Here is a 48257-nt window from a genome sequence, read left to right on the forward strand (position 1 = left end):
CTCGGGGTTTCGCCTTCCCGTTTCTGTCCGTTCCCCCGCGCCAGGTAGAGCGCGCGGGGTTCGATGCCACCACTGGGTACCGCGGGCGCGTTGACCTCCACCGACCACTGCTTCTCCGGGTCTGCGTTGGCATACGCCACTTTGCCTCCCGCGGCAGTGATGCCCTTGAGCACAAGATGCGTGAGTCCGCCAACCACAGTCACCGCGGCCTTGCCCAGTACGCTGCGGCGCGGGTCCTCCCAGATCTCCTGGATCTGGATGCCCAGCAGGTCGGCTTGGGGCTCCCAGAACTGGTTTTGCTCCAGCCGGGCCCCGATCGTATGTTTCCAGTAGTTGTAACCGAATCCGGAGCAGGCCCCCACCTTGAACGGCTCTCCGCCCGGCAGGATCGCCTGCGCCCAGACCCGCTGGTACAGCACGCCCTCGGCCTTGGTGGCCTTCACTTCATCCGCGCTCAGGCCCAGCCAGCCCACGCCCTGCACCGTCGACACCGAGATCACCCGGTCGTGTGGATTGCAGTAGAGAAAGACCCGCTTGCGCGTGGCGCGTGCAGTGCGGTCCTTGTCCGCCTTGCATGCCGCGTCGCCGTTGCGCGGGGCGCCGTTCATGACCTCGCGGTTGACTTCCTTGTCATCGGCATGCCTACCCGGCCCATTGCGCACCATGTCGAAAAAGGCCGCCAGGCTCTGGACGCGCGCTTCGTGCTTGACCCGTCCGCGCATGGTCGTCAGGTCGTACTGGGAGAAATTGTCGATCCTGATCTTCTGCAGGCTGTAGGGCGCGTTCGCCAGCACGTAGGTATCCGCCACGCCCAGCCCCCCGAGATCCGGGTGATTAGCGCCGAAAAATGCCGAGCCGATGCCGATCATATTGCCCTGGCTGTGGCAGACCACCGTGACCGGGCAGTCCTTGCCGTCGTACCGGGCGCGGTGCAGCTCGCGCACGCGCGCCACCAGCTTGGCCAGGCGCCAGGCGGCAAAGGCCTGGTAGTGGCGAGGCGGACAGTCATAGATCAGCCGGTCGCCGGGGTTCATATCCTGCAACGCCACGCCGAGAAACAGCCCGGTATCGGCACCGCCGCCAAACATGTCCGGCAGTGCCGAGCAGCCGTTGGCGAACGGGCCGCCACCCCAGGCGTCTGCCTCATCGAGCAGGGTGTTTCCGCCGAAAGTCGCCAGCTCCTCCTTGCTCGCCTTGTAACCCCAGCGGAAGCGGATCACCGGGCTGTAGCCGGGTGCCTGCACAAAGCTGTCGGCACTCAGATCGTCGGGAATGAAGCCGTCGTCGCTCAGTTCCCCCTGATAGGTGGCCGGCTGCAATTGCCCGCTGCCCCTGAGGCGAAACACCTGATCGGTGTTGCGCTGCAGCCGGGTGTTGAGGCCGGCGCACAGCCCGGCCTCGCTGTCGTCAAACCATTCGCCCATGGAGTTGACGCCATGCACGTAGATCACCACGCCGGGCAGGCGCGCGGGATAGTCCACATCCTGCCGCGGGCTTCCGGGCAGGGTCAGTGATTCGGCACTGTAGTCGGCTTGTTGGATCATGTGTGGCTCACGATGCAATGGAAATGGTCATGGCGGCGACGGACGGAAACTGGCGGTGCGTCATGGCAGGGCTGAACGTGGAAACTTCTCGCGGTCGACATCGCGCAACCAGCCCTCGGAGACGTCCCGATCCGCGCCAGCTGAGAATCTATGCACGTTCAGTCCCCTCGCCGTTCGCCCCTGCCTGCGGCATTTGCACGGCAACCGGTCCGCCATCGCCGGACGGCTCTTTACCGAACGTTATCGAGAGCGCTTCCGCCGCGTCGGATGCGTAGAGATCCGTTTCGCCTTTGGCATTACTGACTCCCGTCACCACGCTGCCGTCTGCCTTCACGATCCGGTAAGGCATGTTCGCCACCGGCTGGTTGTCAAGCGGGCGCACCAGTCGGAACAAGCGGCCCGTATCGGCGGCTTCGAATCGCGGCAAGGCACCATGGATGCTCTGCGCGCCCGGCACGTCGAAGTCTCCGGTGTTAAGGTGCACGCGCGTCGGCCCGAAGACATCGACGCAGCCATCGGCGATACGGATACCCGCATTGCCGCTCATGAAGGTGATGCTGGCCTTGGCGTTGAGCAGAATCGCGCCATGGGTGGCCGTCATCGTGATGTCGTTCAACGCATTGGTCATGACGCTGCCGCCCTGCGCTTGCGTCATGACATTGCCCTTGTGGGCAAGGGTGCGGATGTCACCGCTGTGCGCAAAGCTGCTGATCCCCTGACCCGCGTTGACGATGAACCGCTGCCCCGCCGTCAGGTGCTGGTTGAGCCTGGAGACGGTGTCGATATGCTTGCCGGCATAGGTAGTCAGCACCTTGGGCGTGGCGAACGCCATACCCGCCGGCGCATAGGCTCCGATCAGGGGCTGACCTCCCTCGCCTGGCGCATCCTGATGATTGTTGGCGCCAGCGTGCCATTCCTTGACGGCCTGCGTGAGCCTGGCCTGCGGCTCGGTGTCGGCGGCCAGCCCTTCATGCGCATGGCCATAGTCGCCCAACGACCTGGCCGCCTCCAGCGCCGCTTCCATGCAGCGGATGAACTCGTCGCGCGACAGGTGCCCACCCACTGCGGCGGCCTGCCCTTCCGCGGTAAAGAACAAGCCCTTCCCGCCGCGTACGGCACCGTGGCCGTCGGTGCGCAGATCAAAGCCTTCGCCGCGCTTGTCCTTGCGCCCGGCATTGTCGGGCACCCCGGTCAGATAGCCCAGATTCAGCTGCGAGGCCTGGTGATCGGAGGACAGTTGCGCCTGTATCTGGTCCTGCGTGTCGTCCATCAACAGGTGATTGTGGCGCCCGCCAAACAACTCCTTGCTTCGAATCCCCGACAGCGCATGCTGCCCCGGCAGCGCCCACGGCGGCATATTGAGCTGGTTCGGTGCCCGCCCGACGATCAGCGGGCAATCCGGATCGCCATTGAGGAAGGCAACAATGACCTCCTGGCCGATACGCGGAATATGCATGGCGCCAAACTGCTCGCCGGACCAGCCGTTGACGACACGAATCCACGGTGAAGAGTTCTCGTCGTGCTTCCCATAGCGGTCCCATTCAAACTGGATGTTCACGCTCCCGTGCTCATCGCACCAGATTTCCTGGTTCTTCGGCCCGGTCACGACCGCGCGCTGCAGGCCGGCGACGCGCGGCTTGCCGACCGTACGCGGCGGCCGGAAGACTTCGTCGGTGGGATGGCCTTCAAAAGCCACGCGGCAGGCAAACCGCTGCCGGCTGCCGGACTCGCCGCCGACGTCCTCCAGGTCGAACGTCGTGCTGGTCACGAGGAACTCCCGGTTCAACGCGGGATTGCCGTGATTGCTCACCGTGTAGGTGCAGCCCGGCGCCACGCCACGCAAGGCACCGACACCGCGCACGCGCCGGCCCCGGGCACGGCGCTCTTCCATGCGAATCCTCGCCCGCATGTCGCCTACCGCCGGCTCGACATAGTCGCCCGGGTACTCGTAGCGCTCAAAGTCGGCGAAGCCGGTTTCGCGTGGCTGGCTGTTGTCGGTGGTCAGGTTCGCCCGCGGCTTGCGGAAGTCATAGTCATTCAGCGTGACCTTGCCCGTGCGCAAGCGGTTGACCGGATCGAGGCGCACCAGATGTTCCTGATCCACCTTGAATCCATGCGGATAGATGGGCAGCGTGTGATAGGCCTCACTGGGGAAACTGCGATACGCTCCCGTTTCGGAGGCCAGGATCAGCCGATGGTGCCCACCGTCATGCTCAAAGAAGTACGTGATGCCATATTCTTCGGTCAGGCGCTGGATGAAATGGGCATCGGTTTCCCCGCTTTGCACTTCCCAGACCAGCTTGGGGTAGATCGATACGTCAAGACGCTTCTCCACCGAGAACGGATAGTCCGCCAGGACCTCATCCAGGATCTCGATGACGGTCTTCTTCTGGAAGGGCTTGAAATCCGAAGTCTGTGTGGCGAGCCACAGCCAGGGTCGCAGCGTGAACCGGTACAGGCGATTCTCCGCAGCGCCGCCAACCTGTTCGATCTCCGAGATGACACCCGTGATCTCCCGCTGCCCGGCACCAACACCGCCCAGCAGGCCCGTGCCCATGCCATCGAGCTCGATCGTCACCGTCATCTCGCGCCCGATCATTTCATCGGGGTCCGCCTCGGCGAGGAACTGCTCGGCCGCTGGCGAGACCGCGCGCAGATCGACCTTGTAGGTAAACAGTTCGCTCAAGCCTTCATGGCCGGAGAGCCGCACAAATTCCAGCTGCGGCTGCCCGAGCAGATCGGGGATGGCTGCACTGGAGACGCTGACTGTCCGGCGCCGTCTTCCCATGAGGTTCTCCACGTCATTTCGCATGCTCATGAGGTCATCTCTCAGGCCAGTGGCCAGAAGTAAAGCGTTGAGCGGAACTCGTAGCTGCCATCCGCATCGGCCATGTCGGCGTAGCCCATGTCCTCGTAGCCGAGCTTGTTGTCGCGCCACGCCATGCGCCGCGTCGAAGCTGCCAGCACACGATGCAGGTCATGCGATTCGAACGCCGAGGCCAGCCAGGCATTTCGCAGCAAGTCAATGTGCCCGCCGTCGTAGCCGGGCGTCTCGTCAAAGGCGATGATCCCCTGCTCGGTCCATGTCATCAGACCCCGCAGGTTCGTGACATCGAGCCGACGAGGGGCGCCCAGGTAAGCCGGACCGCTCAGCCGCTCGGCCAGGCGTGCCCGGCTGGTCTCGATCTTCATGCCCTTGTACCGGCCGAGCAGAATCGGATCGTTGCCGTCCACATGGACGCCGCACGCCATTAACGCAAGGCTCATTCGGATCGCGCAGGCGTTCTCACAGGCCGGATCGTCAACGCGGCTTTCCCAGCCAATCTGGCGGAACAAAGCCAGCCGGGACCGGCGCAGGGCGGCCTCGTCGCCGTGCTCGGGCTTCGGATAGGCATGCCAGAGGTCATCGAAGCGCAGTGAGAGAGCCATGTCCGTTGATGGTCAGATCAGGTCAGCGATCCCGCCGGCTACGTCAAGCGTGGCCGGCGGGCACGGTCAAGACAATCAGGCTTCCTTGTTGCCCTTGATGTCGTAGCCCGCGGTCACGGCGCCGCCGCTGCCGCCCTGGGCGTTCTGCACCACGTACTCCTGCTTGATCTTGGAGAACGACAGGGAGACCTTCTCGCGCATGCGCAACTCGTCATCCACCGAACCCTTCGGGCTCACCTTGGTGACGACCACGTCGGTCATGGTGAGCTTCAGGTATTCGAGCGGATTGCCGCCGGCCTTGCGCACGACCAGCACCGCTTCGTTGATGTGCTTGCCGGTCAGGCAGTACTTCATCAGGTTGGGCGAAGCGCGATCGATGAAGTGGTCGAAGGACAGGTCCGACACGGTCGCCTTGCCGGCGCCGCCGCCGCTGCCCGCGTGCATGGTGGACTGCTGCTCGATGCTCCAGTCCCAGGCCAGCACTTCGATTTCGTTCTTGTGCGAGGTGTCCTGCGACTCGCCGTCGATGCCGTTGATCTTCAGGAAAATGTCCTGTGCCATTGCAAAACTCCTTCACGTTAAGACAGGTACTGCAGACAAGAGCCACAACAAGGCCCCCGCCCCCTAGGGATCAGGGGCGGGGGTGCCTGATGTGGGACTACCGGTACATTTCAGGCTTCGGACGACGCTCAGGCAGCGTCCTTGACCGATGGCAGGCGCGCCACCAGTCGCAGCGACACCGTCAGGCCTTCGAGCTGGAAGTGCGGGCGCAGGAAGAACTTGGCGCTGTAGTAGCCGGGGTTGCCTTCCATTTCCTCGACGACAACTTCGGCGGCCGCGAGCGGACGGCGGGCCTTGGTCTCCTGCGAGGAGTTGGCCGGGTCGGCGTCAACGTAGTTCATGATCCATTCGTTGAGCCAGCGCTGCATGTCCTCGCGCTCCTTGAAGGCCCCGATCTTGTCGCGCACGATGCACTTCAGGTAGTGGGCGAAGCGCGAGCAGGCAAACAGGTACGGCAGCCGTGCCGACAGGTTGGCGTTGGCCGTCGCGTCGGCGTCGTAATACTCGGCCGGCTTCTGCATCGACTGCGCGCCGATGAAGGCCGCATAGTCAGTGTTCTTGCGGTGGACCAGCGAGATAAAGCCGTTCTTCGACAACTCGGCTTCACGGCGATCGGAGATGGCGATTTCGGTGGGGCACTTCATGTCGAGGCCGCCATCGTCGGTCGGGAAGGTGTGGCACGGCAGGTTCTCCACCACACCACCGCTCTCCACGCCGCGGATCAGCGTGCACCAGCCGTACAGCTTGAACGAGCGGTTGATGTTCACCGCCATTGCGTAGGCGGCGTTGCTCCACACATACTTGCGGTGGTCGGCGCCGTCGGTGTCTTCCTCGAAGTCGAATTCATCAACCGGGTTGGTCTTGATGCCGTATGGCAAGCGCGACAGGAAGCGCGGCATGGCCAGCCCCACGTAGCGTGCGTCTTCCGAGTTGCGCAGGCTGTTCCACGGCGCGTATTCCTGGTTCTGGAAGATCTTGGACAGGTCGCGCGGATTGGCCAGCTCCTGCCACGAGTCCATCTGCAGCACGGACGGCGATGCGCCGGCAATGAACGGCGCATGGGCGGCCGCCGAGATCTTGGCCAGCGAACCCAGCAGTTCCACGTCGGGCGGGGTGTGGTCGAAGTAGTAGTCGGCGACCAGGCAGCCGTACGGTTCGCCGCCGAGCTGGCCGTATTCCTCTTCGTAGATGCGCTTGAAGAACGGGCTCTGGTCCCAGCCGATGCCCTTGTACCGGCGCAGCGTGCGACGCAGGTCGTCCTTGGACACATCCATCACGCGGATGCGCAGCTTGTCGTCGGTCTCGGTGTTCGAGACCAGGTGATGCAGGCCGCGCCAGGCCGACTCCAGCTTCTGGAAGGCTTCGTGGTGCAGGATCAGGTTGATCTGCTCGGAGAGCTTCGTGTCGATGGCGCCGATAATGGCTTCGATGCTCTTGTACGCATCGTCGCTCATGGTGAACGCGCTGGCGAGCGCCTGCTCGGCCAGGGTCTTGACGGCGAGATCGACGGCTTCGCGGGCCTGGTCGGTCTTGGGCGAAAACTCGCGGCTGATCAGTGCGGCGAAGTCCGATTGCTCTACGGTCGCGAGGGCTTGCTGTTGCTTTTGTTGGGCGGAAGCCATGGAATCCTTGCTTGATAAGGTTGTTCAGGTAGGCAAGAAGCCGTTCCGGTCAGGACTGGGACGCCTGGGCGTCGCCATCGGTAGCCTGGGGCTTGGGCGCCTTGGCGAGCGACTGCAGCAGCGCGGGGTCCTGCAGCAGTTGATTGATCAGCGATTCGGCACCCGACTTGCCATCCATGTACGTCTGCAGGTTCGCGAGTTGCGTGCGGGCTTCCAGCAATTGCCGCAGCGCATCGACCTTGCCGGCCACCGCCGCTGGCGAGAAGTCCTCGATGCTCTCGAACGTCATGTCGACCATCAGCTGGCCGCCGCCGGCCAGCGTATTGGGAACCGCGAACGCAACACGAGGCTTCATCGCCTTCATGCGCTCGTCGAAGTTGTCGATATCGATCTCGAGGAACTTGCGGTCGGCGACCGGCGGCAGCGGCTCGGCGGGCTTGCCCGACAGATCGGCCAGGACGCCCATCACGAAGGGCAACTCGATGCGCTTCTCCGAGCCATAGACCTCAACGTCGTACTCGATCTGCACACGTGGCGCGCGATTGCGCGCGATGAATTTCTGCGAACTGTTCACAACAGACATAGGTCTCCTCAACGGGTGACAAGAGGGGTTGCAAGGACGTGCCGCACGGCGTCAGGCCGCTTCGGCTTCGGGATATTCCGGCCCAACAGCGTCGTGGCCGGCACGGTACTCGGTGTGATAGGTCAGTGCGGGCGCATCTGGCGGCTCTCCCGCCAGCCGGATGTCGATCGCGGCCAGCTGGCGCTTCTCCGATATCGCCGACAGCCACAGGCGAGCCAGTTGCGGCTGGACGACCTGCTCGATAAAGCTGATCAAACGGCGAGCTCCGGTTTCGCCAACCGGGCAGCGCGCCACGATGAACTCGACCACGGCGTCGCCATAGGTGAGCGCAATGCCGTGCTGGTCGTGCATGCGTGCCACGACGCGGCCCAGGTGCAGGCGCACGATGCGCCCGAGGTGTTCGGCGGCAAGCGGCAGGTAGGGCACGATCACCAGGCGGCCGAGGAACGCCGCCGGAAAGACTTTGCGCAGCTCCGGCATCAGCGCGTCACGCAGCGCGGCGGGCTCCGGCATCAGCGCCGGGTCTTCGCAGAGATTCGCCAGGAGATCCGAGCCAGCGTTGCTGGTGAGCAGCAGGATGGTGTTCTTGAAGTCGATGTGGCGCCCTTCGCCGTCTTCCATGTAGCCCTTGTCGAACACCTGATAGAAGACTTCGTGGACGTCGGCATGCGCCTTCTCGACCTCGTCAAGCAGCACCACGCTGTAGGGCCGGCGGCGCACCGCTTCGGTCAGCACGCCCCCTTCGCCGTAGCCGACATAGCCTGGCGGTGCGCCCTTGAGGGTCGACACAGTGTGCGGCTCCTGGAATTCGGAGAGGTTGATGGTGATGAGGCTCTGCTCGCCGCCATAGAGGACATCGGCCAGCGCCAGGGCCGTCTCGGTCTTGCCGACGCCGGAGGGGCCTACCAGCAGGAACACGCCGACCGGCTTGCCGGGATCGGTCAACTGCGCACGGGCGGTCTGGACACGCTCGCCGAGCTGGGCCAGCGCGTGGTCCTGGCCGATGACGCGAGTGCCAAGGGTCTGCGGCAACCGCATGACCGTGGCCACCTCGTCCGCGACCATGCGCCCAACCGGGATGCCCGTCCAGTCGGCGACAATGGCCGCGACCACGGCTTCGTCCACTTCCGTGTACACAAGCGGCGCCTCCCCTTGCGCCGCACGAAGGTCGGCTTCGAGCTCAGCCAGAGACTGCTGAGGCTGCGCCGTGCTCGCTGGCTCGATCACCGGCTCGATCGCCGGGGGTTGGACCAGCGCCTGCCGGCGTGCGACCAGGTCGCTCGCCAGGCTTCGTTCGCGCTCCCAGCGCGCTTCGGCCTGCGCCAGGTCGGCATCGATCTGCGCGCGCCGGGCATGTACGCCGGCTATCCGCTCGGCATCTGCTTTGCCGAAGCCGGCATCCTTGGCGAGCAGCGCGCATTCGGCGTCGGCAGCGGCCAGTTGCTGGCGCAGGTGCTCGACTTCTGCCGGTGGGGCGTGCAGTGACAGCGCCACGCGGGCACAAGCCGTGTCGAGCAGGCTGATGGCCTTGTCCGGCAACTGCCGGGAGGGGATATAACGATGGGAGAGCTTGACGGCGGCACGCACCGCTTCGTCGCGGATGAACACCCGGTGGTGCGCCTCGAAGGTGGCGACCAGCCCCCGCACCATGGCGACAGCCTTGGCTTCTTCTGGCTCCATCACCTGCAGGACCTGGAACCGGCGCGTGAGCGCCGGATCCTTCTCGATGTGGCGCTTGTATTCGCTCCAGGTGGTAGCACCGATCGTGCGCAGCGCGCCTCGCGCCAGCGCCGGCTTGAGCAGATTGGCAGCGTCGCCCGTGCCGGCCTGGCCGCCGGCGCCGACCAGCGTGTGGACTTCATCCACGAACAGGATCACCGGCTTCTGGGACCTGGCGGCTTCCTCCAGCACGCCTTTCAGCCGTGCCTCGAATTCACCTTTCATGCTGGCGCCGGCCAGCAGCGCCCCGACGTCGAGACTCAGGAGCCGGATATCCTTCAAGCTCGGCGGCACCGTGCCCGCAGCGATGGCCTGGGCGAGTCCCTCGATGACGGCGGTCTTGCCAACCCCAGCCTCTCCCGTCAAGAGCGGATTGTTCTGGCGGCGGCGCAGCAGGATGTCCGTCATGGTGCGGATCTCGTGCTCGCGGCCAATCACCGGATCCAGCCGGCCGGCGCGGGCCTCCTCGGTCAGGTCGAGGCAGTACTGGCCAAGGGCAGATTTGCCGGAACCCGTGGGCGCCAAGGCGCCGCTGGCCTCGCCAGGCGTGGCCGGTGCGAGGCCACTGCCGTCGTAGGCCGCTTCCCGGCTTTCGGGCGACTGCGCGACCAACGCGGGAACGGCTTCGACCAGGTCATCGGCACGTACCTTCGCGAACTGATTCGAGATGCCCAGCACCGTACGGCGCAATTCCGGCGTCTTGAGCAGTGCGCTCAGCAGGTAGGCGCCGCGCACGTGGTCATCGGCGAAGGCCAGTGTCGCGTAGACCCACGCCCGCTCCATGGCGGACTCGATCTGGAACGAGAAGTCGCTGATCGACGTGGCGCCGGCTGGCAGCAAGCCCAGCGCGCGCGTCAGGTCGGCTTCCAGGGCGGGCAGGTCGGCGCCGGCATGGCGCAGGATCCGCTGCAGGTCGCCATCGGGGGCCTGCAGCAACTGGTGCAGCCAATGCACAAGCTCCACGTACGGGTTGCCGCGGAGTTTGCAGAAGGCGGTCGCGCTTTCGATCGCCTTGAATAGGGTGGGATTGAGTCGGCCGAACAGCGCCTGACGCGAAATGTCCATTTGATGCCTTGCTCTTTTTTTGAATGATCGACTGCGATCGACTGCGCTTGCCCGATGGAGTTCTTGCGATGGAGTTCTTGATTAACCCCTTTTTAGGATATGGCAAAAACATTAGATGCGTAAACCCCTTCCGTGATCATCGCAGTGCGGCTTCCGTGACCAGACAGGAAGCCTGATCGCCGTGGATCCTTGGTAGTCAAATAGCCCCAAGTGACCAATACGTGTGCGTCTATCACGTCCAGCATGGAGGCGCAGTAATTTACGACGCTCACGAACCGAGACATGAAAGATTCGGAAATTTCCCAATATTGATTCCGAAAATTTCGGCGTTTTATAGGACAATAGCGGCGTTTTTATAGGACAAGTCCTAAAAACATTAGGACAACGGATCCTTAATTCAAAGCCATCGCGCAGACCGCAATTAATGACATCCGTTTGCATTTTGTCTAGCCGTGATTTTCGATTATCATCGGGTCCATTCCTGAACCTATCACTAGCGAGGCAAGGTCATGAGCGACTCGCAGCCCCTCCCGGCAGGGACCGGCGCCACCGACCCCGGATTCGACCGCGATAGCGATACGCCCTGGCCTTGGGATGCGCTCGGCGGAATGCACCCGGGCACTGCCGATCCGTTCTCGGTGCTGAGACCAGCCGCTGGCGAGCGCACAGCGCAAACTGCTGCCCCCGATCGGACTGACGTGATCGAGCAGCTCAAACGCGAGGCCGAGGCGGCGCTGCGCGATCCCGACTACCTGAGCGCCCACCCGGGGGCCACCACTGGGGCGGCATCGGTTGTACCGGCGGAGACCGCTCGGAACCCGCTGCAGAGGCTCGCACGCGAGGCCGACCATACCCACAGCTTGATGGACATGCTTGCCACCGCCGGCCACATCAACGCCCTGATTGGCTCCCCGCAGACCCTGGATGACTACCCGTTCTTTGTGATCCCGCCTGCGCCGGACGTGCTCTGGCTCTTCGCAGGGGACATCGTGCCCACCAGGCGCCGTGACGTCGCCGCTCCCCTTACCCGCCGCGAACACCACCTCGTCTCGATGGATAGCGCCTACCGCCCTGCACAGGCACAGGCACAGGCACAAACGCAAACGCCAATGCCAACGCCGGAGCCCGATCATGGCGCTTGATACGCAAGCCCCCGAAAGCACACGCGACGCCGGGCTATCTTCAGTCCTGCGCCGAACCGGTTCGGCCGCCGGCGCGCTCTGCGCAGCGGAAGGCCTGGTGCGCCTGCAGCCCGGCTCATTTGACTTCCGTTGGCAGCTATTCCAGTGGCTGTGCGTGGTTGGCGACTGGACGCGCGCGCTCCGGCAACTGCAGGTGGCCACGCAGCTCGCACCCGACTTTGCGCAAACCGCGCATGTCTACCGCGACTTGATCCGCGCGGAGGTGTTCCGGCGCGAGGTCTTCGCAGGCCGGCGCGCCCCCGGCACCCTGCTGCCGGCCCCGGCCTGGATGTCCGGGCTGCACGTCGCGCTCGTACAAACCGAAGCCGGTGACATCGCCGCCGCCGATAGCAGCCGCAACCTGGCACTGTCGGAGGTCCCGGCCTCGCCCGGCATGCACGACGGTGTGCGCTTCGCGTGGATCACCGACACCGACACGCGCCTGGGCCCGACCTGCGAAATCGTGGCGGGGGGCCGTTACGCCTGGCTGCCTTTTGCCCAGATGCACAAGCTTGAGCTGGCCGAGCCTGCCGGCTTGCTCGATCTGCTGTGGCGCCCGGCCACCGTGACGCTCTCCGACGGTGTGGTCAGCCGTGGCTTCATGCCGGTGCGCTACCCCAACTCTGAGCAGGGTAGCGACGCCATCCGGCTCGCCCGCGAAACCAACTGGGCCGAAGTGGGCGAAACCGGTGTCATCGGATTCGGCCAGAAGACCTGGATGACGGATGCGGGCGATGTGGCCATGCTCGATGTGGCGACCCTCACTCTGGTAGCCGGGCATGGCTGACCACCGCCCGCCGCGGGTACCACGCCGCCCGAATACGCAGCTGCTGCCGACGCTCTTTGACCGGCTGCGCGACGACGCGCCCCAACGGCAGACCGAAAGCGCGAACGAATACACCGTCACGCGCGCCCAGATGCGCGAGATCATCCAGCGCGATCTCACCTATCTGCTCAATACCACCAACCGCGAGGATGAGATTGACCGCGAGCTCTATCCCGCTGCCGCGGCATCGACGATCAACTACGGGGTACCACCGGTCGCCGGCAGTTACCTGTCCGAGCACAAGTGGAACGACATCGTCAACATCGTCAGGCGCGCCATCCTGGACTTCGAGCCCCGGCTCATTCCCGGCTCGCTGGACGTGAAGCCGCTTTTGAAGGAAGACGCGCCGCAGCGCTACAACACCCTGGTTTTCGAGATCAAGGGCCTGATCCATATGGACCCGTACCCGATGGCATTCACTGCCCAAAGCTCGCTCGACCTGGAAACCAGCCGGATGAGCGTCCAATCGATTCACACCACCTGACGCCATGGATCCGCAACTGCTCGACTATTACAACCGCGAGCTCGTCTACATGCGCGAGCTGGCCGGGGAATTCGCCAATCAGCACCCGAAGGTGGCGAGGCGCCTGGGCATGCATGGCACCGAGGTGGCCGACCCCTATGTGGAACGCCTGATCGAGGCGTTCTGCTTTCTGTCGGCGCGCACCCAGATCAAGCTCGATGCGGAGTTTCCGCGCTTTACGCAGCGGCTGCTGGAGGTGGTCTACCCGAACTACGTTGCGCCGACGCCGTCGATTGCTGTCGCACAGTTCCGCCCCAGCCGGATCGCGGGAAATCTTGCCCGCGGCGTGGAGGTGCCGCGCGGCGCGCAGCTCGATGCCGCGCCGGCGCCGGGCGAGAAGACGGCCTGCCAGTTCAGGACCACGCAACCGCTGACGCTGTGGCCGCTCGAAATCACCGAAGCCCGGCTCACTGGCATTCCACCGGACATTCGCGGGCTGGAGCGCTATGTGCCTGCCCACCTGACGGTACAGGGAGCGCTGCGCCTACGCCTGCGCTGCACGCGCGAGGCCAACTTCGATCAATTGCCCGGCCTGGACCAGTTGCCAGTCTATCTGTGCGGGGACGACCAGATCGCCTCGCACCTGTTCGAGCTCTTGCACAGCGCCGGCGTCGCCACGCTGATTGGACAGCCCGGCGCCATGAGCGAACGCCCCTACGCGGTGACAGAGGATGCCGTCAGCTATGTGGGCATGGGTCCGGGCGAGGGCGCGCTGCCGTTGCCGTGGAACAACTTCTTTGGGCACAACCTGTTGCATGAGTATTTCGCATGCCCGCAGCGCTTCTACTTCTTCGGCCTCAACAAGCTGGCACAAGGGTTCGGCCGGATCCGCGGCAAGGAGGCCGAGATCGTCGTGTTGCTGTCAAAGCCGCCTGGCAATCTGACCAGCCAGGTCGACCGGGATCAGTTCGCGCTCTTTTGCACACCGGTGGTCAATCTGTTCCCGAAACGCACCGATCGCATCGAGATCACACCCGGGCGCACCGACTTCCATTTGGTCGCCGACCGACAGCATCCGCTCGACTACGAAATCTACACCGTCAAGCAGCTATCCGGGCAAAAGTCCGAGCACAGCGCCAGCATCGCCTTTCAGCCGCTCTTTGCCACGCTGAACAGTGACGAGGGTAATCACGGCCGCTACTTTTCCCTGCGGCGCGAGCGCCGGATGCTCTCGGAGCAGGCTCGCAAGTACGGCACTCGCACCGCATACGTCGGTACCGAGCTGTTCGTGTCGCTGGTGGACCAGCACGAGGCCCCTTACCCGGACACCTTGCGCTACCTGTCGGTGGAGTCGCTGGCCACCAATCGCGACCTGCCCAATCTGGTACCGCGCAATGGCCTGCACGACCTGACCCCGGCGGCATCCATCCCCGTGGACGGGATCGGCCTGATCCGCGCGCCGTCGGCACCTCGGCCACCTTATGCGGACGGCGAAATGGCCTGGCGGCTGATCCGGCTATTGGGCTTCAACTACCTGTCGCTGACCGACCTGGAGCATCGCTCGGGCGGCCAGGGTCTGCGTGACATGCTGCGGCTTTTCGTGGCGAGCGACGATCTGGCGCACCAGGCGCAGATCCAGAGCCTGATCGGCTCGAAGGTGGAGCCGGTCATGCGACGGCTGCCGGGCAACGGCCCGTTGATCTACGGCCGTGGTATCCAGTGCCAGCTTACCGTGGACGAAGGCGGCTTCTCCGGCATCAGCCCATACCTGTTCGGCGTGGTGCTGGAGCATTTCCTGGCGCGTCACGTGTCAGTCAACGTCTTCACGCAGACCGAACTGCACTCGATGCAACGCGGCCTGGTGCATCGTTGGCCCGTGCGCATGGGCGGCCGTAGCGCCGTGTAGCCATGTACAAAGGACACGACGACAACGCGCCGCCAGCGCTAACGGCCCCGGCGCCGCCAGGAAGCTACGCCGGCCAGGCGCCGTGGAAGCTGAGCTTTCTGGGGCTCCTGCGGCATCTGTCCGCCCGGCACCCTGACTTGCCCCCGATCGGGCAGGCCAGCCGGCCGCGCGACGAGCCATTCCGGGCTGGCCAGCAGGCCGCGCTCACATTCGCGCCCCGCGAGATCGCGCAGGTGCAGCCGCTGCCTGGCCGGCTCAAGGTGCAGTTGTTTGGCCTGGGCATGCTGGGGCCGAATGGGGCACTGCCGATCCACCTGACGGAAATCGTACGGGAGCGCAGTGAAACACACCGGGACAGCACCACCGCGGATTTTCTGGATCTGTTCCACCATCGCGCTTTCACGCAGTTCTACCGTGCCTGGGCAGGCTCGCAAGCCGCAGCGGGCCTCGATCGGCGCGACGACGAGGTGTTCTCCCGCTATATCGGCTGGCTGACGGGCAACGAAGCCGAAGAGATCGCGCACAGTCCCCTGCCCTCGCACGCGCGGCTCGCCGCCGGTGCGCATCAGGTGCGCGAAGCACGCAATCCCGATGGCATTGCGGCCACGCTCTCGCACTTCTTCGGGGTATCCGTCAGGCTGGAAGAATATGTGCTGCACTGGATCGCCATCGATCCGGCCGAACACAGCCGCCTGGGGCATCCGGGCGCCCCCAGCGTCATGGGGCAAGGCGCCATGCTTGGCGAGATGGTACCGGACCGGCAGCACAAGTTCCGCCTGGTGATCGGTCCGCTCGGGCTGCAGCAGTACCTGAACTTTACGCCCAACGGCCGGGACCTGCCGACGCTCATTGAATGGGTGCGCGCCTTCGTAGGCCATGAATTCGTTTGGGAAGCCGAGCTGCAGGTGATCCCTGACTCGGCGCCACCCACCATCCTGGGCTCACAGGAACGCCTGGGCTGGTCTACGTGGCTGGGCGAACCGGATCGCAGCCGCGCCATCACCGGCATGGTGTTCGAGCCCGAACACTACGCGACACATTGACCATGAAAGCCAAAACCAAGCCCGTGCCGGCGCCAAGACCTGAATTTCCCTTCCCGGAGCTGCTGGAACCGGTCTCTCCCGACAGGCCATGCGGCGATGACCTGGAGTACGACCCTGAATTCGTCGTGCTTCTGGCCAAGGCCGCTCCGAAGGCGGACGCACAGTACGGCGACTTCGTCAGTGAGCCGGAAGCCTGCAACTGGGCCGAGCTGGAGCGCGACTGCCAGCGCCTGCTCTTGCGAACGCGCGACATCCGCATTTTGGTGCTGCAGCTGCGGTGCCGTACTCGGCTAGCCCAGACGGCCGGGCTGAGAGACGGCCTCGAGGCGCTGGCGCAACTGCTGACGAAATGGCCGGATGCGATCCATCCGCAGTTGATGGTCGATGGCGAAGCCGATCCTGCCATGCGCGCCAACGCACTGGCCGCACTGGCCGACCCGGACGGGCTGATGCGGGACGTGCGGGCGTTGACGATCACGGGCAATGCCGCACTACGGCTGCAGGTCCGGGACGTCGAGCGTTCGCTCGGTGTGCCACGGCCCGTGGACGCCCCGGCGCCGGAATCGGTGCGCCTGCAATTGCAGGATTTGCGCCAGCAGCACAGCCCCGCCCTCCTCGCATTGGACGAAGCCGCAGGATATGCCGCTGCCATCGACGACTGGGCAAAAGCCAACCTCCAGAACGACCGCCCTGACCTGAGCCCGCTGCTCAAGCTACTCGGCACGATGACGGGCAATGTCGTGGCCGTCGCGCCGCGGCCCGATTTGAGCGTCGCGGCCTCGACAGGCGACGGTGCCGCAGGTGGTCTTTCCCCTATAGCGACCACCGAGCATGCCGCCGCCGCCATGCCGCGGGACCGCGATGCCGCCTTGGCCGGCGTGCGCACCGCTCGTCAATGGTTCGAACTACATGAACCCAGCAGCCCCGTGGCGCTACTGCTCAGGCAAGCCGAGCGGCTGACCGGCAAGCGCTTCGATGAAGTGTTCCAGGCAATCCCCGCCGAGCTGGTGGAGCGCTGGGCGCAGGACAATTCGTGATCTTCCAACCGTTCGGGGGAGCGCATCGTTCGATGCATCTTTAAGTATGCTCGGAGACACCAGAATGTATTGTTTCGAGCGACTGCCGCGGTCGCCGGCATGGGTAGCGCCCCCAACGCTGACGCGGGTCCGCCATCGAGACAAAAAAAAGCCCCTGAATCCCAGGGGCCATTTTTCAATGTCTTGTGCAGCGGCAACCGCTCGCCAGATCAACCAGCGAAGTTCTTGCTGGCGAAGTCCCAGTTCACGACGTTCCAGAATGCCTCGACATACTTCGGGCGGGCATTGCGGTAGTCGATGTAGTAAGCGTGTTCCCACACGTCGCAGGTCAGCAGCGGCTTGGCGTCGGTGGTCAGCGGGGTAGCGGCGTTGGAGGTCGAGACCAGGTTCAGCGAGCCGTCGGCCTTCTTCACCAGCCAGGCCCAGCCCGAACCGAAGGTGCCGACCGCGGTCTTGGTGAATTCTTCCTTGAACTTGTCGAAGGAGCCGAACTTGGCGTTGATGGCATCGGCCAGCGCGCCGGTCGGTTGGCCGCCGCCGTTGGGCTTGAGCGAGTCCCAGTAGAAGGTGTGGTTCCACACCTGGGCAGCGTTGTTGAAGATGCCGCCGGAGGACTTCTTGACGATCTCTTCGAGCGTCGAGTTTTCGAACTCGGTGCCCTTGATCAGGTTGTTCAGGTTGGTGACGTAGGTCTGGTGGTGCTTGTCGTGGTGGAACTCCAGGGTCTCCTTGGAGATGTGCGGAGCGAGCGCATCATGAGCGTAAGGCAGCGGGGGGAGAGTATGTTCCATTGTTCTGTCTCTTTCTGTGGGGTTGAAGATCAGGAATTGTCGATTGTAGGGGACTTGCCATACCCGCGCAAACGCGGCAAACAAAGCCCCTTCGATCATATTAGTTTGATCGATATGCAAGCGCTGTCGGCGGTCCGCCGACGCGCGCCGGGCTTAGCGTTCCACCAGCCGGGGCTGAACGCTGGCGAGGCTGGCATCGGCCACGCCTTCGGCCAGGTGGACTTCGATCACGGTGCCCGCGCGCAGCTCCGACGGTGAGCGCAAGGCGCGTCCGCGCTGGTCCAGCAGCACGGCATAGCCGCGCTCCAGGGTGCGCTGCGGCGCCAGCACCTCGAGCGTGCCGGCGGCACGCTGCCAGCGCTGGCCGGCGCGCTCAACCTGGCGCTGCGTGGCGTCGCGCAGGCGCAGCGCGGTGCGGCGCAACTCTGCCTGAGCCTGGGCCAGATCGGGCCGGCCAGCCGCCCAGCGCATGGCCAGCACCTGCTGGCGGTGCCGCTGGGCGGCCACGGTATCGCGCAGCGCGGAGCGCAGGTGACGCATGAGGTTGTCGACCTGCAGGCGGCGCTCCTGCAGCTGCGCTTGCGGGCTGCGCAGGCGGCGGGCCAGCCAGTCGAGGTTCTGGGCGCGCCGGTCGAGCTGGCGCTGCATGCACTGGGCCAGCGCGTCGCGCGCGCGGCTGGCTTGCATCAGCATATGGCTGCGGTCCGGGCTGACCAGCTCGGCGGCGCCGGTGGGCGTGGGCGCGCGCACGTCGGCGACGAAGTCGGCGATGGTGAAATCGGTCTCGTGGCCCACGCCGGAGACCACCGGCACGGCGCAGCGCGCAATGGCCTGCGCCACGCTCTCCTCATTGAACGACCACAGGTCCTCGATGCTGCCGCCGCCGCGGCACAGGATCAACACATCGCATTCGTTGCGCTCGCTGGCGGTGTCGATCATGGCGGCGATCTTCGCCGCAGCGCCGGCGCCCTGTACCGGCACCGGGTAAACCACGACGGGCACATGCGGGGCGCGCCGGCGCAGCGTGCTGATCACGTCGCGCAGGGCCGCCGCCTGCAGCGAGGTGATCACGCCAATGGTGCGGGCGTGGACCGGCAGCGGCCGCTTGCGCTCGGGCGCGAACAGCCCGGCCTGCGAGAGCTTTTCCTTCAGGCGCAGGAATGCCTCATACAGATTGCCAAGGCCAGCGCGGCGCATGCCCTCCACGCCGAGCTGCAACTCGCCGCGCGCCTCATACATGGATACGAGCGCCCGCACCTCGACCGCCTCGCCCTCGCGCGGCGTGAAGTCGACATGCTGGTTGCGCCCGCGGAACATCACGCAGCGGATCTGGGCGCGCGCGTCCTTGAGCGAGAAATACCAGTGGCCGCTGGCGGCGCGTGTGAAATTTGAGATTTCGCCCCGGACCCAGGTCAGCGGGAAACTACGTTCCAGTACCTGGGCGATCGCGTGGTTCAGCTCTCCGACGGGAATCGCCTCACGCGCCCCGGGAGGGGCCGTAGGCTGGGTTTCACGCGAAAAGTTCAGCGGTTCTGACATGGCGCACGGCCGGGCAAGCGGCGTGGAATTGACATGTCCACAGCATAACTGGTCTGTCAAGTCTCTTGGGGTGGGGGAGGCAATAACCCCGCAAAGCCCCATGACTTGACACAAGCCTTTGATTCTTATGCGCTTTCGGCTGTCTTATTTTTTAGGCAATGTAAGCAAACCCCTTATGCGTCAAACACTTACCGGCCGCACCCCCGGCTTGTTCACAAAGTTATCCACAGGAACTCTGGACAACCTTGGGTAGAACGCGCTGCCTGTGGAGAACTATTTCCTGCCCGCCGGAAACGCCCATCCGGCAGCCAAAAGAGATCGCAAGGCCTCCTTGTCGCGACATGGCATGGCCATGTCCTGAGCATGAGCACGGAGACTGGATAACACCGTGCAAATGGCTGTTGCCCATTTTTTAATCAGCACGTATGAAGCGCTTTTCAATCAATGACTTAAGTAGCTTCTCAGATAGTTTTCCACAACCCGTCCACAAGACTGTCCCGGCGGAATGTGGAAAGGGGGAGACATGGCGGGATTTTTTCATTCACGGGGCGTTGGAGGCCCCCGCGAAGCCCATCTGGCGTGCCCTGCACATTATTTAGGCACCGTGTATACCCGCCTTTCCAATCAATGACTTAGCATTCTTTTCAGGCGCCTGTCCACAAACGGTCCACAGCACTGTCCTGTTTTAATGTGGATAGAGCGGACTCCGGTTTTGCGCGGTTCGCGCGCGCGCGGAGGATGTCCTCGTCACCCGCCGTTTGCCCGTTTTTTAAGCGGCACACAATTTTTCCTTATCAATCAGTGACTTGACCGCCTTGTCAGCCCTCTGTCCACAATTCATCCACAGCACTGTCCCTGTTCCATGTGGACATCCCGCCAGTCGCCGCCTCCAGCGCCTTGCGCGCACGATGCGCGGCAGACACACCGCGATGCTGCGTCTTGCCCCGCCCGGTGCTGCGGGTTAGAGTGGCGCCTGATTTTTTCGAACATTTTCGAACATAGCCAGCGCGCGCACGGCCGCGGCGCTTGGCATGAGCACACAAGCCGTTGACTCGGGGTTCCACGTGTTTTCCATCATTCAAGCTGCCGGCTGGCCGATCTGGCCCTTGTTGCTCGCCTCGGTCATCGCCCTGGCGCTGATCGTCGAGCGTTTCCTCAGCCTGAAGCGCAGCAAGGTGCTGCCGCCCAAGCTGTATGACGAAGCTCTGTCGGTGGCGCACCAGCGCCGCGCCACGCCGGAGGTGGTCAACACGCTGGAGCAGAACTCCCCGCTGGGCCGCGTGCTGGCCGCTGGCCTGCGCCATGTGGTGTTGCAGCCCCAGACGTCGCGCGATGCCGCCAAGGAAGTGGTCGAGGAAGCCGGGCGCGCCGTGGCGCACGAGCTGGAGCGCTACCTGAACGCACTAGGCACGATCGCCTCGGTCGCACCGCTGATGGGCCTCCTGGGCACCGTGATCGGCATGATCGAGATCTTCGGCAGCCAGGGTGGCGCCGGCGCCAGCCCCGAGCAGCTGGCACATGGCATCTCGGTGGCGCTCTATAACACCGCCTTCGGCCTGATCATCGCGATTCCGGCACTGATCTTCTGGCGCTACTTCCGCCGGCGCGTGGACGATTACGTGGCTGAGCTGGAATTCCGCGCCACCGCCTTCCTGGACGCCATCCTGCCGCAGCGCCGCGCCTGATACGCCATGCACTTCCGATCCCGCCAGCGGCGTGAAGAACCGGAGATCAACCTCATCCCGTTGATCGACGTCCTGCTCGTGATCCTGATCTTCCTGATGATCACGACCACGTACTCGCGCTATACCGAGCTGCAGATCCAGCTGCCGACCGCCGACGCCGAAAAGGCGCAGCAGCGCCCCGGCGAGATCGTGGTATCCGTATCCGCCAAGGGTGTCTATTCGATCAACAAGCAGGTCATGGACCAGCAGGACGTGACCAGCCTGGCCCAGCGCCTGCGCGAGGTAGCCGGCCCGGCCGATGGCCAGCCGCCCGTGCTGATCGTCAATGCGGATGCGCAGGCCACGCATCAGTCCGTGATCAACGTCATGGAAGCCGCCCGCCTGGCCGGGCTGCCCCGCCTGACCTTCGCCACGCAGAGCTCGCAGGCGCGCTGAGCGGCCCGGCGCGGGGATGCAATCCCCCGCTGCGAGCCGCACCTTGCGGCGGGCGCCGCAAGGTGCCCATAATGACTGGGTAGCTCGCTTGCGCGGCCTCGCGATGACGCGATGAGGCCATCGTGCCGGCGCGCCGTGCTACCGTCCCCGGCCCCACGCCTGCTCTTTTCAACGCAGCATTACCGCCCAGCCCTGCCTACCACGCCCATGCCCGCTCCCCGCAACACACTTGCCGACTTCGTGACCGCCCAGTGGCAACGCCGCGGCTGGTTCGCCTGGCTGATGCTGCCGCTGTCGTGGGTGTTCGGCCTGGTCAGCGGCTGGCGGCGCCTGGCATACCGGCGCGGCTGGTACAGCTCGACGCGCCTGCCGATGCCGGTGGTGGTGGTCGGCAACGTGACCGTGGGCGGCACCGGCAAGACCCCCGCGGTGATCGCGCTGGCCCATGCACTGGCCGAGGCCGGCCTGCGCCCGGGCGTGGTCTCGCGCGGCTACGGCGTCAAGCTCAAGCATCCGCGCCGGGTCAAGCCCACCTCGCAGGCCAAGGACGTGGGCGACGAGCCGCTCTTGATTGCGCGCGCCACCGACGTGCCGGTCTGGGTCTTCCCCGACCGGGCGCTGTGCGCGCAGACCATGCTGGTGTCGCATCCCGGCGTCAACGTGCTGCTGCTCGACGATGGCCTGCAGCACTACAAGCTGCAACGCGACTTCGAGATCGTGATGTTCGATTCGCGCATGGGCGGCAACGGCTTGCTGCTGCCGGCCGGCCCGCTGCGCGAATCGCTCTCGCGCCGTCGCGACGCCACCCTGATCAACGACCCGGACTTCCGCCCCAGCCCGAGCCAGCCGGATGTCTATGGCATGCGCCTGGTGCTGGACGATGCCTGGCAGCTGGCCGACCCGACCATGGCCAAGCCGCTGTCGGCGTTTGCCGGGCAGCGCGTGTTGGCCGCGGCCGGCATCGGCAACCCCGAGCGCTTCTTTGCCAGCCTGCGCGCAGCCGGCCTCGCGCCGGACACCATGCCCCTGCCGGACCACTACGACTTCGCCGAAGACCCGTTCGCCGGCGATCCTGTCGCGCAAGCGGCCGATGCGATCCTGATCACCGAGAAGGATGCCGTAAAATGCGAGCGCCTCAGTGACCCGCTGGACCCGCGGATCTGGGTCGTCCCCACCACGCCCGTGATCGACGCGGGCCTGATCGAAAAAATTCGCCGCGCCGTCGCCGCGCATGCCCAGGCCGCTCCCACAGCGCCGGGCGCCGCGACCGCCGCCGGCCACACCAAGGAAACGCAAGATGGACAACCGGCTGCTTGAAATCCTGGTCTGCCCGCTGTGCAAGAGCAAGCTGGAACATGACCGCGCCGCCCAGGAACTGATCTGCCAGGTCGACAAACTGGCCTATCCGATCCGCGACGGCATTCCCATCATGCTGGCCGATGAGGCACGCCAGACCGTGCCGGGCCGGCTGGTCTCGCCGGAATAAGCGGCTCGCACCATGTCGCTGCCCGCTTTTACCGTCGTCATCCCGGCGCGCCTGGCCTCCACCCGGCTGCCCAACAAGCCGCTGGCCGATATCGGCGGCAAGCCCATGATCGTGCGCGTGGCCGAGCGCGCCCATGCCTCGTCGGCGCAGCGCACGGTGGTCGCCACCGACGCGCCCGAAGTGGCGGCAGCCTGCGCGGCGCATGGCATCGAAGCCGTGATCACGCGTGCCGACCACCCCTCGGGCACCGACCGCCTGGCCGAAGTGGCGACATGGCTAGGCCTGGCGGACGACGCCATCGTGGTCAATGTGCAGGGCGATGAGCCGCTGATCGAGCCCAGCCTGATCGACGAGGTGGCGCTGCACCTGGCGCACCATGCCGATTGCGCCATCGCCACCGCCGCGCATCCGATCAGCGAGATTGCCGAGGTGTTCAACCCCAATGTGGTGAAAGTGGTGTGCGATGCCGCCGGCCGCGCGCTGTATTTCTCCCGCGCGCCGATCCCCTGGGCCCGCGACGCCTGGGCCGGCGTGCCGGCCGCGGCGGCAGCCACCGCCCAGGTGGCATTACCGGCCATGCCGGTATTGCGCCATATCGGCCTGTACGCCTACCGCGCCGGATTCCTGCGGCGCTTTCCCACGCTGGCGCTGTCGCCGGTGGAGCAGACGGAAGCCCTGGAGCAGCTGCGTGCGATGTGGCATGGCGAGCGCATCGGCGTGCTGGAAACAGCGGCTGTGCCCGCGCCGGGCGTTGACACGCAGGCCGACCTGGACCGCGTGCGTGCGCTTTGGGCGCAGGCCATGGCGCAGGAAGGCCCCTGAGCGCACTTGGCGATGGCCGCCGGCTGCGGCGGTCATCGCATGACTTACGACATAAGTCATGACAGATCTCACCGCAGCGGCAAGCCGATTTCGCGCCGCCTCATGGCATAATGCTTGACGATACAGAGCCGTCGGGCGCCCGGGCGCCCGGCCAAGGCTCGGTGGGGAGATGAAAAGTGAGCCCGATCGGTACCCGCCCGCCGCCAGCGGCAGAGGCGTCAGCGTGCCGGTCGTCAACAGACCAGACTCCGACCTGAGGCGCGCCGTCCCGACGGCGTTGGTAAGCCTCGCGTCAAGTTTCGGCGTTACCCTCCTTCCATTCCCCCTGCCATACAAGATTCAAAACTCTGAGGACCCGTAATGCGTTTGATCCTGTTGGGCGCGCCTGGCGCCGGCAAAGGCACGCAAGCCCAGTTCATCTGCGAGAAGTTCGGCATCCCCCAAATCTCCACTGGCGACATGCTGCGCGCCGCGGTGAAGGCTGGCACGCCGCTAGGCGTGGCCGCCAAGAAGGTGATGGACGCAGGTGGCCTGGTGTCGGACGACATCATCATCGGCCTGGTCAAGGACCGCCTGCAGGCGGCCGATTGCAAGGACGGCTATCTGTTCGATGGCTTCCCGCGCACCATTCCGCAGGCCGAGGCCATGAAGGAAGCGGGCGTGGCGATCGACTACGTACTGGAAATCGACGTGCCCTTCGATGCCATCATCGAGCGCATGAGCGGGCGCCGCGTGCACGTGGCATCGGGCCGCACCTACCACGTCAAGTACAACCCGCCCAAGGTGGAAGGCGTGGACGACATCACCGGCGAAGCGCTGATCCAGCGCGACGACGACAAGGAAGAGACCGTCAAGAAGCGCCTCGACGTCTACTCCCAGCAAACCCGTCCGCTGGTGGATTACTACTCCAAGTGGGCCGCCAATGGCGACGCCGCCGCCAAGGTGGCACCGCCGCAGTACCGCAAGATCGCGGGCGTTGGCAGCGTGGAAGATATCACTTCGCGTGTGTTCGAAGCACTGAAGTAAGCCGCGCATTCAGCGCTGCAGGTAAAAAAGGCGACCCTCGGGTCGCCTTTTTTATTGCCGCCGCCATCCGCGGAGATAGCATCGCCGAATTGACGTTTACGTAAACGTTATGCCAACATGCCGTATCTGCAGCGCCAGAAAACCATAAGACCACACATCCAAGCGAGGAAGACAACGATGGAAATCCGCGACAACGTATTTATCGTCACCGGCGGCGCCTCCGGGCTCGGCGAGGGTAGCGCCCGCATGCTGGCCGCCGCGGGCGCCAAGGTGGTGATCGCCGATCTTAACGAAGCCGCCGGCACCGCGCTGGCCGCCGAGCTGGGCGGGAAGTTCGTGCGCTGCGACGTCAGCAGCGAGGCCGACGGGCAAGCCACCGTGGCGGCAGCCACCGCGCTGGGCCGCCTGGCCGGGCTGGTCAATTGCGCCGGCATTGCCACCGCCAACAAGACGGTGGGCAAGAACGGCCCGCACCCGCTCGACGCCTTCGACAAGACCATCCGCGTCAACCTGATCGGCACCTTCAACATGATCCGGCTGGCTGCCGCGGCCATGGTGCAGAACACGCCCGACGCGGAAGGCGAGCGTGGCGTGATCATCAATACGGCATCGGTGGCGGCCTTCGACGGCCAGATCGGGCAGGCCGCCTACGCAGCCTCCAAGGGTGGCGTGGTCGCCATGACGCTGGCCATCGCGCGCGACCTGTCGCGCGACGGCGTGCGCTGCATGACGATTGCCCCGGGGCTGTTCGAGACGCCGATGCTGCTAGGCATGCCGCAGGAAGTGCAGGACGCGCTCGGCAAAATGGTGCCGTTCCCGTCGCGCCTGGGCCGCCCGGCCGAGTATGCGAAGCTGGTGGGGTCCATCATCACCAACCCCATGCTCAACGGCGAAGTGATCCGGCTCGACGGCGCCATCCGCATGCAGCCGAAGTAACGCCGTCCCGGCCTTTGCCGGCCGCCCTTCACGCCGGCATCAGCATCACCAGCGTCAGGCCCGGCGCGGCAGCCGGCACCAGCGTGAGCTGCTCGAAATGCAACAGCCCGCGCACTGGATGCCGAAAGCCGCGGCGCCCGCCCTGCCGCTCTTCCACATCCTGCGACAGCCAGTCGACCCGGAACACCGGGCTCTGGGCAATGAGGCCCTCCACCAGCGCGCGCATCGGCGGATCGTCGGCATGGCGGATGCTGTGCGCGCGAAACTCCGACACCAGCCGCGCCGCCCGGTGCGGCCAGTCCTCCACCAATGCCTGCAAACCCGGCGATAAAAACATGCTGCGCAGCAGGTTGCGGTCTTCGCTGGCGGGATCGAGCCAGCCCACGAACAGGTCGGCGGCGGCGGCATTCCAAGCTAGCGCGCTCCATTGCCGGTCCAGCAGGTAGGCCGGGCCGTTGATGGCCTCCACGCTCGCGAGGACAGCTGCTGGCGCGTGTTCGTCCTGCGCCTGCATAGGGTCGCGCCGGCCCGCCAGCTCGAACAGGTAGGCCCGTTCCGCGCGCGACAGCCGCAGTGCGCCGGCCAGGCTGGCCAGCGCGCGGGCCGATAGCGCCACCGGCCTGCCCTGCTCCAGCCACGTCACCCAGGTGGCGCTCAGGCCGGCGAGCTGCGCCAGCTCCTCGCGGCGCAAGCCGGGCGTGCGCCGCCGCCGGCCGGGGGCCAGGCCAACTTCGGCCGGGGCAAGGCGCTCGCGGTGCGCCCGCAGGAAGCGGCCCAGCACAGCTTCGCGCGTGAGTTCGTGTGGCTTGGCGGGATCGGGGGGCGCGTATTCTGTCATGGAGGGCTGAGCGGGCAATGCAGATAGCCAGGCAAAAGCTCAAAAACTTAAAAACTAAAAAGCTGGTGCGTTTTATACCAGGATAAAACCCTGACTTGTACCGGGAAAACAGGCTGCTACAGTACGTCGAACCCGTTACGCGGGCAAGCCCCCGTCACCAATCCCCCGGTCCCCGGTCACCAGAACCCACTAGCGGCCATTGCCGCCAGGAGAGCCACATGCAACAACAAGAACTCGTTGCCGCCCAGTTCGGCGCCACCGCCAGCGCCTACCTCACCAGCGCGGTCCACGCCCAGGGCGCGGACCTGCAGCAGCTTGCACAGGAACTGGCGGCGCTGCCGGCGGCGCAGGTGCTCGACCTGGGTTGCGGCGCGGGCCACGCCAGCTTTGCCGCAGCGGGGGTTGCAGCGCAAGTGACGGCTTACGATCTGTCGGCGGAAATGCTGGCGGTTGTGGAAGGCGCAGCGCGCGACAAGGGGCTGGCGAACATCCGCACCCGCCAGGGCGCCGCGGAATCGCTGCCCTTTGACGATGCCAGCTTCGACGCGGTGATCTCGCGCATGAGCGCTCACCACTGGCGCAATGTGCCGGCGGCGCTGGCGGAGATGTACCGGGTGCTCAAGCCGGGCGGCAAGGTCGTGCTGATCGATATCGCCGGCTCGGACGACCCGCTGCCCGATACCTGGCTGCAATCGGTGGAGTTGCTGCGCGACCCGTCGCATATCCGCGACTACACCGGTACCGAGTGGAAAGCGATGCTGGAGGCTGCGGGCTTCACGGCCAGCGTCTCGCCGGCCTGGCGCATCGAGCTGGAGTTCGCCACCTGGGTGCAGCGCATGCGCACGCCGCCCGTGGCGGTAGCCGCCATCCAGCACCTGTGGCAACTGGCGCCGGCGGAAGTACGCGACCACTACCTCGTCAAGGCCGACGGCAGCTTTGCGCTGGAAGCGGTGATGGTCACGGCAACGCGCAGTTAAGCAGTTAAGCAGTTAAGCAGTTAAGCAGTTAAGCAGTTAAGCAGTTAAGCCGTTAAGGAGCTAAGCAGCTAAGCAGCCAAGCCAGGCGGGTGCCCGTCATTGCGCCATGGCCGGCTCGGCCGGCAATGGCAGGCTCTGTACCATCTGCCACACGGCGGCGGCCGAAGGCGACAAGGAGCGGTCCTCCCGGCAGACCATGACGATGCGCCGCTCCTCGCGCGGCGTGAGCGGCCGCCAGACCAGAGGAGACTCCGCCGGCAACGGCAGCGAGAACGAGGGCAGGACCGAAGCGCCGATGCCGGCCTCAACCATGCCAAACACGCTGGCCGAATGCCCCAGCTCCTGCACCACGCTCGGCGCCACGCCATGGCTGGCGAAAATGCGGTCGATCAGGGGCCGGCTGCCCGAGGCGAAATCCAGCAGCACCAGCGGCATGCCGTCCAGTGCGGACCACGGCACCGAGTCGGCATTGGCCAGCGGGTGATCACGCCGGCACACGAAGCAAAACGGATCGGTCGCCAGCGGCGCGATGGTCAAGCCTTCCGGCGCCAACGGATCGATCAATACGCCAAAGTCCACGGCCCCCGCGCGGATCTGCTCGAGGCCGTCGGCCTGCACGTTGTCGCGCACGCTGAGGCGGATATCCGGATATTGGCGCGCGCAGGTCGACACGTACAGCGGCATCAGCCGCGCGGAAATCGTGGGTGCACTGGCAATCACAACCCGGCCGCGATAACGCTCGCCAAGCTGGCGCGTTTCTTCCAGCGTATCGTCCAGCTGGCCAAGCAGGCGCTCGATGGCAGGCGCCAGGGCCTGTCCCGCGTCGGTCACCACCACCTCCCGCGTGGTGCGGTCTAGCAAGCGCACGCCAAGTGCCTCTTCCAGCTCGGCAACGCCCCGGCTGACCGCGGGCTGCGTCAGGCCAACAGCGTCCGCGGCACGGCTGAAACTGCCATGCCCGACCACGGCGAGGAAGACCCGCAACTGGCGCAACGTGTAATTCATGCGTCTATGAGATGAATGGATGCGATAAATGAATTTGCATTCTAGGCGTCACTGACGTCCAATGCTAGGCGAAACCCTAATCCAACCTTGCCGTCATGTCCGCCATCCTCTCACCCTTCAAGAAAATCTACGACCTGATCGACGGGTTCGTGCTGATCATGCTGAGCGCCATCGGCATCGCGCTGCTGGCCCCGCAAATCGGCGCCGGCGACGGCCCGCTGCACCTGGGCATGGTCACCAACCTGGGCGTGGCCCTGGTGTTCTTCCTGCACGGCGCCGCGCTGTCGCGCGACAAGCTGGTGGCCGGCGCGCGCCACTGGCGCCTGCATGCCTTCGTGCAGAGCTTCACCTACATCGTCTTCCCGGTGGTCGGGCTGGCGTTGATGTTCGGCCTGCGCAACATGCTGCCCGCCGAGCTGCTGCTGGGCGTGTTCTACCTGTGCGCGCTGCCATCCACCGTGTCGTCGTCCGTGGCGATGACCTCGATGGCGCGCGGCAACGTGCCCGGCGCGATCTTCAATGCCACCATCTCGGGCCTGATCGGCATGGCCGTCACGCCGCTGCTGATGGGCCTGGTGATCAGCGCCAGCGGCGCCTCGATGCCGCTGGGCAAGGCGCTGACCGGCGTGGCGCTGCAACTGCTGCTGCCGTTCGCGCTCGGCCAGCTGGCCCGCCCGCTGATCGGCAGCTGGCTGGCCAAGAAGAAGCAGATCACCAACAAGATCGACCGCGGCGTGATCGTGCTGATTGTGTATTCGTCGTTCTGCGACGCCACCGCCGCCGGCCTGTGGCACAAGTACAGCTGGGAAACCATCGGTGCCGTGATGGCGCTCGCCGCCGTGCTGCTGGTGGTGATCCTGGCCACCACCACCTTCACCGCGCGCCGCCTCGGCTTCTCGGTGGAAGATGAGATCACCGCGGTGTTCTGCGGCTCCAAGAAGAGCCTGGCCAACGGCATCCCGATGGCCAAGATCCTGTTTGCCGGCCATCCGGCGCTGGGCCTGCTGGTGCTGCCGCTGATGGTCTACCACCAGTTGCAGCTGATCGTGTGCTCGGTGATTGCCTCGCGCTACGCCAGCCGCGACGCGCTGCCCGACGGGGCTACCGCCCGCGCCTGAGTGTCAGAGTGTCAGCGCGCTGCATGGCAAACGGCCGGCAACGATGTTGCCGGCCGTTTTGTTTTCAGGCGCCGCCTCTTACTCTTACACCGACGGATTCTTCGCCAGCGGCGGATTGCGCGCGAAGTAGTTCTTGATGCCACGCAGGATGGCGTTGGCCAGTTGCTCCTGGTGGCTCTCGTCGTTGAGCTTGCGCTCTTCCTCGGGATTGCTGATGAAAGCGGTCTCGACCAGGATCGACGGGATATCCGGTGCCTTCAGCACCGCAAAGCCCGCCTGCTCCACACTGCCCTTGTGCAGCCGGTTGACGCCGCCGATCTCCGCCAGCACCGCCTTGCCCACCTGCAAGCTGTCATTGATCTGCGCGGTCGTGGACAAGTCCAGCAGCACCCGCGCCACCTGCGCATCCTTGTTGCCCATATTGGCGCCGCCGATCAGGTCGGAGGCGTTCTCCTTGTTGGCCATCCAGCGCGCGGCGGTGCTGGACGCACCGCGCTCGGACAAGGCGAACACCGAGGCGCCCTTGGCTTCCGGCGAGAGGAAGGCATCGGCGTGGATGGACACGAACAGGTCGGCCTGCACCCGGCGCGCCTTCTGCACGCGCACGTTGAGCGGCACGAAGAAGTCCGCGTCGCGCGTCATCATGGCGCGCATATTGGGCTGGGAGTCGATCTTGGCGCGCAGCCGCTGCGCGATCTGCAGCACCACGTCTTTCTCGCGCGATCCGGACGCGCCGGTGGCGCCGGGATCCTCGCCACCATGGCCGGGATCGATCGCGACGGTCAGCAGGCGGCGCATCTTGAAGGAACGGTCCGCCGGCGGGTTGTTGGCAGGCAGGGCCGCAGGCGGGTTGTTCTGCGCCAGCGGCGGTGCCGATGGCACGGCTGGTGAGGAAGGCGACGGCGGCCTGGGCTTGACGGCTGCCATCGGTGGCAGGGCCGGCACCGGGTTGGCGCCCTTGTCCTCGAACTTGCGCACCAGTGCGCCAATGGCGTCTTCCTCGCCGGAGGCAGGCGCGCCGGACACGCCGTCCGCGCCGGCCGGGGGCTGCGTGGCGGCAAACCTGCGCTGCTTGTCCTCGGTGTCGCGCACCAGGGTCCACAAGGGATCCGGCGGATTGACGGGGTACAGGTCAAAGACCAGGCGGTTGCGGTAACTGCCAATTGGCGCCAGCGTGAACACCTGCGGCGAGACGCTTTCCTTCAGGTCGAACACCAGCCGCACCACGCGCGGCCGGTTCTGGCCCACGCGCACGGTCTGGATGTAGGGATCGTTGGAGGTGATCTTGGCCACCAGCTCGCGCAGGGTGGGCGAGAGATCGAGGCCATCGATGTCCACCACCAGCCGGTCGGGGCCGTGGATCATCTGGTGGACGGCGGCTAGCGGCTCATCGGATTCGATGGTGACGCGGGTGTATTCCTCGGCGGGCCAGACCCGCACCGCGACGATGCCGGCGCCAAAGGCGATCTGTGGCCCGGCCAGCGTGAGCACCACGCTGCCGGCGCCGGCCTTGAGGCACTGCGCCAGCCATTTGCGGCGGGCCAGCTGGATATCGTCGGGTCGGTCGGTGGCGAGTCGCTTGATCAGCATGCGCAAAGCAGGGTAAGTCCAGTCTGAGTATAGGCACGAAGCGTAACGATACGGCGTTCGGCCGCGTCATCGGCGTCGCTGATGTCCGATTGGAGCAACAAGTGAAGGTCCGGTTCCCCAAGCAAGCGCCCGGCTTTCTCCGGCCACTCCACCAGGCTCACGGCCGGTTCGGCAAAACAATCACGAAAACCGGCATCGGCCCACTCCTCCGGATCGGCGAATCGGTACAGGTCGAAGTGGTAGGCGGTCAGCGGCGAGCCATCGGCGCGCGTGACCGAATACGGCTCGCACAGCGTGTAGGTGGGGCTGCGCACCTTGCCCGCGTGGCCTAGCGCGCGCAGGATGGCGCGCGACAGCGTGGTCTTGCCGGCGCCAAGGTCACCCGAGAGCTGCAGGTGCACGGTCTGGGGCGGCAGCTTGCGCACGGCCTCGGCCAGCGCCGCGCCCAGCCGGGCGGTGGCCGCTTCGTCAGGCAGGTTGAGTGTGCGTTCTTGGAGCAGGGGCATTGCGTACAATTCGGGAATGATCGACCGAGCAGCCCAGGCGCCAACCGCCTCGCCCCCTCCTGCCAGCAGCGCCGCCCACGGGGCAACGCCTGGCCTTGCGCCGCCCCCGGCGTCGTCCGTTGTGCATGCAGGCACGGACGCTGCCGGGCTGGAGGCGCTGGTGGGCTCGATCCGGGCCTGGGGCACGGAGCTCGGCTTCGATGCGCTCAGCATTGCCGACGTGGATCTGAGCCGGGCTGAAGCAGGATTGTTGGCGTGGCTGGCGCAGGGCTACCACGGCGACATGGATTATATGGCGAACCACGGCTTGCGGCGCGCCCGTCCCGCCGAACTCGTGCCCGGCACGGTGCGCGCCATCGTGGCACGCATGCCGTACCTGCCCGCCGCGGGCCCGCACGACTGGCGCGCCCATGAACTTGCCCGGCTCGACGACCCCGCCACTGCCATGGTCTCGCTCTACGCGCGGGGCCGCGATTATCACAAGGTGCTGCGCAACCGCCTGCAGCAGCTCGCCAGCCGCATCGAAGCCGCCATCGGCCCGTTCGGCTATCGTGTCTTCACCGACTCGGCGCCGGTGATGGAGGTGGCGCTGGCCGCGCAGGGCGGGCTGGGCTGGCGCGGCAAGCACACGCTGCTGCTCGACCGCGATGGCGGCTCGATGTTCTTCCTCGGCGAGATCCTGGTCGATGTGCCCTTCCCCGCCGACGCGCCGGAACCCGGCCACTGCGGCAATTGCCGCCGCTGCATCGATATCTGCCCGACCCAGGCCATCCTGGAACCCTACCGGATCGACGCGCGCCGCTGCATCTCCTACCTGACCATCGAGCACAAGGGCGCGATCCCGGAGGCACTGCGCGCGCCAATGGGCAACCGCGTGTACGGCTGCGACGACTGCCAGCTGGCGTGCCCGTGGAACAAGTTCGCCCACCGCGCCACCCTGCCGGACTTCGACGTGCGCAATGGCTTCGACGCGCCCGACATGGCCGAGCTGTTCGGCTGGACGGAGGCGGAATTCAACCAGCGGCTGGAAGGCAGCCCGATCCGCCGCATCGGCCATGAGCGCTGGCTGCGCAACCTGGCGGTAGGGCTGGGCAACAGCCTGCGCGCGGCCATCGCCAGCGGCGATATGGCGCTGGCCACGCGCATCCGCGCCGCGCTCGGCGCGCGCCAGGCCGAGGCCAGCCCGCTGGTGCGCGAGCATATCGACTGGGCGCTGGCCCAGGCGCCCGCTAACTGACGAGCTAACTGACGAGAGACAGCCAGAACGGCGTGGTGACGATGGCCGCCACGGTCATGACCGAGATCGTCGCCGCCACCATCGGGCCGTTGCCGCCCATGCGCACGGCCAGGATGTAGGCGCTCGACGCGGTCGGCAGCGAGGCAAACAGCACCGCGATCTGCGACTGCAGCTCGGTCAGCGGCAGCAAGCGCCCCACCGCCCAGGCAAAGCAGGGCATGGCCACCAGCTTGACACCGCTCCACCACGCCACCGGCCCGACCGCCCCCGTCACCCCGCTCATCTGCAGACCCGCGCCGACTGTCATCAGCCCCAGCGCGGTGGACGCGGAGCCCAGCCGGGCCAGCGTCATGCCCACCACCTCGGGCGGGTGCAGGCCCACCAGGTTGGTCAGCAAGCCCCCTGCGGTGGCGAGGATCAGCGGGTTGCGCGCCAGCTCGCGCCACAGCCGGGTCTCGCCGTGACGGGCCAGCGCCCATACCGCGGCCACATTGCACAGCGGCACCGTGCAGCCGACGATCACCGCCATCATGGCCAGGCCCTCGCTGCCGCCCAGGCGCGCGGCCAACGCCAGCCCGATATAGGAATTGAAGCGGAATGCGGTCTGCAGGCCGGAGGCGAAATCCAGCGGCGCCAGCCGCATCGCCCATTTGACGGCATAGCCGCCAACCATGCCGAACGCGGTGGTCAACAATGCCAGGCCGAGCATGGCCGACGTGGAGGAGAAATCGAACTTGGCGCTGTTGGTGGACTGCAACAGCAGCGCGGGGAAGAGCACGAAGTACACCAGGCGCTCCACCCCAGCCCAGAACGCGCGGTCGAAAGGGGAATAGCGCACCAGCAGCCAGCCGATCAGGATCAGGCTGAAATCCGGCACCAACAAGAGAGCAGAAGACATCGCTTGGTTTTAGTTATTGTGATGGCCGCCGCGCACGCCAAGTGCAGCCTAGGGCAGATACCAATTGGTATTGTTTCAGAAATCGTGGACTATGGCACGTTCCGTCGTACCGTCCAGCCTTTATGTTTTCCCGTCGTACCCCGTTCGCGTGCGAACCGCTCGCCCGCCGCGCAAGCCTGCTGGCGCTCACCCTCTGCGTGGGCGCGGCCCTGGCCATGCCGCCGGAGCGCGCGCGCGCCAACGAAATCGAGGGCATGCGGATCGACGACGCCACCCGGGTCGGCGGCAAGGAGCTGCAGCTCAACGGCACCGGCCTGCGCTCGATGTTCATCATCAAAGGCTATGTGGCCGCCCTTTACCTGCAGGAGAAGGCGCGCAACGCGACCGTGGTGCTGGGCGCCCACGGCCCCAAGCGCCTGCAGATCCGGCCGCTGCGCGAGGTGCCACCCGATGCCTTTATCAAGGCCCTGAACGAAGGGCTCCGCGAAAACCACAGCGAGGTCCAGTTCCAGAGGCTGTCCGAGCGCCTGTTCCAGTTGCGCCAGACCATGGAGCAGATGGGCACCGCCCGCAAGGGCGATGTGATCAATTTTGACTTTTCGCCCGATGGCGGCACCGTGGTCGCCATCAACGGCACGCCGCGCGGCAAGCCGATCCCGGGCGAAGATTTCTACCAGGCCGTGCTGCGCATCTTCCTTGGCGACCATCCGGTCGACCGGGATCTCAAGCGCGGGCTCCTGGGCGGTTAGCCCCCGGGCGGCCTCCAGGCCCGCCCGCCAGAACTCACGCCGCCGGCTTCAAAGCCCCGCCACCGCGGCAGCGTCGCCGGCGTTCTTTACCTTGGGCGGATATCCCCGCCCGGTCCTTTGACGGGAGACACGATCTCATGCAAACCAGCAAAATCGCCCTGGCCCTTGGCCTGGCAGCAGCAGCCTCCGTGGCGCAGGCGCAAAGCTTCCCGACCAAGCCGATCCGGCTGATCATCCCGTTTGCGCCCGGCGGCACGACGGACATCGTGGGCCGTGGCGCGGCCGACCAGATGAGCCGCATCCTGGGCCAGCCCGTGGTGGTGGAAAACCGCGCCGGCGGGGGCGGCTCGATCGGCGCCGACGCCATCGCCAAGGCCGCGCCCGACGGCTACACCATCGGCATCTCCACGGTCTCCACCATGGCGGTCAACCCGGCCTGCAACCCCAAGCTGTCGTACGACCCGATCAAGGACTTCAAGCCCGTCACCAACCTGGCCAACGTGGCCAACGTCATCGCGGTCAACCCGAACTTCCCGGCCAAGGACTACAAGGAGTTCCTGGCTGTGCTCAAGGCCAATCCGGGCAAGTATTCGTACGCGACCTCCGGCACCTGCGCCTTCGGCCACATGCTGGGCGAGCAGTTCAAGGTCTCGACCAAGACCTTCATGGTCCATATCCCCTACCGCGGCGCGGGCCCGGCGCTGAACGACGTGCTGGCCGGCCAGGTGCCGATCATGGTCGACAACCTGCCCTCCTCGATGCCCTACATCAAGGCCGGCAAGCTGCGCCCGATCGTGGTGGCATGGAACAAGCGCATCGACTCCCTGCCGAACGTGCCGACCTTTGGCGAGCTCGGCCTGAAAGAGCCGAACGACCCGGCCTGGTACGGCCTGGTGGCCCCGGCCGGCACGCCTGACGAAGTCATCAAGAAGCTGAACGAAGCCGCGGTCAAGGCGCTGCAGGACAAGGACTTCCAGCAGCGCTTGCGCACTGCCGGCGCGGAACCTTCGGGCAACACCCCGGCGGAGCATGCGGCGGAGATCAAGAAGGAATTCGAGAAGATGAAGACGCTGGTGAAGGTGCAGAACATCAAGCTGGAGCAGTGATGTTGGCGGCAAGCCCGCGGCACTAGCCGAAGCCGGCGAGCGGGCCAAAGCCGCGCGCCATGACGACGGCTGTCTCTCCCTCTCCCCTCAGGGGGAGAGGGCCGGGGAGAGGGGTGGCTTAGCTAGGAGCCACCTGAAGCGAAGCCCGTGGTGTTGTCCAGCACGACGGCGTAACGAGCGCCCGCCCTCTCCCCCAGCCCCTCTCCCGCACGCGGGAGAGGGGAGCACGACAGGGAACACGGCAGGAAGCACGGCAACGCCGACCCAACGCGATCAGGCCAAAGAGGCCAGAACCACCGCCTCGCGCAGTAGCACGCTCACCTCGGCCACCGCCGGCGAATACGCCCCTGCACGCGTGGCCGCCACCGCCGCGGTAGCGGCAGCCCATCGCGCCTGCCGCGCCAGCGTCGCCTCGGGGTCCAGCAGCAATCCCGCCATCCATCCGCCCATTGCAGCGTCGCCGCAGCCGACGGTATCCACCACCTCGACGGCGAAAACCGGCTGCTCACAAGCACCGTCCCCATGCAACAGCGTCATGCCATCCGCGCCGCGCGTCAGCAGCACGCGCGCCTGCGGCGCCAGCGCCCTGAGCGCTGCGAGCGCGGCGTGTTCGTCCAGCGCGGGGTACAGGCCGCGCAGGTCTTCGTCCGATACCTTGATGTAGTCCGCCAGGCCAGCCATGTGCGCAAAGACGGCCTGATACTCCGGCGCACGCATGGGCGCGCGGAAGTTGGGATCGAAGGCGATGCGCTTGCCCGCGGCCCTGGCCTGCGTGGCTTCCGTGCACAGGCGCGCGGCGAGCGGCTGGCGCGCGAGGCTGAGCGAGCCGAAGTGCACGGTGCGCGCGGCCTGGCGCCAGCCCGGCGGCAAGCGCTCGGGGTCGAAGTAGAGATCGGCGCTGTCGTCGCCGACGAAAAAGTACTGCGGCGGGTGCTGCGCGCCGACAAACGCCAGCAGCGGCGAGCGCTCCACGCGCTGCAGGAAGCGCAGGTCCAGGCCAGCCTCGGCACTGGCCTCGGCCAGTTGGTCGCCCAGCGTGTCGGCGCTGATCGCACCGGCAAAGGCGGTAGGCACGCCCAGCCGCGCGCCCACGCGGGCCACGTTCCAGCACGAGCCGCCGGGCAGGCCGAGCCAGTCCTGCCCGCCCTGGTGGACCATATCGGTCAATGCCTCGCCAAAGACGACGTAGGCTGGCCATGATGTCGTTGTCATTGCATCCTCTTTCTCGGTTTTCCGTATGCGTGCGCTGCCGCGCGTCAGCCTTGCCAGGCCGATGCCGCGGCCAATGCGCGCCGGATCAGGCCGGCGGTGGAAGCATCATGCGGGCGCGCCGGCCCGCCGTCGAGCTCGCAGGCGATCGGCGCGGCAAGCTGCTTGCCCAGCTCCACGCCCCACTGGTCGAACGAGTTGATATTCCACAGCACGCCCTGGACGAAGGTGCGGTGCTCCGAAAGCGCGATCAATGCGCCCAGATGATACGGATCGAGCCGCTGCAGCAACAGCGTATTGCTGGGGCGGTTGCCCTCGAACACCATGTGCGGCACCAGCGCTTCGTCCTGCACGCCGAGCGCCCTGACCTCTTGCGCGGTGCGTCCGCGCAGCAACGCCTCGCCTTGCGCAAAGCAGTTGGCGAGCAGCTTGCCGTGGTGACCCGGCATCGGGTGCACCGGCTCCAGCGCGGCGATGAAATCCACCGGCATCCAGTGCGAGCCCTGGTGCACCATCTGGAAGTAGGCGTGCTGTCCGTTGGTGCCGGTGGTGCCCCACACCACCGGCGCGGTGCCTTGCACGGCGGCGGCACCATTGAGCTGCACGGACTTGCCGTTGCTCTCCATCTCGAGCTGCTGCAAGAAGGCCGGCAGCAGCTCGAGCGGCTCGCAGTACGGCGCCACGCAGCGGCTGCCGGTGCCCAGGAAGCTGCGATACCACACGTCGAGCAGGCCGAGGATCATCGGCATGTTCTGCGGCGCGTCGGCCTCGGCGAAATGCCGGTCCATGGCGCGGGCGCCATCGAGCAACTGGCGAAAGCGCGCAAAGCCAACAGCCAGCGCAATCGACAACCCCACCGCGGACCATAGCGAAAAGCGCCCACCCACCCAGTCCCAGAACGGGAACATATTGGCGGGGTCGATGCCGAACGCGGCCACCGCCTGCCGGTTGGTGGAGACCGCGACGAAGTGGCTGGCCAACTGTGCGTGCGGCACGCCGTGGCGCAGGAACCAGGTGCGCGCGGTGTGCGCGTTGGCCATGGTCTCCAGCGTGGTGAAGGTCTTGGAGCAAACCACCACCAGCGTGCTGGCGGCGTCCAGCCGCGCGAGCACGGCGGCAAGATCGCTGCCATCCACGTTGGCGACAAAATGCAGGCGCGGCCCTTCGGTGTCCAGGTGCGCGAGCGCGCGGCAGACCATGCGCGGGCCGAGGTCCGAGCCGCCGATGCCGATATTGATCACGTCGGTGATCCGGCGGCCATTCCAGCCGCGCCACGTGCCGCCGCGCACCGCGTCGGCAAAGCGCTCCATCTGGGAGAGCACCGCAGCCACGTCGCCGGCCACCGCCACGCCCTGCGCGTGAAAGCCGTCCTGCGGCCACGCGCGCAGCGCCATATGCAGCGCGGCGCGGCGCTCGGTGGTGTTGACCGCTTCGCCGCGGTACATGGCATCGCGCCGCGCGCTCACGCCGGCCTCGTCGGCCAGCGCGAAGAGCAGCGCCATGGTGGTGTCGGTGACGCGGTTCTTGGCGTAGTCGAGCGTCAGGCCGGCCGCCTCGGCCACGAAGCCGGCGCCACGGGCTTCGCCCTGCTGGCCGTCGAACCAGTCGCGCAGGTGGGCATGGCGGATGACCTGCGCATGCTCTTCAAGCCGTTGCCAGGTGCTTGGGAAATCGGACTTCGGGGACATCGTGGACATCGAATCAACTCCTGTACTCGCCGCCGCGCCGGCAACCGCCGGCGCGTCGCCATGCTTCAGACTGGCTTCACAACGCGTCTCACAGCTCTTCATGCCACACCGCGCCATCGCGCGAGGGCAGCGCGCTCGACGCCGCCGGCCCCCAAGTGCCGGCGGTGTAGAGCTTGGGCGCGAGATTGCTCTGCGCCCAGGCCTGCTGGATCGGCGCGACCCACCGCCAGGCCTGCGCCTGCTCGTCGCGCCGCACGAACAGCCCGAGCCGCCCGCGGATCACGTCCAGCAGCAGCCGCTCGTAAGCCCCGGTCTTGCGCTCATTGCGATTGCCCTGGCCGCGCGGCAGCATGCGTTGCAGGTCCAGCGTGGCGGGCTGCAGCGCCTGCGTGTCGCCGGGATGCTTGACCAGGAAATGCAGGCGGATGCTTTCCTCCGGCTGCAGCGTGATCACCAGCCGGTTGCCGGGCTCGTGGTCCAGCGGGCGCGGGAACAGCGAGTACGGCACGTCGCGGAACTGGATCACGATCTCGGCCACGCGCGACTGCATGCGCTTGCCGGTGCGCAGGTAGAACGGCACGCCGGCCCAGCGCCAGTTGGCAACCTCCGCCTTGATGGCGACGAAGGTCTCGGTCTGGCTATCGGGCGCGACGGCCGGCTCGTTCACATAGCCCGGCACGGCGTCGCCGGCCGCCGCGCCACGGCAGTATTGCCCGCGCACCACCTTCTCGGCGACCTCGTTCAACTCGATGGGCTTGAGCGCCTTGAGGATCTTCAGCTTCTCGTCGCGGATCGCGTCCTCCGACAGGCTGGCCGGCGGCTCCATCGCCACCATGCACAGCAGTTGCAGCAGGTGGTTCTGCACCATGTCGCGCAGCGCGCCGATGCCGTCGTAGAATGCGCCGCGCTTTTCCACGCCGATTTCCTCGGCGATGGTGATCTGCACATCGCGCACCCATTCGCGCCGCCACAGCGGTTCGAACAGTACGTTGCCAAAGCGCATCGCCATCAGGTTCTGCACCGACTCCTTGCCCAGGTAATGGTCGATGCGGTAGATCTGGTCTTCGGCAAAATGTTGCGCCACCGCGGAGTTGATGGCATCGGACGAGGCCAGATCGTGGCCCAGCGGCTTTTCCAGCACGATGCGCACGCCTGCGTGGTTAAGGCCGGTGCGCGCCAGTTGCTCGCAGATCGGCACGAACAACTGCGGGCCGGTGGCCAGGTAGAACACCACCACCGGCGCAGCGCGGGCACGGACCAGCTCGGCGAGTGCATCGAAACCCTCCGGCGCGTTGGCGTCCACCTGCAGGTAGAGGATGCGCGCGACAAAGGCCTGCCAGACTTCGGCCGCGGCGGCAGCGGGCAGCGCCGGACGCACCTTGGACTCGAGCATGGCCAGGTAGGCTTCCTGGCCGAGCGGCTGGCTGCCGAGTGCGAGGATGCGCCCGCGCGCGTGCAGCGAGCCCACGCAGTGCGCATCGAACAGCGCCGGCAGCAGCTTGCGCGTGGCCAGGTCGCCGGTGCCGCCGAACAGCACGAAGTCGAATTCGGGGACTGCGCCTACAGCATTGTTTGGCATGGTTTCACCAGTCGGTTGGTCGGTTGATCGGTTGATCGGCTATCAGGGGATTCGGTTGTAAGTTGAGCGCGGACCGCTGCCCGGCTAGCGCGGCGCGGCCCAGCCCTTGTACGCGTTCACATTGGCACGCGTGACCAGTGTGGGCGGCAGCAACACGATGCGGTTTGCGGGTGCCTGGCCATGCATCAGCCCCACGCCGATCTCCACCGCGGTGCGGGCGATGGCCCACGGGTCCTGGCTGGCCGAGGCCTGCACCAGCGTGTTGGCCTTGAGCGCGGCCTCGATATCGGGCGCGCCATCGACAGACGCGATCAGGATGCCACGGCGGTTCAGCTGACGCGCGGCCAGGTCGGCGCCGACAGCCTGCGGGTCGTTGATGGTGAAGACCGCGTCGATCTTGGGGAAGCGGGTCAGGTAAAGCTGCATGACATTGAGGCCGCCCTCGCGTGAGCCCTTGCCATCCTGGTCATCGGAGAGCACGTGGATGCCGGGGTGCTTGCCCAGCACCGTCTTGCAGCCCTTCACGCGATCCAGCACGGCAGACACCGGCGGGCCATTCTGGATGATGAGGTTACCGCGCCCGCCCAGCCGCTCGGCGAGAAAGGCGCAGGCCAACTCGCCGGCCTGCGTGTTGTCGGTCTGCACCGTGGCGTCGGCACCCGCCGCCGCCACGTCCACCGCCACCACCACGATGCCGGCCTTGCGGGCCTTCTTCACCGCGGGCTCGATGGCGCGCGCGTCGGCCGCGTTGATCAGGATCAGGTCCACCTTCGACACGATAAAGCTATCGATATGCGAGAACTGCTTGTTGAGGTCATAGTCGGCGGACAGCACCGTGACCTTGGCATCCGGGTTGATCTTCTTGGCGGCGGCTTCGGCGCCGTGCGCCAGCGCGACGAAGTACGGGTTGCCGAGCGAGCCGAGCGTGACGCCGACTTTTTTCAGCGGCCGTTGCGCGGCCGCGCTCGCCGGTGCGGCGTCCGGCGCGTTCTGTGCGGCGGCGCCGGCGCACAGCAGGCTCATTGCCGCCATCGCCAGCGCCGCCAGGTATTGCTTGGACATATCGTGTCTCCAGTAGCCGGTGGTCAGGTCACGCACGCTTCACGTGCGCGCCGAGCCCTTGCGGCGATAGCTGTCGAGCGCCACCGCACCAATGATCACCAGCCCCTTGATGATGTATTGCCAGATATCTGACACGCCCAGCAGCACCAGTCCGTTGGACAGCACCGCGATGATCAGCGCCCCGACCAGCGTGCCGACGATGGAGCCGGTGCCGCCCACGAAGCTGGTGCCGCCCAGGATGACCGCGGCGATGGCATCGAGCTCGTACGACTGGCCAAGCTGCAGCCCGTTGGCCGCGTACAGGCGCGCGGAAGACATCACGCCGCCCAGCCCCGCCAGCAGCCCGGACACCGCGTACACGAACAGCAGCACGACCCACACCTTGATGCCGGACAGGCGCGCCGCCTCGGCATTGCCGCCCACCGCGTAGATCTGCAAGCCCAGCACAGTGCGGCGCAGCACGAACCACGACACCGCCACCACGGCAAAGGCGATGATCACCAGCCAGGGCACGCCCAGTACTTCGCCGTTGCCGATAAAGGCAAAGCCGATATCCGGGTTGTAGATCGTGCTGTCGTTGCCGACCAGCCGCGCCAGCCCGCGCACCGCCGTCAGCGTGCCCAGTGTGACGATGAACGGCGGCAGTTTCATGAAAGCGACCAACGCGCCGTTGACGATGCCGAACAGCAGGCCGCACAAGAGCGCGGCGGGCACGCTCAGCATGCCGAGCTGCGGCACCAGCGACACCAGCATCGCCACCACCGCCGAGATCGACAGGATGGAGCCCACCGACAAATCGATGCCGCCGGTCAGGATCACGAAGGTCATGCCCGCGGCCAGCACCATGTTGATGGAGGCTTGCTGCGCGATGATCGACAGGTTCTGCCAGCCGGCGAAGTTCTCGGTCAGCACCGAGAAACCGATGCACAGCAGCACCAGCACGGGCAGCATGCCAAGCGCGCGCAGGCGCTCCTGGGTGGTGAGGCGGCCGAGAGTGGCCGCGGGCAACGAAGCGCCAGTGGAAGCGGCGGGACGTGTGATGGATTCATGCATGGTTGTCTCCTGCGCCGGCGGCTGCGCAGCGTTGCGGGCCGGCGTCGATGGTTCTGTCTCTTGCGGGCGGCGCACAGGCTGCGCCCTGCCTCAATGCAGCGTGATGCTAGTTGCATGGCCGGCGGCGGCGCGCGGCACGTCCGCCCATGCGGGCGCCGGCTGCGCGGCCGCGCCGGTGGCCAGCGCGATGATGCGCTCCTGGGTTTCGGCCGCGCTGCCGGCGGGGCGCACCTCGCCGGCCAGCGCGCCCTCGCGCATGACCAGCACGCGATCACACAGGCCCACCACTTCGGGCAGCTCGCTGGAGATCATCAGGATCGCCACGCCGCTCTGGGCTAGCGCGTTGATCAGCCGATAGATCTCCGACTTGGCGCCGATGTCCACGCCACGCGTGGGCTCATCCAGGATCAGCACGCGCGGCTGGATTTCCAGCAGCCGCGACAGCATCACCTTCTGCTGGTTGCCGCCGGACAGCGCGCCCACGTTGACCTGCGCATGCGCCACGCGGATGCCCAGCGTGTCGATGGCCTCGGCCGTGCGGCGGCGCGCGGCGCTCCGGTTCAGGCGGCCCAGGCCTAGTGCGTCGCGCGCGGCCACGATCAGGTTGATGTTCTCGTGCACGCTCAGGTCCAGGAACAGGCCCTGCAGCTTGCGATCCTCGGTCAGGTAGGCAATGCCGGCATCGATGGCCTGGCGCGGGCCGCCGGCCGGCAGCGTGACCAGCCCGCCAGTGCCGGCCGGGTTGGCCGGGTCGGCAATCCGGACCTCGCCGCGCGTGCGCACGTCGGCCCCGAACACCAGCCGCGCCAGCTCCGTGCGGCCCGCGCCGACCAGGCCCGCCAGCCCCAGTACCTCGCCGGCGCGCAGGTCGAAGCTGCAGCCCTTGACGCGCCGGCCATCGGCCACGTCGCGCACGGACAGCATCACCTCACGCTCGACCGCCTGGCCGTGCGTCTTGGTGTAGAAACCTGACAGGTCGCGCCCCACCATCATCTTGACCAGCGCCGCCTGCGACAGCTGCGCGCGGTCCAGCGTGCCAACGAAACAGCCGTCGCGCAACACGGTCACGCGATCGGCCAGCTCGTCAATCTCGGCCATGCGGTGGCTGATATAGAGAATCGCCATGCCTTCGCCGCGCAGTTGGCGGATCAGCGCGAACAGGCGATCCGTCTCGTGCGTGGACAGCGGCGTGGTGGGCTCGTCCATCACCAGGATGCGCGCCTCGAAGTGCACGGCCCGCGCGATTTCCACCAGCTGGCGCTGCGCGATCGACAGGCTTGCCACGTTCGCCGCGGGCGAGAAATCCGCGCCGAGCCTGGCCAGCGTGGGCGCGCAGGCGCGCACCATCTCGCCGCGCGCCACCAGCCCGCGCCGCTGCAGGGCACGGCCCAGATAGATGTTCTCGGCCACGCTCAGGTTGGGCGCCAGGCTGAGCTCCTGGTAGATCACCGCCACGCCAAGGTCGCGCGCGGATTGCGGCCCATCGATCTGCACCCGTTGCCCGTCGATATGGCATTCGCCGCCGGGGTCCGCGGTGTAGGCGCCGGACAGGATCTTCATCAGCGTCGACTTGCCGGCGCCGTTCTCGCCCATCAAGGCGTGGACCTCGCCGGCGTAGGCCGTGAGCTCGACATTGCGCAGCGCGCGCACGCCGGGGAAGGTCTTGCAGATATTGCGCAGCGCCAGCAGCGGCGCCTTGGTGGACGTATCGCACGTATCGCACGTATCGGACGAAGCAGCCGAAATGGGCGAAATAGGTGAAATAGACGAAGCGGACAGATCAGACGATGGCATGGTTGGCCTCCGGAATCATGGCGGATGCGCCTTTGAGCATGTCGGCCCGCGGCGAGAAATTCATGAACATCGGCAGCGACGCGGCACCGACCGCGCCGGCGTTGGCACCAAAGCAGCCACGCACCACGCGTGGCGCTCGCCGAGCCTCGGGCGCGCCGTCGTCCAGCTCGCCTTGCAGGCGCTCGATCAGCGCCTGCACCAGGCCACCGTCGATATCGGCGTCAAGGATGATCAGCGGCACGTCGAGCACCGCCAGCGCCGATTGCATGGCGGGCGCCAGCGCATCGATGCAGTCGTCCAGCCACTGCGCCACCGCCGGGTGCTGGACGCGCACCTGCGCTTCCAGATCGGCATGGCCGTCGATGGTCACGCCGTGGTGGCGCAGGTGGCGCGTCAGCGCGTTGAGCGAGGCGCGCGCCAGCAGGATGTCGCGCCGCTTGCCGGTGCGCGGCGCGGAGGCCAGGGTGCTGGGCTGCACCGGCATCATGCCGATGTCGCCGGCATTGCCCGACACGCCGCGCACGCAGTCTCCGTTGAGCGCCACGCCGCCGCCGATGGCCGGGCCGACGAAGACATAGAGGAAGCTCTGCGCGTGGTGGCTGCCGTAGAACAGCTCGGCCACGGCAGCAGCGGTGCCGTCGTTCTCGCCAAACACCGGCAGGCCGGTGGCATCCGACAGCGCTGCGGCAAAGTCCACGGCATCCCAGGCGCGGAAGGTGGCCTGCGATGCCTCGTCCTGCAAGTCCAGCTCGCGCAGCCAGGCACCGAGGTTATAGGGCTGGGCCACGCCGATGCCAAGCAGGCGCTTGCGCTCGTCCGGCGTAAGCAGCGCACGCAGTTCGGCCACATCGTCGCGCACCAATGCCAGCGCTTGCTCCGGGTGGGGCAGGACCATCTGGTGGGCGCGGCTGGCGAGGATCTCGCCGCCGAAGTCCACCATCACGCACTCGATGCTGCCACGGTCCAGCCGGACCCCGATGCCGAACGCGCCCTTGGGCTGCAGGCGGATCAGGCTGGCCGGCTGGCCACGCTGCCCATCCTGGCGGCGGCCGGCCACATGGATCAGGCCATCCTCGGTGAGCGTCTGCACGATGCTGCCCACCGCCGTGTTGGTGAGCTGCGCGATGCGGGCGAGATCCGCCTTGGACGCCTCCCCGGCATGCCGCAGCGCCAGCAGTAGCGCGCGCTCGTTGTACAGCCGCAAACTGGCGGAATTCACGCCGCGGCCGGCCTTGGCACTGTTCATGTGGTCTCCGAATGCTGTTATGAGTGCCGCCTGCATCACGTTGCGCGCTGAGTGGCGACGGCGGTGCATCTAGCTGCGGCATTAATTAATTCAGATTGAATTAAATAATAAGCCAGACCAGAACTCAAGGAAGGGGAAACCCCAGTCAAGTGGTTGCATGGCCCTCTGCGGTGCGCCCCACACGCCACCGCGCATCCCGGCGCCGCCGCCATGCTCTAAAATCCAGGCTCGCGCTTCCCACCCCTGCCATGGACTCCATCTTCGACGCCATCCTCCCAGCCCCTTTCGGCAAGATCGGCGTGCGCACCGACGGCGAATTCGTCCGCGAGATCGTGTACCTGCCCGCGAGCATGCGGCTCGTCGAGCCGGCCAACGCGGTCACGCAACGCCTGGCGCGGCAACTGGAGGCCTACTACGCCGATCCGGATGCACGCTTCGATATCCCGCTGGCGCCGGTCGGCAGCGCGTTCCAGCGCCGGGTCTGGCAAGCGATCTCGAACGTGCCGCGTGGCAAGGTCACCACCTATGGCGCGGTGGCGCGGCAGATCGCCAGCGCGCCACGCGCGGTCGGGCAGGCGTGCGGGGCGAATTTCTTCCCACTGGTGATTCCCTGCCATCGCGTGGTTGGCGCCAGCGGCATCGGCGGCTTTGCCAACCATGACGGCGACGGCTTCTTCCTTGATATCAAACGCTGGCTGCTGCGCCATGAAGGGGTGATGCTGGCATGAACGACATTGCGCAGATTGACGACGGTGACAACGGCGGCGACAGCGGCCATATCGACGACATGGAAGACAGCAACGCCGTCATCGACACCGAAGACACCGAGGACAGCCCCGCCCTGCTCGCCGACCTGGCCCTGGTCGACCGCTTCTGCGACGCGCTGTGGCTCGAAGACGGCCTTGCGCAGAACACCATCGACGCCTACCGGCGCGACCTGGCGCTGCTGTCGCGCTGGCTGCATGCCTCGGGCACCTGCGCGCTGCTGGCGGTGAACGACAGCGCCCTCAACGGCTACTTCGCCTCGCGCCACCTGGAAACCCGCGCCTCGTCCGCCAACCGGCGGCTGACGGTGTTCAAGCGCTTTTTCCAGTGGGCGCTGCGCGAGCACATGATCACGGCCGATCCCTGCCTGCTGCTGCGCCCGGCCAAGCAGCCGCCGCGCTTTCCCAAGACCCTGACCGAAGCCCAGGTCGAGGCGCTGCTGGAGACACCCGACACCGCCACGCCGCTTGGCCTGCGCGACCGCACCATGCTGGAGCTGATGTATGCCAGCGGCCTGCGCGTGTCCGAGCTGACACAGATGAAGACCATCGAGATCAGCCTGAACGAGGGCGTGGCGCGCGTGGTAGGCGGCAAGGGCAACAAGGAACGCCTGGTGCCGTTTGGCACCGAAGCCGGCGACTGGCTGCGCCGCTACCTGGCCGAAGGCCGGCCTGCGCTGTTGGGCGAGCGTGCCTGCGAAGCGCTGTTCGTCACCCAGCGCGGCGACGGCATGACGCGCCAGGCCTTCTGGCACCTGATCAAGCGCCACGCCCGCGAAGCCGAGATCTACGCGCCGCTGTCACCGCACACCTTGCGGCATGCCTTTGCCACCCACCTGCTCAACCACGGCGCGGACCTGCGCGTGGTGCAGTTGCTGCTGGGGCACGCCGATATCTCCACCACGCAGATCTACACGCACGTGGCGCGCGAGCGCCTGCGCGAGCTGCACCAGCACCACCATCCGCGCGGCTAGGTTGCCCGCGCGGTCATTGCGATCCGTCATCCATCATGAGCAAGACCAAACACGTTTCGGAAACCCCGGCCACCCAGTTCCTCAAGCGGCATGGCGTTGCCTTTGGCGAGCATGCCTATGACTACGTCGAGCATGGCGGCACCGGCGAGTCCGCCCGCCAGCTCGGCGTGGACGAGCACGCGGTGATCAAGACGCTGGTGATGGAAGACGAGCGTGCGCAGCCGCTGATTGTGCTGATGCATGGCGACTGTTCGGTGTCTACCAAGAACCTGGCGCGGCAAACCGGGCACAAGAGCGTGCAGCCCTGCAAGCCGGAGGTGGCGCAGCGGCATAGCGGGTATCTGGTGGGCGGGACCTCGCCGTTCGGGACGCGCAAGCGGATGCCGGTTTTTGTTGAGGCCGGTGTGCTGGCGCTGGAGCGGATCTATATCAATGGGGGCCGCAGGGGGTATCTGGTTAGTATTGATCCGCAGGTTTTGAAGACGTTGGTGGGGGCGGAGGTGGTGGAGTGTGGGTTGAGGGATTAAGGGGATGGGATGATGGGGTGGTCGCTGTTGGTGGTCTGCTGTTTCTTTGAGCGGCGACGGTTTTTGCACCCAAAAGCCATACGACATCCCCCTGCGGGGGCTGCCGGTCACTCTTCTTTGCGTCGGCAAAGAAGACTAACGAGAAGAAAGCCGACCCTGCCGGGCGCAGAGCAATCAGGCTTATGTGGGGCGGTGGTTTCGTCGTACGGCCCAGAGTGTTGGCTGGCCGATCCTACCGGCTCGAAGGTCATCGCACTTGCATGACCCATGGGTTACGTCGTGCAGCCCCTGACCTCGTGTGCGGTGCCCGTTCCCACATCTGCCGTTCGCGGTGCGAAGTGCTGCGCCGTTTCGGGTGTGGCTGGTTTCGTGGTTTTGTCTCGGAGGACGAGCGTCGTGGGTGTGAGCGCGGCCCTCGCGGACGGGCCACGGTGCCCACCACGAAACCAGAGGGGGGTGAAGCAAGGCGCCGCTCGCGCCGGTACGGCAGGGCATCAAATGGCCGGGCACCCGCCGCTAGAGACAAAACCACGAAACCACCAGGACAGGCAGGATCGTGGTGCTGCGCACCGCGAACGGCAGATGCCCGAACGCGCACCGAGCAAAGCGATCAGGGGCACCACCACGTGACCATTGGG

General features: G+C 66.4%; 42 protein-coding genes (1 of these 42 running past the window's edge). 21 read left to right on the top strand and 21 right to left on the bottom strand.

Annotated features, from left to right (window positions below; all coding sequences use genetic code 11):
* The 7 genes from AC1RQK_RS30965 to tssH form a co-directional block, all read right to left on the bottom strand.
* Nucleotides 1-1544 carry the 5' portion of a T6SS effector phospholipase Tle3 domain-containing protein gene (locus tag AC1RQK_RS30965; RefSeq protein WP_492813132.1) on the bottom strand. Its footprint begins 751 nt before the window's first position, so 1544 of the gene's 2295 nt are visible here — the first part of the coding sequence; it begins with the start codon at nucleotides 1542-1544; the stop codon falls past the left edge of the window.
* Between the two features lie 148 nt (nucleotides 1545-1692).
* Nucleotides 1693-4362 carry a type VI secretion system Vgr family protein gene (locus AC1RQK_RS30970; protein ID WP_492813134.1) on the bottom strand — a complete coding sequence of 890 codons (2670 nt, stop codon included), beginning with the start codon at nucleotides 4360-4362 and terminating at the stop codon, nucleotides 1693-1695.
* A gap of 11 nt (nucleotides 4363-4373) precedes the next feature.
* Nucleotides 4374-4973, bottom strand: a complete 600-nt coding sequence (locus AC1RQK_RS30975) for a T6SS effector amidase Tae4 family protein (RefSeq protein ID WP_492813136.1) — start codon at nucleotides 4971-4973, stop codon at nucleotides 4374-4376.
* Nucleotides 4974-5048: 75 nt separating this feature from the next.
* On the bottom strand, nucleotides 5049-5534 hold the full coding sequence (locus tag AC1RQK_RS30980) for an Hcp family type VI secretion system effector (protein ID WP_043344077.1): 486 nt from the start codon (nucleotides 5532-5534) through the stop codon (nucleotides 5049-5051).
* A gap of 128 nt (nucleotides 5535-5662) precedes the next feature.
* A complete protein-coding gene (gene tssC, locus AC1RQK_RS30985) occupies nucleotides 5663-7156 on the bottom strand; it encodes a type VI secretion system contractile sheath large subunit (protein WP_492813138.1) in 1494 nt (497 codons plus the stop codon).
* 49 nt (nucleotides 7157-7205) lie between these two features.
* Nucleotides 7206-7739, bottom strand: a complete 534-nt coding sequence (tssB, locus tag AC1RQK_RS30990) for a type VI secretion system contractile sheath small subunit (protein WP_492373355.1) — start codon at nucleotides 7737-7739, stop codon at nucleotides 7206-7208.
* A 51-nt stretch (nucleotides 7740-7790) separates the two neighbouring features.
* Nucleotides 7791-10523 (bottom strand): type VI secretion system ATPase TssH, encoded by a 2733-nt coding sequence (gene tssH / locus AC1RQK_RS30995; RefSeq protein WP_492813140.1) that lies wholly within the window; start codon nucleotides 10521-10523, stop codon nucleotides 7791-7793.
* A 509-nt stretch (nucleotides 10524-11032) separates the two neighbouring features.
* Here tssH and AC1RQK_RS31000 point away from each other — a divergent pair.
* The 6 genes from AC1RQK_RS31000 to AC1RQK_RS31025 are packed head-to-tail and all read left to right on the top strand — an operon-like array spanning nucleotide 11033 to nucleotide 16979.
* The gene (locus AC1RQK_RS31000) at nucleotides 11033-11665 is read left to right on the top strand and encodes a TagK domain-containing protein (RefSeq protein WP_492813142.1); all 633 of its coding nucleotides are present in this window, start codon (nucleotides 11033-11035) and stop codon (nucleotides 11663-11665) included.
* A complete protein-coding gene (locus tag AC1RQK_RS31005; protein WP_492813144.1) occupies nucleotides 11655-12491 on the top strand; it encodes a type VI secretion system accessory protein TagJ in 837 nt (278 codons plus the stop codon). Before AC1RQK_RS31000 ends, AC1RQK_RS31005 begins: the two co-directional genes overlap by 11 nt.
* Complete coding sequence (gene tssE, locus AC1RQK_RS31010) at nucleotides 12484-13014, top strand: type VI secretion system baseplate subunit TssE (RefSeq protein ID WP_492813146.1); 531 nt, start codon at nucleotides 12484-12486, stop codon at nucleotides 13012-13014. The genes AC1RQK_RS31005 and tssE overlap by 8 nt, the downstream gene beginning before the upstream one ends.
* Nucleotides 13015-13018: 4 nt before the next feature.
* A complete protein-coding gene (gene tssF / locus AC1RQK_RS31015; RefSeq protein ID WP_492813148.1) occupies nucleotides 13019-14899 on the top strand; it encodes a type VI secretion system baseplate subunit TssF in 1881 nt (626 codons plus the stop codon).
* Nucleotides 14900-14901: 2 nt separating this feature from the next.
* Entirely contained in the window at nucleotides 14902-15942 is a 1041-nt protein-coding gene (gene tssG, locus AC1RQK_RS31020; RefSeq protein ID WP_492813150.1) for a type VI secretion system baseplate subunit TssG, read from the top strand.
* Between the two features lie 2 nt (nucleotides 15943-15944).
* Complete coding sequence (locus AC1RQK_RS31025) at nucleotides 15945-16979, top strand: type VI secretion system protein TssA (protein WP_492813152.1); 1035 nt, start codon at nucleotides 15945-15947, stop codon at nucleotides 16977-16979.
* A 209-nt stretch (nucleotides 16980-17188) separates the two neighbouring features.
* On the opposite strand, the gene sodB is transcribed toward AC1RQK_RS31025, so the two are convergent.
* Both sodB and xseA read right to left on the bottom strand, forming a co-directional pair.
* A complete protein-coding gene (gene sodB, locus AC1RQK_RS31030; protein WP_492813154.1) occupies nucleotides 17189-17770 on the bottom strand; it encodes a superoxide dismutase [Fe] in 582 nt (193 codons plus the stop codon).
* A gap of 153 nt (nucleotides 17771-17923) precedes the next feature.
* Nucleotides 17924-19309 (bottom strand): exodeoxyribonuclease VII large subunit, encoded by a 1386-nt coding sequence (gene xseA / locus AC1RQK_RS31035; RefSeq protein WP_492813156.1) that lies wholly within the window; start codon nucleotides 19307-19309, stop codon nucleotides 17924-17926.
* Nucleotides 19310-20373: 1064 nt separating this feature from the next.
* On the opposite strand from xseA, the gene AC1RQK_RS31040 reads away from it, so the two are divergent.
* From AC1RQK_RS31040 to AC1RQK_RS31070, 7 genes are all read left to right on the top strand, one after another.
* On the top strand, nucleotides 20374-20994 hold the full coding sequence (locus tag AC1RQK_RS31040; RefSeq protein ID WP_492813192.1) for a MotA/TolQ/ExbB proton channel family protein: 621 nt from the start codon (nucleotides 20374-20376) through the stop codon (nucleotides 20992-20994).
* A gap of 6 nt (nucleotides 20995-21000) precedes the next feature.
* Nucleotides 21001-21429, top strand: coding sequence for an ExbD/TolR family protein (locus AC1RQK_RS31045; protein ID WP_043344052.1), 429 nt, complete (start codon nucleotides 21001-21003; stop codon nucleotides 21427-21429).
* A gap of 207 nt (nucleotides 21430-21636) precedes the next feature.
* Nucleotides 21637-22746 carry a tetraacyldisaccharide 4'-kinase gene (gene lpxK, locus AC1RQK_RS31050; RefSeq protein ID WP_492813158.1) on the top strand — a complete coding sequence of 370 codons (1110 nt, stop codon included), beginning with the start codon at nucleotides 21637-21639 and terminating at the stop codon, nucleotides 22744-22746.
* Entirely contained in the window at nucleotides 22727-22915 is a 189-nt protein-coding gene (locus tag AC1RQK_RS31055) for a Trm112 family protein (RefSeq protein WP_043344047.1), read from the top strand. The genes lpxK and AC1RQK_RS31055 overlap by 20 nt, the downstream gene beginning before the upstream one ends.
* A gap of 12 nt (nucleotides 22916-22927) precedes the next feature.
* Nucleotides 22928-23737: a 3-deoxy-manno-octulosonate cytidylyltransferase gene (gene kdsB, locus AC1RQK_RS31060; RefSeq protein ID WP_492813161.1), complete on the top strand. Its 810-nt coding sequence runs from the start codon at nucleotides 22928-22930 to the stop codon at nucleotides 23735-23737.
* Between the two features lie 360 nt (nucleotides 23738-24097).
* Nucleotides 24098-24763, top strand: a complete 666-nt coding sequence (gene adk / locus AC1RQK_RS31065; protein WP_174426009.1) for an adenylate kinase — start codon at nucleotides 24098-24100, stop codon at nucleotides 24761-24763.
* 177 nt (nucleotides 24764-24940) lie between these two features.
* Entirely contained in the window at nucleotides 24941-25699 is a 759-nt protein-coding gene (locus tag AC1RQK_RS31070) for a 3-hydroxyacyl-CoA dehydrogenase (RefSeq protein WP_492813163.1), read from the top strand.
* A 28-nt stretch (nucleotides 25700-25727) separates the two neighbouring features.
* Here the strand turns inward: AC1RQK_RS31070 and AC1RQK_RS31075 are convergent, their stop codons facing one another.
* Complete coding sequence (locus AC1RQK_RS31075; protein WP_492373332.1) at nucleotides 25728-26537, bottom strand: helix-turn-helix transcriptional regulator; 810 nt, start codon at nucleotides 26535-26537, stop codon at nucleotides 25728-25730.
* Nucleotides 26538-26755: 218 nt separating this feature from the next.
* Here AC1RQK_RS31075 and AC1RQK_RS31080 point away from each other — a divergent pair, with 218 nt between their 5' ends.
* Complete coding sequence (locus tag AC1RQK_RS31080) at nucleotides 26756-27514, top strand: class I SAM-dependent methyltransferase (RefSeq protein WP_492373331.1); 759 nt, start codon at nucleotides 26756-26758, stop codon at nucleotides 27512-27514.
* Nucleotides 27515-27610: 96 nt separating this feature from the next.
* Here the strand turns inward: AC1RQK_RS31080 and AC1RQK_RS31085 are convergent, their stop codons facing one another.
* Nucleotides 27611-28519 (bottom strand): LysR family transcriptional regulator, encoded by a 909-nt coding sequence (locus AC1RQK_RS31085; protein ID WP_492813166.1) that lies wholly within the window; start codon nucleotides 28517-28519, stop codon nucleotides 27611-27613.
* A 95-nt stretch (nucleotides 28520-28614) separates the two neighbouring features.
* Here AC1RQK_RS31085 and AC1RQK_RS31090 point away from each other — a divergent pair, with 95 nt between their 5' ends.
* On the top strand, nucleotides 28615-29637 hold the full coding sequence (locus AC1RQK_RS31090; RefSeq protein ID WP_043344030.1) for a bile acid:sodium symporter family protein: 1023 nt from the start codon (nucleotides 28615-28617) through the stop codon (nucleotides 29635-29637).
* A gap of 84 nt (nucleotides 29638-29721) precedes the next feature.
* On the opposite strand, the gene AC1RQK_RS31095 is transcribed toward AC1RQK_RS31090, so the two are convergent.
* On the bottom strand, nucleotides 29722-31227 hold the full coding sequence (locus AC1RQK_RS31095; protein WP_492813168.1) for an N-acetylmuramoyl-L-alanine amidase: 1506 nt from the start codon (nucleotides 31225-31227) through the stop codon (nucleotides 29722-29724).
* Entirely contained in the window at nucleotides 31221-31733 is a 513-nt protein-coding gene (gene tsaE / locus AC1RQK_RS31100) for a tRNA (adenosine(37)-N6)-threonylcarbamoyltransferase complex ATPase subunit type 1 TsaE (protein ID WP_492813170.1), read from the bottom strand. The genes AC1RQK_RS31095 and tsaE overlap by 7 nt, the downstream gene beginning before the upstream one ends.
* A 16-nt stretch (nucleotides 31734-31749) precedes the next feature.
* Between tsaE and queG the strand changes: the two genes are divergently transcribed.
* Entirely contained in the window at nucleotides 31750-32970 is a 1221-nt protein-coding gene (queG, locus tag AC1RQK_RS31105; protein WP_492813172.1) for a tRNA epoxyqueuosine(34) reductase QueG, read from the top strand.
* Nucleotides 32971-32974: 4 nt separating this feature from the next.
* Here queG and AC1RQK_RS31110 read toward each other — a convergent pair whose 3' ends face one another.
* Entirely contained in the window at nucleotides 32975-33868 is an 894-nt protein-coding gene (locus AC1RQK_RS31110; protein ID WP_492373327.1) for an AEC family transporter, read from the bottom strand.
* Between the two features lie 122 nt (nucleotides 33869-33990).
* On the opposite strand from AC1RQK_RS31110, the gene AC1RQK_RS31115 reads away from it, so the two are divergent.
* Both AC1RQK_RS31115 and AC1RQK_RS31120 read left to right on the top strand, forming a co-directional pair.
* Complete coding sequence (locus tag AC1RQK_RS31115; protein WP_492373326.1) at nucleotides 33991-34617, top strand: chalcone isomerase family protein; 627 nt, start codon at nucleotides 33991-33993, stop codon at nucleotides 34615-34617.
* Nucleotides 34618-34754: 137 nt separating this feature from the next.
* A complete protein-coding gene (locus tag AC1RQK_RS31120; RefSeq protein WP_253930730.1) occupies nucleotides 34755-35723 on the top strand; it encodes a tripartite tricarboxylate transporter substrate binding protein BugE in 969 nt (322 codons plus the stop codon).
* A gap of 273 nt (nucleotides 35724-35996) precedes the next feature.
* Here the strand turns inward: AC1RQK_RS31120 and AC1RQK_RS31125 are convergent, their stop codons facing one another.
* The 7 genes from AC1RQK_RS31125 to AC1RQK_RS31155 all read right to left on the bottom strand — a co-directional run bounded on the left by AC1RQK_RS31125 (nucleotide 35997) and on the right by AC1RQK_RS31155 (nucleotide 45354).
* On the bottom strand, nucleotides 35997-36935 hold the full coding sequence (locus AC1RQK_RS31125) for a carbohydrate kinase family protein (RefSeq protein WP_492813175.1): 939 nt from the start codon (nucleotides 36933-36935) through the stop codon (nucleotides 35997-35999).
* Nucleotides 36936-36979: 44 nt separating this feature from the next.
* Nucleotides 36980-38629 (bottom strand): glucose-6-phosphate isomerase, encoded by a 1650-nt coding sequence (gene pgi / locus AC1RQK_RS31130; RefSeq protein ID WP_492813177.1) that lies wholly within the window; start codon nucleotides 38627-38629, stop codon nucleotides 36980-36982.
* Between the two features lie 79 nt (nucleotides 38630-38708).
* On the bottom strand, nucleotides 38709-40199 hold the full coding sequence (gene zwf, locus AC1RQK_RS31135) for a glucose-6-phosphate dehydrogenase (protein WP_492376665.1): 1491 nt from the start codon (nucleotides 40197-40199) through the stop codon (nucleotides 38709-38711).
* A gap of 84 nt (nucleotides 40200-40283) precedes the next feature.
* The gene (locus AC1RQK_RS31140) at nucleotides 40284-41222 is read right to left on the bottom strand and encodes an ABC transporter substrate-binding protein (RefSeq protein ID WP_492813194.1); all 939 of its coding nucleotides are present in this window, start codon (nucleotides 41220-41222) and stop codon (nucleotides 40284-40286) included.
* Between the two features lie 78 nt (nucleotides 41223-41300).
* A complete protein-coding gene (locus AC1RQK_RS31145; RefSeq protein WP_492813180.1) occupies nucleotides 41301-42314 on the bottom strand; it encodes an ABC transporter permease subunit in 1014 nt (337 codons plus the stop codon).
* Nucleotides 42315-42404: 90 nt separating this feature from the next.
* Nucleotides 42405-44108, bottom strand: a complete 1704-nt coding sequence (locus AC1RQK_RS31150; RefSeq protein WP_492813182.1) for a sugar ABC transporter ATP-binding protein — start codon at nucleotides 44106-44108, stop codon at nucleotides 42405-42407.
* The gene (locus tag AC1RQK_RS31155) at nucleotides 44095-45354 is read right to left on the bottom strand and encodes an ROK family transcriptional regulator (RefSeq protein ID WP_492376668.1); all 1260 of its coding nucleotides are present in this window, start codon (nucleotides 45352-45354) and stop codon (nucleotides 44095-44097) included. The genes AC1RQK_RS31150 and AC1RQK_RS31155 overlap by 14 nt, the downstream gene beginning before the upstream one ends.
* A 248-nt stretch (nucleotides 45355-45602) precedes the next feature.
* On the opposite strand from AC1RQK_RS31155, the gene AC1RQK_RS31160 reads away from it, so the two are divergent.
* Genes AC1RQK_RS31160 through AC1RQK_RS31170 form a run of 3 tightly spaced genes read left to right on the top strand, consistent with a single transcriptional unit; the run spans nucleotide 45603 to nucleotide 47619 of the window.
* Nucleotides 45603-46082 (top strand): methylated-DNA--[protein]-cysteine S-methyltransferase, encoded by a 480-nt coding sequence (locus AC1RQK_RS31160; protein ID WP_174425989.1) that lies wholly within the window; start codon nucleotides 45603-45605, stop codon nucleotides 46080-46082.
* Nucleotides 46083-46141: 59 nt separating this feature from the next.
* The gene (xerD, locus tag AC1RQK_RS31165) at nucleotides 46142-47092 is read left to right on the top strand and encodes a site-specific tyrosine recombinase XerD (protein ID WP_492376671.1); all 951 of its coding nucleotides are present in this window, start codon (nucleotides 46142-46144) and stop codon (nucleotides 47090-47092) included.
* A gap of 35 nt (nucleotides 47093-47127) precedes the next feature.
* Nucleotides 47128-47619 (top strand): aminoacyl-tRNA deacylase, encoded by a 492-nt coding sequence (locus AC1RQK_RS31170; RefSeq protein ID WP_492376669.1) that lies wholly within the window; start codon nucleotides 47128-47130, stop codon nucleotides 47617-47619.
* The last annotated feature ends 638 nt before the right edge of the window (nucleotides 47620-48257 follow it).

The organism is Cupriavidus sp. GW822-FHT02D05, from assembly GCF_058802485.1.

Bases quoted from the DNA above. Each gene is read 5' to 3' on its own strand.
- AC1RQK_RS31170 (WP_492376669.1), top strand. From the start codon at position 47,128: ATGAGCAAGACCAAACACGTTTCGGAAACCCCGGCCACCCAGTTCCTC.
- AC1RQK_RS31145 (WP_492813180.1), bottom strand. From the start codon at position 42,314: ATGCATGAATCCATCACACGTCCCGCCGCTTCCACTGGCGCTTCGTTG.
- AC1RQK_RS31155 (WP_492376668.1), bottom strand. From the start codon at position 45,354: ATGAACAGTGCCAAGGCCGGCCGCGGCGTGAATTCCGCCAGTTTGCGG.
- AC1RQK_RS31110 (WP_492373327.1), bottom strand. From the start codon at position 33,868: ATGTCTTCTGCTCTCTTGTTGGTGCCGGATTTCAGCCTGATCCTGATC.
- AC1RQK_RS31025 (WP_492813152.1), top strand. From the start codon at position 15,945: ATGAAAGCCAAAACCAAGCCCGTGCCGGCGCCAAGACCTGAATTTCCC.
- AC1RQK_RS30970 (WP_492813134.1), bottom strand. From the start codon at position 4,362: ATGAGCATGCGAAATGACGTGGAGAACCTCATGGGAAGACGGCGCCGG.
- xseA (WP_492813156.1), bottom strand. From the start codon at position 19,309: ATGTCAGAACCGCTGAACTTTTCGCGTGAAACCCAGCCTACGGCCCCT.
- xerD (WP_492376671.1), top strand. From the start codon at position 46,142: ATGGAAGACAGCAACGCCGTCATCGACACCGAAGACACCGAGGACAGC.
- AC1RQK_RS31150 (WP_492813182.1), bottom strand. From the start codon at position 44,108: ATGCCATCGTCTGATCTGTCCGCTTCGTCTATTTCACCTATTTCGCCC.
- sodB (WP_492813154.1), bottom strand. From the start codon at position 17,770: ATGGAACATACTCTCCCCCCGCTGCCTTACGCTCATGATGCGCTCGCT.
- AC1RQK_RS31085 (WP_492813166.1), bottom strand. From the start codon at position 28,519: ATGAATTACACGTTGCGCCAGTTGCGGGTCTTCCTCGCCGTGGTCGGG.
- adk (WP_174426009.1), top strand. From the start codon at position 24,098: ATGCGTTTGATCCTGTTGGGCGCGCCTGGCGCCGGCAAAGGCACGCAA.
- tssH (WP_492813140.1), bottom strand. From the start codon at position 10,523: ATGGACATTTCGCGTCAGGCGCTGTTCGGCCGACTCAATCCCACCCTA.
- AC1RQK_RS30980 (WP_043344077.1), bottom strand. From the start codon at position 5,534: ATGGCACAGGACATTTTCCTGAAGATCAACGGCATCGACGGCGAGTCG.
- tsaE (WP_492813170.1), bottom strand. From the start codon at position 31,733: ATGCCCCTGCTCCAAGAACGCACACTCAACCTGCCTGACGAAGCGGCC.
- tssE (WP_492813146.1), top strand. From the start codon at position 12,484: ATGGCTGACCACCGCCCGCCGCGGGTACCACGCCGCCCGAATACGCAG.
- AC1RQK_RS31095 (WP_492813168.1), bottom strand. From the start codon at position 31,227: ATGCTGATCAAGCGACTCGCCACCGACCGACCCGACGATATCCAGCTG.
- lpxK (WP_492813158.1), top strand. From the start codon at position 21,637: ATGCCCGCTCCCCGCAACACACTTGCCGACTTCGTGACCGCCCAGTGG.
- AC1RQK_RS30975 (WP_492813136.1), bottom strand. From the start codon at position 4,973: ATGGCTCTCTCACTGCGCTTCGATGACCTCTGGCATGCCTATCCGAAG.
- AC1RQK_RS31070 (WP_492813163.1), top strand. From the start codon at position 24,941: ATGGAAATCCGCGACAACGTATTTATCGTCACCGGCGGCGCCTCCGGG.
- pgi (WP_492813177.1), bottom strand. From the start codon at position 38,629: ATGTCCACGATGTCCCCGAAGTCCGATTTCCCAAGCACCTGGCAACGG.
- AC1RQK_RS31160 (WP_174425989.1), top strand. From the start codon at position 45,603: ATGGACTCCATCTTCGACGCCATCCTCCCAGCCCCTTTCGGCAAGATC.
- AC1RQK_RS31055 (WP_043344047.1), top strand. From the start codon at position 22,727: ATGGACAACCGGCTGCTTGAAATCCTGGTCTGCCCGCTGTGCAAGAGC.
- queG (WP_492813172.1), top strand. From the start codon at position 31,750: ATGATCGACCGAGCAGCCCAGGCGCCAACCGCCTCGCCCCCTCCTGCC.
- zwf (WP_492376665.1), bottom strand. From the start codon at position 40,199: ATGCCAAACAATGCTGTAGGCGCAGTCCCCGAATTCGACTTCGTGCTG.
- tssC (WP_492813138.1), bottom strand. From the start codon at position 7,156: ATGGCTTCCGCCCAACAAAAGCAACAGCAAGCCCTCGCGACCGTAGAG.
- AC1RQK_RS31000 (WP_492813142.1), top strand. From the start codon at position 11,033: ATGAGCGACTCGCAGCCCCTCCCGGCAGGGACCGGCGCCACCGACCCC.
- AC1RQK_RS31080 (WP_492373331.1), top strand. From the start codon at position 26,756: ATGCAACAACAAGAACTCGTTGCCGCCCAGTTCGGCGCCACCGCCAGC.
- tssG (WP_492813150.1), top strand. From the start codon at position 14,902: ATGTACAAAGGACACGACGACAACGCGCCGCCAGCGCTAACGGCCCCG.
- AC1RQK_RS31090 (WP_043344030.1), top strand. From the start codon at position 28,615: ATGTCCGCCATCCTCTCACCCTTCAAGAAAATCTACGACCTGATCGAC.
- tssF (WP_492813148.1), top strand. From the start codon at position 13,019: ATGGATCCGCAACTGCTCGACTATTACAACCGCGAGCTCGTCTACATG.
- tssB (WP_492373355.1), bottom strand. From the start codon at position 7,739: ATGTCTGTTGTGAACAGTTCGCAGAAATTCATCGCGCGCAATCGCGCG.
- AC1RQK_RS31120 (WP_253930730.1), top strand. From the start codon at position 34,755: ATGCAAACCAGCAAAATCGCCCTGGCCCTTGGCCTGGCAGCAGCAGCC.
- kdsB (WP_492813161.1), top strand. From the start codon at position 22,928: ATGTCGCTGCCCGCTTTTACCGTCGTCATCCCGGCGCGCCTGGCCTCC.
- AC1RQK_RS31075 (WP_492373332.1), bottom strand. From the start codon at position 26,537: ATGACAGAATACGCGCCCCCCGATCCCGCCAAGCCACACGAACTCACG.
- AC1RQK_RS31125 (WP_492813175.1), bottom strand. From the start codon at position 36,935: ATGACAACGACATCATGGCCAGCCTACGTCGTCTTTGGCGAGGCATTG.
- AC1RQK_RS31045 (WP_043344052.1), top strand. From the start codon at position 21,001: ATGCACTTCCGATCCCGCCAGCGGCGTGAAGAACCGGAGATCAACCTC.
- AC1RQK_RS31005 (WP_492813144.1), top strand. From the start codon at position 11,655: ATGGCGCTTGATACGCAAGCCCCCGAAAGCACACGCGACGCCGGGCTA.
- AC1RQK_RS31115 (WP_492373326.1), top strand. From the start codon at position 33,991: ATGTTTTCCCGTCGTACCCCGTTCGCGTGCGAACCGCTCGCCCGCCGC.
- AC1RQK_RS31140 (WP_492813194.1), bottom strand. From the start codon at position 41,222: ATGAGCCTGCTGTGCGCCGGCGCCGCCGCACAGAACGCGCCGGACGCC.